The following is a 57,671-nucleotide window of genomic DNA, read 5'->3' on the forward strand; positions in this document are numbered from 1 at the left end:
GGGCTGCGCAGCAGCCCTGAAACCCAAAGGGCTGCTGCGCAGCCCAACGCGGGGCAAGCCCGCTCGCCACAACAGTCCATGGCCACAACAGTCCATGGCATGTCGCAATCAGACCAGCTTATGCTCCATGGCGTACTTCACCAGCTCCGCCAGCGAGTTGACCTTGAGCTTCTGCATGAGCCGCGCCTTGTGCGTGCTGATGGTCTTGTTCGACAGCGCCAGCTGCAAGGCGATGTCATTCACGTTGGCGCCTTGGGCCAGGCGCTCGAACACCGAAAACTCGCGCTCCGAAAGCAACGTATGCAAGGGCCGCGTTTCGGTCAGCCCCACCTCGAACACCATGCGGTCGGCCAGCGCCGGGTCGATGTAACGCCCGCCCCCCGCCACCCGGCGGATAGCGGTCAGCAGCAACGCCGGGTCGCTGTCCTTGGTGGCATAACCTGCGGCCCCGGCCTTGAGCGCACGGGCTGCCATCTGCGCTTCGTCGTGCATCGACAGCATGAGAATCGCCGGCGGGTTGTGCAGCGCCCGAATGCGCGGGATCGCCTCCAGGCCATTGACCCCAGGCATGGAGATATCCAGCAGCACCACCTCGCACGGGGTGTGGCGCAGGGTGTCGAGCAACTGCTCGCCATTGCCCGCCTCGCCCGCCACTTGCATGTCCTTGGCCAGGCCGATCAACTGCTTGATGCCTTCACGGACGATGGTGTGGTCTTCGGCCACCAGCACTCGAATCACGGTTGTTTCTCCTGCTTCAATGGAATCGCCACGCTCAGGCTGGTGCCCTCACCCGGCTCGCTGTCCAGGCTCATGCTGCCGCCCAGCATCAATACCCGCTCACGCAGCCCCACCAGGCCAAACGACGCCGGGCGCGGGGCATCGACGGCAAACCCGGCGCCGTCGTCGATGACGGTCATGCGCAGCTGCTCGCCCTCATGCACCAGCTCGATCTGCACGGTGTGCGCCTGGGCATGGCGCATGACGTTGGTCAGCGCCTCCTGGAGGATACGAAACAGCCCGGTGGCCTTGGCATCGCTCAAGGGTGGCAGATTTTCCGGCACCTGCACCAGACACGGAATGTGCGTGCGGGCCTCGAAACGCCGGGCCTGCCATTCCACCGCCGAGGCAATGCCGGCATCCAGGATGGGCGGGCGCAGCGCCGTGGCCACATCGCGCACCAACTGGAACAACTGGGTGATCAGGCGCTTCATGCTTGCCAGGCGCTCGTTCAGCCCTGGGTCCAGCTCAGCGTAGGCCAGTTCGCACATCGACAGTTCAAGCTTGAGCACAGTGAGCATCTGCCCCAGCTCATCGTGCACCTCGCGGGCGATACGCGCCTTTTCTTCCTCGCGCACGCTCTCAAGGTGGGCCGACAATTCGCGCAGTTGCTCCTGCGAGCCGGCCAGGGCCAGCTCGGCCTGCTTGCCCGCCGTGATATCCCACACCACACCATCCCACACCACCCGGCCATCGGCCAGGCGCCGGGTGGTGGCCTTGATGTCGGCCCAGCGCTCGTCGCCTGCGCGGGTGAGAATACGGCCCTGCCACGACCAGTCGTGGTCCCCGGCCAGTGCAATGTCCTGGACCCGGTGATAATCGGCGCGGTCCTGCGGGTGGACCAGGTTGCGCAGGCCCATGTCCGGCTGCTGGATCTGCGCGGGGGTGTAGCCCACCAACGCTTCGCTGCCCTCGCTGATGTAGGGGAACTCCAGCTCGCCCGCCGCCGCGTCGCGCTCCAGGCGAAACACCAGCCCGGGCACGTTGCCGGCGATGCCCTTGAGCCGCGCCTCGCTCTCGCGCAGGGCGGCCAGCGCTCGGCGGCGCTCGGTCACGTCAGTCAGGTACACCACCAGGTACTCGGCGTCGCGAAAGCGCATGAACGACAGCGAAAGGTCCACCGGCAGCAGGCTGCCGTCGAAGCAGCGGCACTGGCTTTCGAACTGCAGGTCGGCGCCATCGCCGGTGCGCGCCCGCCGCCACAGTTCCAGCCAGCGGTCCATGCCCAGGCTCGGCTCGATGTCGATCAATGGCCGCTCCAGCAAGGCGCCCTCGGCAAAGCCGAGCATGCGTTCAGCGGCGTGGTTGGCGTAGCGGATATGGCTGTCCCAGTTGACCCACAGAATACCCACGGTGCTCTGGTCGATGGAAAACTGGCTCAGGCGCAGCGCCTCTTCTCGGGCCTGGCGCTGCACCAGGCTCTCGCGCGCCGCCAGCAGCGCACGCTCCAGCACCCGTTGCTGGCGGCGCCGCCACATCAACGTGGCAAGCGCGCACAGCAGCAGCATGCCGAACAGCAATGCCAGGTTCTGCCAGAAGCCGGCCGACTCGGAAAACCGTGGGTATTTGGGTTGCAGCCAGCGCTGGTGCAGCTGTTCAAGCTCTTTTGCCGGGATCGCCTGCAGGCCGCGCTCCAGCACCTCGGCGAGCAGCGGCCAGTCGCGGCGTGAGCCAACCCGCAACAACTGCGGCAGGCCGATATCCCCCACCACGGCCAGGTCGCCGAACTCGCTCTCGCGGGACAGCCGGCTCAGTTGCGCCTCATCAAGCACGGCAAACGCCGCCTGGCCGCCCAGCACCAGTTGCAGCGCCTCACGCTCGCTGGGCACCCCTTGCAGGTTGAGGTTGGCGTAGTTGCTGCGCAGGTAGTCGGCCAACCGCGAAGGCATGCGCACCACTACCCGGTCATTGGCGGTGAGTTTTTCCAGCTCAACGGCAACTGCACCGCTGCGCATGCCCACCACCAACTGCGGCACGCGCATATAGGGGTCGCTGAACAGCCAGTCGCGCAGGCTGGCCGGGGTTTGCGCAAGGCCAGGGGCAAAGTCGATCTGCCCGGCCTGCAAGGCGTGCTCAAGCGCCGCCTGGTCCTCGAAACCGCGCCAGGTGAGGTCCAGCCGCAGGTTCTGCGACAGCGCGTTGACCAGCTCGACGTTGGCCCCGTAGAACTGCTGCAAACGGCGGTCGAACTGGGCGTAGGGTGCCTGCAACACCAGGCCCACGCGCAGGCTACGGTGCTCATCGAGCCACTGCTGCTGCGCAGGTTCCAGCGCCACCTGCGCAGGCAGCGGCGGCCGAGCCTGCGCGATCAAGGGGAGACACAACCAGCCGATAACCCACAGGCAACGCAGTCGCTTCATCTATAACGCTCGTCTTGGCAAGGATGGCCGCCCGGCGTGGCCGTCGCGGACAAATACTATTAGGCTGCCGGTATCTCTATGGCTCTGGACCGATCCATGTTCACACTTTATCGCACGAAGCTGGCAATGATTTGCCTCGCCTCGCTCCTGCCACTGGCTGCCCAGGCGGACGATGCGCCCAAAACCGAGGCCGCAGCCCCTGCTGCCGAGCAGGTGCCACGCGCGCCGCTGCTGGAACGCAGCCTGGACGATGCCTTGGCGCTTGAGCGCCGGGTGCCCAAGGCCGAGCAACAGACGCTCCAGGCCAACGGCGAAAACTTCCTCGCCCTGTGGAAGCCGGCCAACGACAGCGACCCGACTGGCGCGGTGATCATCGTGCCGGGTGCTGGCGAGAACGCCGACTGGCCCAACACCGTCGGCCCGCTGCGCCGTGGTTTCCCGGATGTTGGCTGGCATACCCTCAGCGTGAGCCTGCCAGACCTGCTGGCCGAGCGCCCGCAAGCCCGCGTCGAGGCCAAGCCTGCCGCCGAACCCAAGGCGCCAACGGGCGAAACAGCACCCGCCAAGGACACCCCGGCCGATGCCAACGCCAACGTCGCCCAGGCGACCGCGCCAGAAGCCGACACTGCCGAGAGCACCGATGCGGTAGACGCTGCCGAGCACAACGACGAAGCCGACGCCGAGCGCATTTTCGCCCGCCTGGATGCCGCGATTGCCTATGCCCAACAGCAGAAAGCCCGCAGTATCGTGCTGCTGGGCAGTGGCAGTGGCGCCTACTGGGCCGCGCGCTACCTGAGCGAAAAACAGCCGCCACAGGTGCAGAAACTGGTGATGGTTGCCGCGCAAACCCCGGCACGGGTGGAGCATGACCTGCTCAGCCTGACCCCGACGCTGAAAGTGCCGACGGCCGACTTCTATTACGCCACCCGCAGCCAGAACCGCCTTGCGGCCCAGGCCCGGCTGCAGGCTAGCAAACGGCAGAAAGACAGCCGCTATCGGCAGTTGTCGCTGATCGCCATGCCGGGCAACAAAGCTGCCGAGCAAGAGCAGTTGCTGCGCCGGGTCCGCGGTTGGTTGTCGCCCCAGGAGCAGTAATATCGCGGCGGGGCGCTGGCTCTTGTGCCGCGAAAGGGCTGTGTAGCGGCCCCAGCGATTTTCATATAGCCGAGAACCTGGGGCCGCTACGCGCCCCTTCGCGGCACAAGGCCGCTCCTACAGGGCCCGTGTTGAGGAGGGCTACAACCCGCGCCGCTTGCGAATCATTGCATAGGCCTGGTGCAGCTCCCGGGTGATCTCGGTCGCCTCACGAACCCTGGCCTCGCTGGCTCCGCTGCCCACCAGTTTGTCCGGGTGATGCCGGCTAAGCAGCCGCCGATAGGCCTGCTTGACTTGGTCGCCCTCGGTCTCCGGCTCCACCCCCAGCAAGCGCAACGCCGTGGCATAGGTCATCACGCTGCCATCCTGCGACGCCTTGCGCGGCTCGTACTCCAGCGACAACCCCTGCACCTGCGAGCGGCTCAGGCCAAGCTGTTCGCCCCAGCCCAGCAACAGTTCGCGCTCGTGACGCCCCGCCTTGCCATCGGCCCAGACCATGCGCCAGCAGGCGCGCAAGGTGCCTTCGGCGGCATGCGGCTGTTGGCGGATGCGGCGCAAGTGGGTCTTGAGCCGGTCCTTGCCCGCCTTGCCCCGGTTGAAAGCAGCAATTGCACGCTGGCGCGCAGGCTCACGCAGTTCAAGGCGGGCCATCTCCTGGCGGGCCTGTTGGATATGCCCCTCCAGCACGCGCCCATCGCTCTTGGCCAAGCGCCCAAGCAACACGAACAACACCTCATCGTCACGCAACGCCGGGCGCCCGCCTAGGCGCTCGCGCATATCGTCCCATCCTTGCAGACGCAGGCGCCGATCCATGGCCTGGCCCAACAACGCCCCGAGCAAGGCTCCAGGGATACTGGCCACGGCAAAACCGGCCCCGGCACCAATCAATGTGCTTGGCCACCACATATCAGCGGCGCTCAGCGATCAAGCGTTCGACGTCGGCCAGGCGCTCGAGCGTGCCGACATCAACCCACTGCCCGGCAAAGCGCTCACCGCTCACCCGCCCGGCTGCCATGGCCTGGCGCAGCAACGGCGCCAGCTTGAAGGCACCGGCCTGGCAGCCCTCGAACAGCGCCGGGTGCAGCACCGAGATACCGCTGAAGGTCAGCGTGCCGGGGGCATCATCGCCGTCCACCACCTGCTCGCCCTGCAGCCTGAAGTCGCCCCGCCCGTGGTGGCCGGGGTTATCCACCAGCACCAAGTGGGCCAGGCCCGGCAACGGCCGGCGCAGCGCGGCGAAGTCGTAATCGGTCCAGATATCGCCATTTACCAGCACAAAGGGTGCATCCCCCAGCAACGGCAAGGCCTGGTAGATACCCCCGCCGGTTTCCAGCGGCTCGCCCTCCGGCGAATAGCGAATGCTCAAGCCAAAACGCTGGCCATCGCCCAGATGCGCTTCGATCTGCGCGCCCAGCCAGGCATGGTTGATCACAACCTCGGTGAAACCCGCCTTGGCCAGCGCCTCTAGGTGGTACTCGATCAGCGGCTTGCCGGCAGCCGGCACCAGCGGTTTTGGCGTATGCAGGGTTAGCGGGCGCATGCGCTCGCCTTTGCCTGCCGCCAGAATCATTGCCTTCATGCACGGGCCTCGGGCTTCAGTTCAGCGATCAGCTGGCCAAGCTCGGCAAGTTCCGGGCGGCGGTTGATCACGTCTTCTATATAAGCGAAGAACCGCGGGACATCGGCCAGATAGCGCGGCTTGCCATCACGGTGGCAGATACGCGCGAAGATGCCGATCACCTTCAGATGGCGCTGCACGCCCATCAGGTCCCTGGCGCGCTGGAATGCTTCGAAATCAGCCTGCACCGGAATGCCGGCGGTCTGCGCCTGGGCCCAGTAGTCGCGCAGCCACGCCTCTACGCGTGCCTGCGGCCAGCTGAGGAAGGCATCCTTGAACAGGCAGGTAATGTCGTAGGTGACCGGGCCGTAGACCGCATCCTGGAAGTCCAGCACACCAGGGTTAGGCGCGCTCTGCATCAGGTTGCGCGGCATGTAGTCGCGGTGTACCAGCACTTTGGGCTGGGCCAGGGCGCTGTCGATCAGCAACTGGCTGACCCGCTGCCAGGTGGCCTGTTGCGCCCCAGTGAGCGTCAGCCCCAGTTCGCGGCCCACGTACCATTCAGGAAACAGCTCGACCTCGCGGCGCAGCAGGGCGTCGTCATAGCTGGGCAGCGCGGCGTCCATCGGCAGGCGCTGGAGCTTGATCAGCGCGGCGATGGCGTCGGCGAACAAGGTGTCGGCGTTGTCGCTGTCGATGACATCCAGATAGGTCTGGCGGCCCAGGTCGCTGAGCAGCAGGAAGCCGCGCTCCAGGTCCTGGGCGTGGATGACCGGTACATTCACCCCGCCAGTGGCCAGCAGATGGTCAATGGCGACGAACGGGCGGCAGTTCTCCTGCGGCGGTGGCGCGTCCATGATCACCAGGCTGCGCCCGCCCCCCTCCCAACGGAAGTAGCGACGGAAGCTCGCATCACTGCTGGCGGCGGTCAGCGTGCCCTGTGGCACCTCGCCCCAGCCTTGGGCGCGGAACAGGTTGGCAAGCTGCTCATCGAGCCAGGCAGTGAGTTGTTGCAGACGTACATCTAGATCAGGCATTTACAAGGGTCTCCGACGGCCCTAGCCGTCAAGCGGGTCATGCTTTATTATCCAGCATCTTTTTCAGACCATCGAGAGGCGTGCGGCCCCCACACGCGGGCAGATGGCACGCAGGAAGCCCGGACTAATAAGATGGCATTGAAATCCCCCGCGTTTCGTAGAAAATTTCCGTTGCTGGTGACCGGCGGCCTGCTGGCCCTGCAACCCCTGGCCACGTCTTATGTGGTCGCCGCCGAGCAGTTCGACTGCCAAGTGTCCGCCTCCGGTGGTTGGGACTGCAAGCCCAAGACCGCAAGCAACCTGCCGCCACGTCCGGTTCACCCGGGCGCTGCTGCCCCGAATACCGACGCCCAGGCGCCTGAACAGGTCGCCGAGGCTCAGGCCGACAAGCCTGCTCTGGTTACCGAGAGCAAGGGCCTTGGCCTGAAGGCGCGCAGCGAAGACTACAGTCACCTCGACTGGGTCCCACGCGACAAGCTCACCCCTGCGCAGCTGGCCGAAGCCGGCCCGTACTGCGGTGGCGCCTATATCGAGCCGACTCGCCCGGGCATGAACGACTCCACGCCCAAGGACGAAGCGCCGACCTACATCAACGCCAAGGTCTCCAAGTACCAGCAGGAGCAGCAGATCGCTACCCTCGCCGGTGACGTGGTCATGCGCCAGGGCAGCATGCAGGCCGAAGCCGACGAGGCGAACCTCTACCAGACCGAGAACCGTGGCGAGCTCAAGGGCAACGTGCGCATTCGCGACAACGGCACGCTGGTGGTTGGTGACCAGGCACAGATTCAGCTCGACAACGGCGAAGCCCAGGTCGACAACGCCGAATACGTGATGCACAAGTCGCACATCCGCGGCAACGCGCTGTACGCCAAGCGTTCCGAGAACGCCATCATCCGCCTCAAGGACGGTACCTATACCACCTGTGAGCCGGGCAGCAACGCATGGCAGCTCAAGGGCAACAACATCACCCTGAACCCGGCCACCGGCTTCGGTACCGCGACCAACGTCACCCTGCGGGTCAAGGATATTCCGGTGTTGTACACACCCTATATCTACTTCCCGATCGACGACCGTCGCCAGTCCGGCTTCCTGCCGCCGTCGTTCAGTTCCAGCGGCGACAGCGGCTTCATGCTGGTCACGCCGTACTACTTCAACCTGGCACCTAACTACGATGCCACGTTGTACCCGCGCTACATGAGCAAGCGCGGCCTGTTGATGGAAGGCGAGTTCCGCTACCTGACCAAGTCCAGCGAAGGCCAGGTCGGCGGCGCGTTCCTCAATGACGACAGCAACGACCGCGAGCTGCAGACCGACTACAAGAAAGACCGCTGGATGATCAACTGGCAGCACAAAGGTGGCCTGGACGAGCGCTTGATGACCGAGGTGGACTACACCGACATCAGCGACCCGTTCTACTTCCAGGACCTCGAAACCGACCAGATCGGCGTCGATTCCAAGCCTGTCGTCGATCAGCGCGGTACGCTGACCTACCGCGGTGACACCTATACCGCCCGTCTGAACGCGCATGCCTATGAAATGGCCTCGCTGTCGACCATCACGCCGTACAACCGTCTGCCCCAGATCACGCTCAACGGCATGCTGCCGTACCACCCAAGCGGCTTCGACCTCAGCTACGAGACCGAAGCAGTACGCTTCGAACGTGACCTGAAGAACGACCTGGTGCGCAACAAGGATGGCGAACTGGACGATACCGCAGGTGCACTGGGCCGCCGCCTTGACGAGAACGTGTTCGGTCTCGCCCGTGCCAACGGCACTCGCCTGAACATTGCGCCGGCGATCAGCCTGCCAATGGAAGCCAGCTACGGCTACCTCACGCCGAAGCTGAAGTATGTCTACACCCAGTACGACCTGGACCTCGACGGCAAGGGCAAGAACGACATCGCCGGCAGCAACGCTGAACAGCGCAACCTGCTGGGCGAATACAGCAGCAGCCAGAACCGCGACATTCCGATCGTCAGCGTCGACAGCGGGCTGTACTTCGACCGCAACACCCAGCTGTTCGGCAAGGACTACCGCCAGACCTTCGAACCGCGCATGTTCTATCTGTATGTCCCGTACAAGGACCAGAAGGACATCCCGATCTTCGACACCACCGAAAACCTGTTCAGCTACTCCTCGCTGTTCCGTGACAACCGTTTCAGCGGCACAGACCGCATCGGTGACGAGAACAAGCTCTCGGTGGGCCTGACCAGCCGCTGGTTCGAAGACAATGGCTTCCAGCGCCAGCGTGTCAGTGTCGGCCAGGCTTACTACTTCCAGGACCGCAAGGTACAGATGCCTGGCATCGACTACCGCAAGCGCGACTACGCGCAGTCCAACGTGTCGCCGTACGCCATGGAATACGAGTACGCCTTCAACCGCGACTGGCGCTTCAATTCGGACTTCAACTGGGACCCGGACAGCCACGCAACCCGTTCGGCGAGCGCGATGTTCCACTACCAGCCGGAAGACAACCCGAACAAAGTGGTCAACGTCGGCTATCGCTACCGCAACGACATGGTCAGCTACGACACCCTGACCGGTCGCTGGCGTGTGGACGGCGGCGACTACGGCGAGCCGGGCGATGCCAACTACGTGAAGGATTACTACAAGATCCAGCAGCACGATTTCTCGGTCATCTGGCCGATCGTTCCGCAGTGGAACGCCATCGCGCGCTGGCAGCATGACTACAACCGCAACCGTACCCTGGAAGCCTTTGGTGGTTTCGAGTATGACAACTGCTGCTGGAAGCTGCGCGTGATCAACCGTTACTGGGTCGATTACGACGACTTCAATCAGGCCACCCCGGCAAACGAGAAGGGCGACCACGGCGTCTTCCTGCAAATCGTGCTCAAGGGCCTCGGCGGCGTCGTGGGCAACAAGGTCGAGTCGTTCCTGGACCAAGGCATTCAAGGTTACCGTACACGTGAAGACCAAGCTTATTGATCATCTGCGCCCGCTGATGCTGGGCGCTGTACTTCTGAGTGGCGCGGTGCATGCCGCGGTACAGCCCATTGACCGTGTAGTGGCCATCGTCGACAACGACGTGGTCATGCAGAGCCAGCTCGACCAGCGCGTGCGCGAGGTGCAACAAACCATCGCCAAGCGCGGTGGCGGCGTGCCGCCAGCCGGCGCACTGGATCAGCAGGTGCTGGAGCGTCTTATCGTCGAAAACCTGCAGTTGCAGATCGGCGAGCGTTCCGGCATCCGCATCACCGACGAAGAGCTGAACCAGGCCATCGGCACCATTGCCCAGCGCAACGGCCTGTCGATTGACCAGTTCCGCGCCGCCCTCGCCCACGACGGCTTGTCGTTCGACGACGCACGTGAGCAGGTCAAGCGCGAAATGATCATCAGCCGTGTGCGCCAGCGCCGGGTGGCCGAGCGCATTCAAGTCTCGGAACAGGAAGTGAAAAACTTCCTCAACTCGGACATGGGCAAGATGCAGATGTCGGAAGAGTACCGCCTCGCCAACATCCTCATCCCAACCCCTGAAAGCGCCAACTCCGAGGCTATTCAGGCCGCCGCCCGTCAAGCCGGCGCCGTCTACGAACAGCTCAAGAAAGGTGCTGACTTCGGCCAGATGGCAATTGCCCGCTCGGCCAGCGAAAACGCCCTGGAAGGCGGCGAGATGGGCTGGCGTAAAGCAGGCCAACTGCCACCTGACTTCGCCAAGCTGCTTGGCAGCCTGTCGGTGGGTGAGATCACCCAGCCACTGCGCATCCCCAATGGCTTCATCATCATCAAGCTGCAAGAGAAACGTGGCGGCAGCGAAAGCGTCCTGCGTGACGAAGTGCACGTTCGCCACATCCTGGTAAAACCCAGCGAAATCCGCAGTGAAGCCGCCACCGAGCAGCTTGCCGAGCGCCTGTACGACCGGATCAAGAACGGTGAAGACTTCGCCACCCTGGCCAAGAGCTTCTCCGAAGACCCAGGTTCGGCGCTTAACGGCGGCGACCTCAACTGGGTTGACCCGAGTAGCCTGGTGCCGGAGTTCCGCGAACAGATGGCCAACGCCCAGCAAGGCGAAGTGACCAAGCCGTTCAAGACCCAGTACGGCTGGCACGTGCTTGAAGTGCTCGGCCGCCGCGCCACCGACAGCACCGACCAGGCCCGCGAACAACAGGCCATGAACGTGCTGCGCAACCGCAAGTATGACGAAGAGCTGCAGACCTGGCTGCGCCAGATCCGCGACGAAGCCTACGTTGAAATCAAGCTGCCTGGCGCTGACCAGGCTGCGCAGTGAAGCCCCTGCGCTTCGCCGTTACACCCGGTGAGCCAGCCGGCATAGGCCCTGACCTGTGCCTGCTGCTCGCCGCCGAGGCACAGCCCCACCCCCTGATTGCCATCACCAGCCGTGACCTGCTCGTCGAGCGGGCCGCGCAGCTGGGGCTGGCGGTCGACCTGCTCAGCGTCATGCCCGATACCCTGCCCGACCAGCCCGCGCTGGCCGGCCAGCTATACGTCTGGGATACACCGCTGCCCAAGCCGGTCGTCGCCGGGCAACTGGACCAGGCCAACGCCGCGTTCGTGCTCGAAACCCTTACCCGCGCCGGCAACGGCTGCCTCAACGGCGATTTTGCCGGGATGATCACCGCGCCCGTGCACAAGGGCGTGATCAACGAGAGCGGTATCGCCTTCTCTGGGCATACCGAGTTCCTCGCCGACCTCACCCACACCGCGCAGGTGGTGATGATGCTGGCCACCCACGGCCTGCGCGTGGCCCTGGTCACCACCCACCTGCCACTGCGCGATATCGCCGACGCTATCACTGCCGAGCGCCTGGAGCGGGTAACCCGCATCCTGCACGCCGACATGCGCGCCAAGTTCGGTATCGCCAACCCTCGCATCCTGGTGTGTGGGCTCAACCCCCACGCCGGAGAAGGCGGCCACCTGGGCCGCGAAGAAATCGACATCATCGAGCCAACCCTGCAACGCCTGCGCGCCGAAGGCATGGACCTGCGCGGCCCGTTGCCGGCCGATACCTTGTTTACCCCCAAATATCTGGAGCACTGCGATGCAGTGCTGGCGATGTACCACGACCAAGGGCTGCCCGTGCTCAAGTACAAAGGCTTCGGCGCAGCGGTCAACGTGACGCTGGGCCTGCCGATCATCCGCACCTCGGTCGACCATGGCACCGCCCTGGACCTGGCCGGCAGCGGCAAGATCGACACCGGCAGCCTGCGCGTCGCCCTGCAAACCGCCTACCAGATGGCCGAGAACCGACCATGAACGAGCAATACCAACACCGCGCGCGCAAGCGCTTCGGCCAGAACTTCCTGCACGACGCAGGCGTCATCGACCGTATTCTGCGTGCCATCCACGCCAAGCCCGGCGAACACCTGCTGGAAATCGGCCCGGGCCAGGGTGCCCTCACCGAAGGCCTGCTGGGCAGCGGCGCGCACCTGGACGTCGTCGAGCTGGACAAGGACCTGGTGCCGATCCTGCAACACAAATTTGCCGGCCGCGACACCTTCCGCCTGCACCAGGGCGACGCCCTGAAGTTCGACTTCAACCAGCTCGGGGTGCCAGAGCGCAGCCTGAAAGTGGTCGGCAACCTGCCCTACAATATTTCCACGCCGCTGATCTTCCACCTGCTGGCGCACGCCAATCTTATCCGCGACATGCACTTCATGCTGCAGAAGGAAGTGGTCGAGCGCATGGCCGCAGGCCCAGGCGGCGGTGACTGGGGCCGCTTGTCGATCATGGTGCAGTACCACTGCCGTGTAGAGCACCTGTTCAACGTCGGCCCTGGCGCCTTCAACCCGGCGCCGAAGGTAGATTCTGCCATCGTCCGTCTGGTGCCCCACGCCGTGCTGCCGCACCCGGCCAAAGACGCGAAGCTGCTCGAACAGGTGGTCCGCGAGGCGTTCAACCAGCGTCGCAAGACCCTGCGCAACACCCTCAAGGGCCTGCTCGACAGCGAAGCCATCGAGGCCGCCGGCGTCGACGGCAGCCTGCGCCCGGAACAGCTCGACCTCGCCGCCTTCGTGCGCCTGGCCGACAAACTGGCTGAGCAGCAAGGCTGATAGCTGCGCTGTCGTGCAGGCAGCTGGAGATTCCAGGGGTTTGTACAATCCTGTGCTGGCCTCATCGCAGGCTGGCGCCAGCTCCCACGGGGACCGCGCTGCTCAGCAACTTCAAGGTCTGGCACAGATTCCTGTGGGAGCTGGCGCCAGCCTGCGATGAGGCCGGAACGGGCTTGCACACACTGGCCTCAACCCCCGGCAATGGCCTAGACTGCGTTATTGCGTCAGCTCGCCCAAGGCCCTTGCATGTCCGACCCCCGCTATCAGATCGACGTCAGCGTCGTGACCCGCTATCTCAAAGACCAATCCGACCCCGAAAGCAGTCGCTTCGCCTTTGCCTACACCATCACCGTGCACAACCACGGCACGCTCAAGGCCAAGCTCATGTCGCGCCGCTGGCTGATCACCAACGGTGACGGCGAGGTCGAAGAAGTACGCGGCGCCGGCGTTGTCGGCCAGCAACCGTTGATCGAGCCCGGCCAGAGCCATACCTACAGCAGCGGTGCAGTCATCAGCACCCGCGTCGGCACCATGCAGGGCAGCTACCAGATGTTCGCCGAAGACGGCAAACGCTTCGATGCCGACATCGCACCGTTCCGCCTTGCCGTACCCGGGGCCCTGCACTGATGGCAACCTACGCCGTCGGCGACCTGCAGGGCTGCCTGCAGCCGCTCAAGTGCCTGCTCGAACGGGTTCACTTCAACCCGGCCGTCGACCGTCTGTGGCTGGTGGGCGACCTGGTCAACCGTGGCCCCGAATCGCTGGAAACCCTGCGTTACCTGTACTCGATCCGCCAGGCCCTGGTGTGCGTGCTCGGCAATCACGACCTGCACCTGCTTGCCGCCTGGCACAACGTCGAACGCCTGAAAAAAAGCGACACACTGCGCGAAATCATCGAGGCGCCGGATGCCGACCAGCTGTTCGACTGGCTGCGCCAGCAAAAGCTGCTGCATTACGACGAGGCACGTGGCATCGCCATGGCCCATGCCGGCATCCCGCCACAGTGGACCCTCGGCAAAGCGCTGGAACTGGCCGCCGAAGTCGAGCAAGTGCTGCGTGACGATAACCGTCTCAAGCTGTTTCTGGACGGCATGTACGGCAACGAGCCGAACAAGTGGAGCAAGGACCTCACCGGCATCGAACGCCTGCGGGTGATCACCAACTACTTCACACGCATGCGCTTCTGCACCGCCACCGGCAAGCTCGACCTCAAGAGCAAGGAGGGCCTGGACAGCGCGCCCAAAGGCTACAAGCCCTGGTTCGATCACCCCGATCGGCGCTCTCGCCACGTAAAAATCATTTTCGGCCATTGGGCCGCCCTTGAAGGCCGCGTTGATGTGCCCGGCGTAATCGCCCTGGACACCGGCTGCGTGTGGGGCGGCGCGATGACCCTGTACAACGTCGACAGCGGCGCCTACCACCGTTGCGACTGCACCCGCGAGGGTACCCCCCGCCCAACAGCGCCTACCGCTGCCGCGCTGCACAGCCCCGAAGGAACCGCACCATGACAGAATTCAAGCGCATCCCCCCCGAGCAAGCCCTGGCCCTGCGCGCACAAGGTGCGGTTGTGGTCGATATCCGCGACGCCGGGGCATATGCCGCCGGGCACATTACCGGCGCCACTCATCTGGATAATCACTCAGTCGCCGACTTCATCCGCAGCGCCGACCTGGACGCGCCTACACTGGTTGTCTGCTACCACGGCAATTCCAGCCAGAGCGCCGCTGCCTACCTGGTTGCCCAAGGTTTTTCCGACGTCTACAGCGTGGACGGTGGCTTTGAACTGTGGCGCGCCACCTACCCGGCCGAAACAGCCCAGGGTAGCGCCGAATAATTTTTTCATTTTTACTCCAGCCCGCATTCCGTGCGGGCTAGCGCCCGACCAGACAAACGGTCGAAGGCATCTTGCGCACTCCCCGCCCTTGACCTTCCCCAGAACCAACTACTCTTAAGTTCAGGCCATCCAAAACAGGGGAGAGCCGGTACACCGGCGTGCGGGTCATCGGTAGCGTTACAGGGTGTTCTGGGGGGTATACGGCAACCGGCAAAACCGGTTGCATGCCAGCATCGGCTGACTGATCCGGCGTCGTCTCCACGTATCGAGCGAGGTGACGTCATGAGCATTTTTAGCCACTTCCAACAACGTTTCGAGTCCACGCGCCAGGAAGAAATGTCGCTGCAGGAGTATCTCGACCTGTGCAAACAGGATCGCAGCGCCTACGCATCGGCGGCCGAACGGCTGTTGATGGCCATCGGCGAGCCGGAGCTGATCGACACCTCCGCCAACTCCAGGCTGTCGCGAATATTTTCCAACAAGGTGATTCGCCGCTACCCAGCCTTTGCCGACTTCCATGGCATGGAAGAGTGCATCGACCAGATCGTTTCGTACTTCCGCCACGCCGCCCAAGGCCTGGAAGAGAAGAAACAGATTCTCTACCTGCTCGGCCCCGTCGGCGGCGGTAAGTCGTCGCTGGCTGAAAAGCTCAAGCAACTGATGGAAAAGGTGCCCTTCTACGCCATCAAGGGTTCACCTGTATTCGAGTCGCCACTGGGGCTGTTCAACGCCACCGAGGACGGCGCCATCCTCGAAGAGGAATACGGCATCTCGCGGCGCTACCTGAACACTATCATGTCGCCCTGGGCCACCAAGCGCCTGCAGGAGTTCGGCGGCGACATCAGCAAGTTCAAAGTGGTCAAGCTGTACCCCTCGATCCTCAACCAGATCGCCATTGCCAAGACCGAACCTGGCGATGAGAACAACCAGGACATCTCTGCGCTCGTCGGCAAGGTGGATATTCGCAAGCTCGAAGAGTTTCCGCAGAACGACGCCGACGCCTACAGCTACTCGGGCGCGCTGTGCCGGGCCAACCAGGGCCTGATGGAATTCGTCGAGATGTTCAAGGCGCCGATCAAGGTGCTGCACCCGCTGCTGACCGCCACCCAGGAAGGTAACTACAACAGTACCGAAGGCCTGGGCGCGATCCCCTATACCGGCATTCTGCTGGCCCACTCCAACGAATCGGAGTGGCACACCTTCCGTAACAACAAGAACAACGAAGCGTTCATCGACCGGATCTACATCGTCAAGGTGCCGTACTGCCTGCGGGTCAGTGACGAAATCAAGATCTACGACAAGCTGCTGATCAACAGCTCGCTGGCCAAGGCCCATTGCGCGCCAGATACGCTGAAGATGCTGGCCCAGTTCACCGCGCTGTCGCGCCTGAAAGAGCCGGACAACTCCAACATCTATTCCAAGATGCGTGTGTACGACGGCGAGAACCTCAAGGACACCGACCCCAAGGCCAAGTCGATCCAGGAATACCGCGATTCGGCGGGCGTCGACGAGGGCATGAACGGCCTGTCGACCCGCTTTGCCTTCAAGATCCTCTCCAAGGTGTTCAACTTCGACCCTCACGAGGTGGCCGCCAACCCGGTTCACCTGCTGTATGTGCTGGAACAGCAGATCGAGCAGGAGCAGTTCCCGGCTGAGGTGCGCGAGCGCTACCTGCGCTACCTCAAAGAGTACCTGGCGCCGCGCTATATCGAGTTCATCGGCAAGGAAATCCAGACCGCCTACCTTGAGTCCTACAGCGAGTACGGCCAGAACATCTTCGACCGCTACGTGCTGTACGCCGACTTCTGGATTCAGGACCAGGAATACCGCGACCCGGAAACCGGCGAAATCCTCAACCGCATTGCCCTTAACGAAGAACTGGAAAAAATCGAGAAACCCGCAGGCATCAGCAATCCGAAGGATTTCCGCAACGAAATCGTCAACTTCGTGCTGCGTGCCCGGGCCAACAACAATGGCAAGAACCCGAGCTGGCTCAGCTACGAGAAGCTGCGGGTGGTGATCGAGAAGAAAATGTTCTCCAACACCGAAGACCTGCTGCCCGTCATCAGTTTCAACGCCAAGGCCAGCAAGGAGGACCAGCAGAAGCACAACGACTTCGTCACCCGGATGGTCGAGCGCGGCTACACCGACAAGCAGGTGCGCCTGCTGTCGGAATGGTACCTGCGGGTCAGAAAATCGCAGTAACAGCGGCAAGCTATTAGCCGCAAGCTGCAAGCTGCTCAGCGCAGGGCTGGCACCTGCGCTGCAACCTGCAGCAGCGGTGGCTGCTCTTTCTTGCAGCTTGAAGCTCGCCGCTTGCAGCTTGGCAGCTGCTGCGCCCAGTCACCGGAGGGCCTATGAGCTACGTAATCGACCGACGCCTGAACGGCAAGAACAAGAGCACGGTCAACCGCCAGCGCTTTTTGCGCCGCTACCGTGAGCACATCAAAAAGGCAGTCGAGGAGGCCGTAAGCCGCCGCTCCATCACCGATATGGAGCATGGCGAGCAGATCAGCATCCCCGGCCGTGATATCGACGAGCCCGTATTGCACCACGGCCGTGGTGGCAAGCAGACCACCGTTCACCCCGGCAACAAGGAATTCACCGCAGGCGAACACATTGCCCGGCCTCAGGGCGGTGGCGGCGGCGGTGGGCGCGGCAAGGCCGGCAACTCGGGTGACGGCATGGACGACTTTGTCTTCCAGATCACCCAGGAAGAATTCCTTGAGTTCATGTTCGAGGACCTCGAACTACCGAACCTGGTCAAACGCCAACTGACCGGTACCGACACCTTCAAGACCGTGCGTGCCGGCATTGCCAACGAAGGCAACCCGTCGCGTATCAATATCGTGCGTACCTTGCGCTCAGCCCACGCCCGGCGCATCGCGCTGACGGGCAGCAGCCGTGCACTGCTGCGCGAGGCGCAGAAAGAGCTCGAACGCCTGCGCAGCGAAGAGCCCGACAATTTCACCGATATCCAGGATACCGAGGCCGAAATTCAGCGGCTCAAGGCACGTATCAACCGCCTGCCGTTTCTCGACACCTTCGACCTCAAGTACAACCTGCTGGTAAAGCAGCCCAACCCAAGCTCCAAGGCGGTGATGTTCTGCCTGATGGACGTGTCTGGGTCGATGACCCAGGCCACCAAGGACATCGCCAAGCGCTTCTTCATCCTTTTGTACCTGTTCCTCAAGCGCAACTACGACCGCATCGAAGTGGTGTTCATCCGCCACCACACCAGCGCCCGCGAGGTCGACGAAGAGGAATTCTTCTACTCCCGAGAAACCGGCGGCACCATTGTGTCCAGCGCACTAAAACTGATGCAGGAAGTCATGGCCGAACGTTACCCGGCCAGCGACTGGAACATCTATGCCGCCCAGGCTTCCGACGGCGACAACTGGAACGACGACTCGCCCATCTGCCGCGAGATCCTCTCCAAACAGATCATGCCCCACGTGCAGTACTACACTTACGTCGAGATCACCCCGCGCGAGCATCAGGCGCTGTGGTACGAATACGAGCGCATCGGCGATGCGTTCCCCGACACCTTTGCCCAGCAACAGTTGGTATCGGCCGGCGACATTTACCCGGTCTTCCGTGAACTCTTCCAGCGCAGGTTAGCCACATGACCGCCAGAGCACAGAGACGCCAGCCCATCTCGGTTGGCTCGGAATGGACCTTCGAGCTGATCCAGGCCTACGACCGCGAAATCGGCCGCCTGGCCGAGCGCTACGCGTTGGATACCTACCCCAACCAGATCGAAGTGATCACCGCCGAGCAAATGATGGATGCCTATGCCTCGGTGGGCATGCCGCTGGGCTACCACCACTGGTCCTACGGCAAGCAGTTCCTTAGCACCGAGAAGTCCTACACCCGTGGGCAGATGGGCCTGGCCTACGAAATCGTCATCAACTCAGACCCCTGCATCGCCTACCTGATGGAAGAAAACACCATGTGCATGCAGGCACTGGTGATCGCCCATGCCTGCTACGGCCATAACAGTTTCTTCAAGGGCAACTACCTGTTCCGCACCTGGACCGACGCCAGTTCGATCATCGACTACCTGGTGTTCGCCAAGCAGTACATCGCCCAATGCGAGGAGCGCCACGGCATCGATGCCGTGGAAGACCTGATCGACTCGTGCCACGCGCTGATGAACTATGGGGTCGACCGCTACAAACGCCCCTACCCGATTTCTGCCGAAGAAGAACGCCGCCGGCAGAAGGACCGCGAAGAACACCTGCAGCGCCAGATCAACGACCTGTGGCGGACCATCCCCAAAGGCAGCGAGAAAGGCGGCGAGCGCGACGATGCGCGCTTCCCGGCCGAGCCTCAGGAAAACATCCTCTATTTCATCGAAAAACACGCCCCGCTGCTGGAGCCCTGGCAGCGCGAAGTGGTGCGTATCGTGCGCAAGATTGCGCAGTACTTCTACCCGCAGCGCCAGACCCAGGTCATGAACGAAGGCTGGGCGACTTTCTGGCACTACACCTTGATGAACGACCTCTACGACGAAGGCCTGATCACCGAAGGCTTCATGATGGAGTTTTTGCAGTCGCACACCAGCGTGGTGTTCCAGCCAGGCTTCGACAGCCCCTACTACAACGGCATCAACCCCTATGCGCTGGGGTTTGCCATGTACACCGACATACGCCGCATGTGCGAAAACCCAACCGATGAAGATCGCCACTGGTTCCCGGAGATCGCCGGAGGAGACTGGCTTTCAACGATCAAATTTGCCATGAGCAGCTTCAAGGACGAGAGCTTCATCCTGCAATACCTGTCGCCCAAGGTCATCCGCGACCTCAAGCTGTTCAGCATTCTGGATGACGACCAGCGTGATGACCTGTTGGTACCGGCCATCCACGACGACGCCGGCTACCGGGTGATTCGCGAGCAACTGGCGGCGCAGTACAACCTTGGCAACCGTGAACCGAACGTACAGATCTGGAGCATCGACCGCCGTGGCGACCGCTCGCTGACCCTGCGCCACCAACAGCACAACCGCAAACCGCTCGGTGAGTCCACCGGCGAGGTGCTCAAGCACCTGCATCGCCTGTGGGGCTTCGATATCCACCTTGAAACGGTCCAGGGCGACCAGGTGATGAAAACCCATCACATGCCCCCGCGCAGCGAACATGGCGAAGCCAGCGATTACGGGCGCATGGACCTGGCAATCGTGCACCACCTCTAGCGCAAGGCGCCGCCCTTGCTGTCGACAGGGTATCCTGTCGCCAGCAAGGGAGGTTTCACATGCAGATCTACAAAGTTGGCGGCGCCGTGCGCGATCGCCTGCTCGACCGCACCGTCAGCGATGTCGACTGGCTGGTGGTCGGCGCCACCGTCGAACAGATGCAGGCCTTGGGCTATCGCCCGGTGGGCGCTGATTTTCCGGTCTTTCTTCACCCCAAAACTGGCGAGGAATACGCCCTGGCGCGCACCGAGCGCAAGAGCGGGCGCGGTTATGGCGGCTTCACCTTCCACGCAAGCCCCGAGGTGACCCTCGAAGAAGACCTGGTACGCCGCGACCTGACCATCAATGCCATGGCCGAAGACGCCAGCGGCCAGCTCCACGACCCCTACCACGGCAAGGCAGACCTGGATAACCGCTTGTTACGCCATGTTTCCCCGGCATTCGCCGAGGACCCCCTGCGCGTGCTGCGCGTGGCCCGCTTTGCTGCCCGCTACGCGCCACTGGGCTTCAAGGTGGCCGATGAAACCCTGGCGTTGATGCGCCAGATCGCAGCGTCCGGTGAGCTACAGGCGCTGACCGCAGAGCGCAGCTGGAAGGAAATCGAACGGGCGCTGATGGAAGCCGAGCCGCAGGTGTTCATCGAGGTGCTGCGCAGTTGCGCAGCCCTTGAAGAACTGATGCCCGAGCTTGTGCATGGCCCCGATACGCTTGCAGCCCTGCGCCAGGCCGCACGCCATCAGCAACCGCTGACAGTACGCTGGGCGTGCTTGCTGCGTGGGCTGGAGCCTGCATCGGTCAAAGCGCTGAACCAGCGTTTCAAGGCGCCACGTGAATGCCAGGAACTGGCGGTGCTGGTTGGGGAGTTTGCCGAAAAAGCCGATCAGGCCCTGACCCTTGCACCCGAACAACTGCTGGAGATTTTGCAGAGGTTTGATATCTACCGGCGCCCGCAGCGTTTCGAGGAGTTCATCGGCGCATGCGAAATGGCCGCTCTGGGGCATGGCCAGCCGAGTTATCCACAAGCTGACTACCTGCGCGGCGCAGCGGCGGCGGCACGCGCGGTGGATGTGAAGCCCTTGGTGGAACAAGGGCTCACCGGGCAGGGCTTGGGCGAGGCCCTCAAAGGCGAGAGGTTGAAAGCGCTGCAGGCTTACACCCAGCGCTAAGTGCACCGGCTGACTCAGCCGTGGGTCAGCTGCACTCCACGCCATTCGAAGGGCACCGGTGCCAGCACCTGGTCGATATCAGCCTCGGCCCACAGCTGGCCCATTGTCTTGCCGGCCACCGGGTGCAGCAGTTGCGGGGCCAGCAGCGAGAGCGGCCAAAGCACAAAAGCGTTTTTGAGGATTTCGGCCCGGGGCAGCGTCAGCCCCTCGAAGGTGCCGTGCAGGCCGTCATACATCAGCACGTCGATATCCAGCGGCAGGCCCTTGCGGTCCGGGGCATAGCGGCCGTTTTCAGCCTCGATGTGCTTGAGCCGGCGGCTCAGGTCGTGCAGCGGCACAGCCGTCTTGCCGCACACCACCAGGTTGAAGAACGGCCCGCTCTTGATGCCCACCGCCTGGCTCTCGAAAACCGCCGAACAGCGCATATCGGTGAGCATGCCAGCCAGCGCATCGAGCCCGGCACACAAATGCCGTTCGCGCTCGATATTGCTACCCAGGCCCAGGTAAACCGTACTCAGAGACATCCGCGCTCGATCTCCACGCCTACACCGCCACGGGCTGCCGGCACGGCGCCGGGCTTGGTCAACTTGAGGCGCACCCAGGGAATGTTGAATTCGGCCATCAGCACGGCCACCAGGCGCTCGGCAAAGGTCTCGACCAGCTCGAAGCGCGCCTGCTCGGCGAACGCCTGGACCCGCGCCGAAACGCTGGCGTAGTCGAGCGCGAGGGTGAGGTCGTCGCCGGCAGCCGCCGGGCGGTTGTCCCAGGCGAAACTCAGGTCCAAGCGCAGGCACTGGCGAATATCACGCTCCCAGTCATAGGCACCGATCACGGTATCGACTTCCAGGCCTTCGATGAACACTCTGTCCAAGCACTTCTCTCCACTGCACGACAAGGGCGACGGGCGCCGTTAGAATCAGGGCGTCCTCGCCCGGAATAGTTAGCATGTTTTGGTCACTGGCGCTGCTTGCCTACCTGCTTGGCTCTGTGTCCTTCGCCATCGTCCTGAGCCGCCTCAATGGCAGCCCAGACCCGCGTTGCAGCGGTTCGGGCAATGCCGGTGCGACCAACATGTTGCGCCTGGCAGGGCGCAAGCTGGCAATCCTCACCCTGCTTGGCGACCTGTGCAAGGGCTTGCTGCCGGTATTGCTTGCACGCCTGGCCGGGCTCGACCTGCAAGCGCAGGCCTGGGTGGGGGTATGCGCCGTGTTCGGCCATTTGTTTCCGCTGTACTTCCGTTTCAAAGGTGGCAAAGGCGTAGCCACTGCCGCCGGCATGCTCATGGGCGTGTACTTTCCGGCCGCGCTGCTGGCCATCGGCGCCTGGCTGCTGACCTTGCGCCTGACCCGCACCAGCTCGCTGGCGGCGCTTATTGCCGCGCCACTGACGCTGCCGTTGCTGGCCTGGCGCGAACCTGCCGCGCTGCTGCCGATGAGCGTACTGACGGTGATGATCGTCTGGCGGCACCGCAGCAACCTGCGGGACCTGTTCGCCGGCCGCGAACGGCATTTCTGATTCGCCGCAGGCAGTCGGCGTTGATTTCAGACCGGCGGTAACTGCTCCATCGGCCAGCGTGCCTGCACGCTGATCGCCAGGTCCTGTTGCTGCCCGGCCATCAGGCGCTGGCAGCCGGCGTAGGCGATCATCGCGCCGTTGTCGGTGCAAAACCGTGGGCGGGCGTAATAAACATTGCCTTGAAGACTGCCGAGCATGCCTTCGAGCGAAACCCGCAATGCCTGGTTGGCGCTGACACCGCCAGCAATGACCAGGCGCTTGAGGCCGGTCTGTTTGAGGGCGCGCTTGCACTTGAAGGTCAGAGTGTCCACCACCGCATCCTGGAACGCCAGGGACACGTCGCAACGGGTTTGCTCGTTGTCGTCCCCGGCATCGCGGCACTGCTGCCAGGTGTTCAGGGCGAAGGTTTTCAGGCCGCTGAAACTGAATTGCAGGCCAGGCCGGTCGCACATCGGGCGCGGGAACTTGAAGCGCCCAGGCGTACCCCGCTCGGCCAACCGCGCAATCTCCGGCCCACCTGGGTAATTCAGGCCGATCAGCTTGGCCGTCTTGTCGAATGCCTCGCCGGCTGCATCGTCCAGGCTCTCGCCCAGCAGCTCGTATTGGCCGATGCCATCGACCCGAACCAGCTGGGTATGCCCCCCTGAAACCAACAAAGCGACGAACGGAAACTCGGGGGGCTGTTCCTCGAGCATCGGCGCCAGCAGATGGCCTTCCATGTGGTGCACGCCAATCGCCGGAATGCCCCAGGCGAAGGCCATGGCCTGGGCGCACGAAGCGCCCACCAGCAAGGCCCCGACCAGGCCAGGGCCTGCGGTATAGGCGATGGCGTCGATGTCGGTGGCAGCGCAGCCAGCCTCCTCCAGCACCTGGCGGATCAGCGGCAGCATGCGCTTTACGTGATCACGCGAGGCGAGTTCGGGCACCACCCCGCCATAGGCGCGATGCAGGTCGATCTGGCTGAACAATGCATCGGCCAGAAGGCCGCGTTCACTGTCGTATAATGCGACGCCGGTCTCGTCGCAGGATGTTTCCAATCCCAGTACTAGCATGGGTCCGTGCCTTGTAGAGGCTGAATTCGAAGGCGCGCATAATAGTCCCCGTGCCAGGTGCCGACCAGCGGTTTTCGATCAGAGGCTTTGCATTCCGGCCAGCTAAGGGTTAACATCCGCAACCCTTGAAAACCGACGTTCTCCAGCTCACCTTATGTTTTGCCAGGAGCACGTCTACCCCGGTAATGAATTAAGGTAGCCCTGGATGCCAGCCGTCAAAGTTAAAGAGAACGAACCCTTCGACGTAGCTCTGCGTCGTTTCAAGCGCTCCTGCGAAAAAGCCGGTGTACTGGCTGAAGTTCGTAGCCGCGAGTTTTACGAGAAACCGACCTCAGAGCGTAAGCGTAAAGCCGCTGCCGCTGTTAAGCGTCACGCGAAGAAGGTTCAGCGCGAACAGCGCCGCGCCGTTCGTCTGTACTAATACAGCCGTTCTACGCAAAGCTTCTGCCTCGCCCGGCCTCGTGCCGGGTTGATGGTAGCGGTCGTTTCAAGCCCTTGGCCATGCGCCCTGGGTGCCCCGGCAAAAGCTATGGGCAACCTGTACTACACCGTCAGAACTGGTCTTTGGCCAGCCGTGCACGTCCTTCCTGACGAGCCCCTAGGGCTGGTGACGAGCACAACACCTCTTCGCTACACCTCTTCTCCACACCCGCGCACAAGCGTTTAGACTTGCCAGTTGCCTGATGACGAGACTGCCATGGCCGGGCTGATTCCCCAGAGTTTTATCGACGATCTTCTCAACCGCACCGACATTGTCGACGTGGTGAGTTCGCGCATCCAGCTCAAAAAAGCCGGCAAGAACCATTCGGCCTGCTGCCCGTTCCACAAAGAGAAAACCCCCTCTTTCACCGTCAGCCCCGACAAGCAGTTCTACTATTGCTTCGGCTGCGGTGCCGGTGGCAACGCCCTTGGCTTCATCATGGACCACGACAACCTGGACTTCCCCCAGGCGGTCGAGGAACTGGCCAGGGCTGCCGGCATGGAAGTGCCGCGCGAGGAAGGCCGGCGCGGGCAAAAGCCCCGCCAGCCGGTCGATTCGCCGCTGTACCCACTGCTTGAAGCTGCCACCGAATTCTACCGCCAGGCGCTGCGTAACCACCCGACCCGCAAGGCGGCCGTGGAATACCTGAAAGGCCGTGGCCTGTCCGGCGAAATTGCCCGGGACTTCAGCCTGGGCTTCGCCCCGCCTGGCTGGGACAACCTGCTCAAGCACCTTGGCGCCGACACGCTGCAACAAAAAGTGATGATCGACGCCGGGCTGCTGATCGAAAACGCCGAGAGCGGAAAGCGCTACGACCGTTTCCGCGACCGGGTGATGTTCCCCATCCGCGACAGCCGCGGCCGGGTGATCGCCTTTGGTGGCCGGGTGCTGGGCGACGACAAGCCCAAGTACCTGAACTCCCCGGAAACCCCGGTGTTTCACAAAGGCCAGGAACTGTATGGCCTGTACGAGGCGCGCAAGCACAACCGCAACCTCGATGAAATCATCGTCGTCGAAGGCTACATGGACGTCATCGCGCTGGCCCAGCAAGGCCTGCGCAACGCCGTGGCAACCCTGGGCACGGCCACCAGCGAAGAGCACCTCAAGCGCCTGTTCCGCGTGGTGCCGAGCGTTTTGTTCTGCTTCGACGGCGACCAAGCCGGGCGCAAGGCCGCCTGGCGGGCCCTGGAGTCGACCCTGTCGAGCCTGCAGGACGGGCGCCGCGCGCGGTTTCTGTTTTTGCCGGAGGGCGAAGACCCGGACAGCCTGGTGCGCGCCGAGGGCACCGATGCCTTCCGCGCACGCATCAACCAGCACGCACAACCGCTGGCCGATTACTTTTTCGAGCAATTGAGCAACGAGGCCGACCCGCGCTCGCTCGAAGGCAAGGCGCACATGGCCACGCTGGCCGCGCCGCTGATCGAACAAGTGCCCGGCGCCAACCTGCGCCAATTGATGCGTAACCGCCTGCGCGAGATTACCGGCCTCGACCCGCAACAAATGGAGCAACTGGCGCAAAGCCCGCCAGCCAGCAGCACCACGCCGGATTACGACCCCGGCTACGACTACGACGCCATGGCGAGCTACACGCCCGACCACGGCGACATGCACTACACGCCCGACTATGCCGCCGTTCATCAGGAACAGCCGGCATGGACACCCAACAAGGGTGGCGGCAAGAAACAGTGGGACGACAAGCCCTGGAGCAAGAAAGGCGGCAAACCGTGGCGCCGTGATGGCCAGCGCGAAGAAGCCCCACCGCGAGTCCCGGCACCAGTAGAGCCGCCGACCCTGTCGGCGCTGCGCACGCTGATGCATTACCCGTTACTGGCCGGCAAAGTCGAGGACGCGAGCCATTTTGCCGACGACGAGCACGTGTATAACCAACTGCTGGTGGCGCTGATCGAGGCCGCGCAGAAAAATCCTAAGCTAAGCTCAATGCAGTTGATTGCACGCTGGCACGGTACGGACCAAGGCCGTTTGCTACGGGCCTTGGCCGAGAAGGAGTGGTTGATCGATGCCGATAACCTTGAACAACAGTTTTTCGACACTATAACTAGCTTGTCCGCTCGCCAACGCGAGCGCAGCCTGGAACATCTGCTGAGGAAAGCACGTCAAAGCGAACTGAGCCCAGACGAAAAAAATCAGCTGCTCGCCTTGCTGAGCCGCAATGTTCCCGCACAAAACCCGACCTCATCTGGCGCGTGAGGTCCTAGCTCGGGTATAATCCTCGGCTTGTTTTTTGCCCGCCAAGACCTTCAGTGGATAGGGTGTTATGTCCGGAAAAGCGCAACAGCAATCTCGTATCAAAGAGTTGATCACCCGCGGTCGTGAGCAGGGCTACCTGACTTACGCGGAGGTCAACGACCACCTGCCTGAGGATATTTCAGATCCTGAACAGGTGGAAGACATCATCCGCATGATCAACGACATGGGGATCAACGTATTCGAGAGTGCTCCGGATGCGGATGCCCTGCTGTTGGCGGAAGCCGACACTGACGAGGCCGCAGCCGAAGAAGCTGCTGCCGCGTTGGCTGCAGTCGAAACCGATATCGGCCGCACGACCGACCCGGTGCGCATGTACATGCGCGAAATGGGTACTGTCGAGCTGCTGACACGCGAAGGCGAGATCGAAATCGCCAAGCGTATCGAGGAAGGCATCCGTGAAGTCATGGGTGCTATTGCCCATTTCCCGGGTACTGTCGATCACATTCTCAGCGAGTACGAGCGCGTCACCACCGAAGGTGGCCGCCTGTCCGACGTTCTCAGTGGTTATATCGACCCTGACGACGCCATCGCCACGCCGAACGAAGAAGTGCCGCAACCTGCTGCCAAAGCCGCTGCTGCCAAGGCAGAAGAGGAAGAGGAAGAAGACGGCGACGCTAGCGACGACGAGGAAGAAACCGAAAGCGGCCCAGACCCCGAAGTTGCCCGTCAGCGTTTCGGCGCGGTAGCCGACCAGCTCGCGATCAGCCTCAAGGTTCTGAAGAAGCACGGCCGTAACCACGCAGACAGCATTGCTGCCATGCAAGCTGTTGCCGACCTGTTCATGCCGATCAAGCTGGTACCGAAGCAATTCGAAGTCCTGGTTGAGCGTGTACGCGGCGCCCTTGAGCGCCTGCGTCAGCAAGAACGCGCCATCATGCAGCTGTGTGTGCGTGATGCACGTATGCCGCGTGCCGACTTCCTGCGTCTGTTCCCGAGCAACGAGACCGACCAGACCTGGTCGGGCGACCTGTCCAAGCGCAACACCAAATGGGCAGCTGCCCTGGGTGAAAAAAACGCTGCGATCGTCGCCTGTCAGCAGAAACTGATCGACCTTGAAACCGAGACCGGCCTGACCGTCGCGGAAATCAAGGACATCAACCGTCGCATGTCCATCGGTGAGGCCAAGGCCCGCCGCGCCAAGAAAGAAATGGTCGAGGCGAACCTGCGTCTGGTGATTTCCATCGCCAAGAAGTACACCAACCGTGGCCTGCAGTTCCTCGATCTGATCCAGGAAGGCAACATCGGCTTGATGAAAGCGGTGGACAAGTTCGAATACCGTCGCGGTTACAAGTTCTCGACCTACGCCACCTGGTGGATCCGCCAGGCTATCACCCGTTCGATCGCCGACCAGGCGCGCACCATCCGTATTCCGGTGCACATGATCGAGACGATCAACAAGCTCAACCGTATTTCCCGCCAGATGTTGCAGGAAATGGGCCGTGAACCGACCCCGGAAGAGCTGGGTGAGCGCATGGAAATGCCTGAGGACAAGATCCGCAAGGTATTGAAGATCGCCAAAGAGCCGATCTCCATGGAAACCCCGATCGGCGACGACGAAGATTCGCACCTGGGCGACTTCATCGAGGACTCGACCATGCAGTCCCCGATCGACGTAGCCACCGTCGAAAGCCTCAAGGAAGCAACCCGCGACGTGCTCTCGGGCCTGACCGCACGCGAAGCCAAAGTGCTGCGCATGCGTTTCGGTATCGACATGAACACCGACCACACCCTTGAAGAAGTCGGCAAACAGTTCGACGTGACCCGCGAGCGGATCCGTCAGATTGAAGCCAAGGCGCTGCGCAAGCTGCGCCACCCGACGCGAAGCGAGCATCTGCGCTCGTTCCTCGACGAGTAAAAACCAACCCCGGCCCAGGCCGGGGTTTTTTTATGTAAAAAACCAGCCTCGCACGCCCTCCCCAGGCGCGCCAAGCCCGTCTACACTCGATTGCAGACCCCCTGAATCGAGAGGCCGCTATGCCCTTGTTGCCGGCCCTTCTGTTGCTGTTCCTTTGCCTGTGGAACACCACAGCCGGCGCACTGACCCTGACCGACGAAGAAAAAGCCTGGCTCAGCGCCCATCCGCAGCTGCGTCTAGGCGTGGATGCTTCATGGCCGCCGTTCGAGTTTCGCGACCAGGACAACCGCTACCAGGGATTGGCCGCCGACTATGTAACCCTCATCCAGGAACGCCTGGGCATCGCCCTCACGCCGGTTGAACCCAGCAGTTGGGGCGAGGTGCTCGATCGAGCCCGCAAAAACCAGATCGACCTGCTACCCGGCATCATGTCCACCCCGGAGCGGCAGAGCTACCTGGCCTTCACCCGCCCATACCTGGATTTCCCCATTGTTATCCTCGCCCACAGCGGCGGCCCCAAGCCGCGCACGCTCGACGACCTCTATGGGCTGAAGGTGGCAGTGGTGGAGAACTACGCGCCCCACGAGCTGCTGCGCAATCATCACCCGGACCTCAACCTGGTGGCCCTGCCCAACGTCAGCTCAGCCCTGCAGGCACTGGCCACCGACGAAGTCGACGCGGTGGTCGGCGACCTCGCATCGAGCATCTGGAGCCTGCGCCAGCTCAAGCTCGACGGCCTGTATGTCAGCGGTGAGACGCCCTACCGCTATCAGCTGGCAATGGCTGCGCCCAGGGAGCAGAAAGTGCTGGTGGGCATCCTCGACAAAGTCATGGCCGACATGAGCAGCAGCGACATCAGCGACATCCAGCAACGCTGGGTCGGCAATGTGGTGGACCAACGCAGCTTCTGGCCTGACATGCTCACCTACGGCCTGCCTGCGGCGGCGCTGCTGATGACCGTTCTGGCCGTGGTGATCCGCATCAACCGCAGGCTCAGCTCGGAGATTTCCCGGCGTATTGCCCTGGAGCAGGAGCTGCGCAGCAGCGAGTACCACTACCGCGGCCTGATCGAGAGCCTGTCAGCCATCGCCTGGGAAGCCGACGCCAGCGACTTCACCTACAGCTACGTCTCGCCGCACGCCGAAGACCTGCTCGGCTACCCGCTGGTCGAATGGCTCAAGCCCGGTTTCTGGCGCGGCATCCTGCACCCGCAAGACGCGCTGTGGGCGCAGGCTTACTGCGAGAGCGAAACAGCAGCCGGGCGTGATCACAGCCTGGACTACCGAGTCATCCGCGCCGACGGCCAGCCGCTGTGGGTGCGCAACATCGTCAGCATGATCGAACACGGCCACAAGCCGCTGATGCGCGGCCTGATGATCGACATCAGCGAAACCAAGAACACCGAAGAAGCCCTGCGCCTGTCACAGCAGAAGTTCGCCTCGGTGTTCCAGCAGTGCCCGGACATCCTGGTCATTGCCCGCCACAGCGACGGCTGCCTGCTGGAAGTCAACGAAGCGTTCGAGGAGCAAATTGGCCTGGGCCCCGCCGAGGTGCTGGGCCGCACCGCCACCGAACTGGGCCTGTGGGGCGCGCAAGGGCACGGCCCTGGGCTGCTGGAGCGCTTGCAGCGCGGTGGCATCCGCAACATGGAAATGACCTTCAAACGCAGCAACGGCCAGCTTTTTACCGGCCTGACCAGCGCCGAGACCTTCCACCTCGATGGCACCCTGGCGCTGGTAGTTGCGGTGCGCGACATCACGCAACTGAAAGAAACCCAGCAGCAGCTGCAAACCTCCGAAGAGAAATTCGCCAAGGCCTTCCACGCCTCCCCCGACGGCCTGCTGCTGTCGCGCCAGAGCGACGGCCTGCTGCTGGAGGTAAACGAAGGCTTCTGCCGCCTGACCGGCTACGACATCAACCCCGGCGGCGAACAGACCGCGCTGGACCTAGGCATCTGGGTCGACCTCAGCGAACGCCGGCGCCTGGTCGAGAAACTCAAGCGCGACGGCTTCGTGCGTGACCTCAGTTGCCACATCCGCCGCAGCGACGGCCAGATCCGCTTGTGCGAACTGTCCGCGCGCCCACTGCCCATCGGCGGCGTGGACTGCATGCTGACCATCGCCCGCGACATTACCGAGCGCCACCTGATGCAGGAAAAACTGCAACTGGCCGCGACCGTGTTCGAAAACACCGCCGAAGGGGTGCTGATCACCGACACTGACCAGCGCATCAGCGCGGTCAACCGTGCGTTCAGCGAGATCACCGGCTACAGCGAAATCGAAGCCCTGGGCCAAACCCCGCGCCTGCTAGCTTCAGGCCAGCACGACAGCGCCTTCTATGCCGCCATGTGGCATCAACTAACCGCCGAAGGCCATTGGCAGGGCGAGATCTTCAACAAGCGCAAGAATGGCGAACTCTACCCCGGCTGGCTGACCATCAGCGCCGTGCGTAACAACGAGCGCGAAATCACGCACTTCGTCGCCGTATTCGCCGACATCTCCAGCCTCAAGCACGCCCAGGCCAAACTCGACTACCAGGCCCACCACGACCCACTCACCGGCCTGCCCAACCGCACCCTGTTCGAAACGCGCCTGCAGGCCGCGCTCAGCTGCGCCCAGCTGTCCAACCGCCAGGGCGCGGTGCTGTTCCTTGACCTTGACCGCTTCAAACACATCAACGACAGCCTCGGTCACCCAGTTGGCGACCTGCTGCTCAAAGGCATCGCCCAGCGGCTCAAAGAGCAGGTGCGCGACGTCGATACCGTGGCCCGCCTGGGCGGCGACGAGTTCATCATCCTGCTGCCGGGCCTGCACAAACCCAGCGATGCCAGCGCCATCGCCAATAAACTGCTGACCTGCTTCAACGCCCCGTTCCAGGCCGGCGAGCACGAATTCTTCACCAGTGCCAGCATCGGCATCAGCCTTTATCCACAGGACGGCAGCGACACCGCCACGTTGATCCGCAACGCCGACGCCGCCATGTACCGCTCCAAGGCCAAGGGCCGTAACCGCGTCGAAGCCTACACCCGCGACCTCACCGCCCAAGCCAGCGAGCGTATTGCCCTGGAACACGAACTGCGCCGCGCCATCGAGCGCAACGAACTGAGCCTGTGCTACCAGCCCAAGTTCAGCCTCAAGACGCAAAGCCTGGTGGGCGCCGAAGCCTTGGTGCGCTGGACCCACCCCACCTTCGGCGAAGTGCCGCCAGAGCGCTTCATCCACCTGGCCGAAGAAAACGGCACCATCCTGCAACTGGGCGACTGGGTACTGGAGCAGGCCTGCCGCCAGATGCACCAATGGAAGCGCAGCTACCAAGCCTTCGGCCCGCTGTCGATCAACCTGGCCGGCGCGCAGCTGCGCCAGCCAAACCTGGCCAGACGCATCGAGCAACTGCTCAAGACCTACCAGCTCAAGGCCGGCGATCTGCAACTGGAGATTACCGAGAACTTCATCATGAGCCAGGCCGAAGAAGCCTTGAGCGTGTTGCACCAGCTCAAGCAGCTTGGCGTCCAACTGGCCATCGACGACTTCGGCACCGGCTATTCCTCGCTCAGCTACCTCAAGCGCCTGCCGCTGGACATCCTCAAGATCGACCAGTCGTTCATCCGCGGCCTGCCGGACGACCCGCACGACGCCGCCATCGCCAGGGCGATCATTGCGCTGGGCCGCAGCATGCAACTGACCATCATTGCCGAAGGTGTAGAGAACCAGGCCCAGCAACGCTTCCTCGCCGCCGAAGGCTGCGAGCAGATCCAGGGCTACATCGTCAGCCTGCCCCTGCCCCCGCAAGAATTCGCCGCGACCTTCCTGCGCATAGCACTATCGGATCTTTCAGATGGCACGGTATCGAAACCATCGTTATAATCCGGGCCACCTCTGAGGGCCTATAGCTCAGTTGGTTAGAGCAGAGGACTCATAATCCTTTGGTCCACGGTTCGAGTCCGTGTGGGCCCACCAAATACCAGGAAGCCGCGCTATTGCGCGGCTTTCGTCGTTTAAAGCCTACATCTTCTGCCCAGTCACAGCAGCCAGCACGGCGAGCATGGCTTGCATGGCTTGCATGGCTTGCATGGCTTGCCAGGAGCGATCCGGCGCTGGCGGATTTGCTTACCAAGGCGGGTGGTGATTAGCGTGTAGTCCATGTTCTATATACGTAACAAAACGAAGTGTATGTAACGTATACGTAACTCCTAGAAAAACAAAACAGTCCCGTAGCTGACCACATAAGATGAGATCAGCTCGCAAAACTCTGAGAAGTCCACTCGCCGGCAGCCGTGCTTGCGGATCCAGCCGCGCCACTACCAGGCCTTGAGACTCATGTGTCGTTCAACCCCGCCATCGCCCAAAGTGCCGGGCGACAGCCACCTGTCGTACCGCCTCGCTATAAAAAGCAAGTACCCCGCCCCCCTTGCACACCGCAACCTGCCTTCACTAGGCTAGCCCCTCGACCCAAGGGACCTGACATGCCGGCCACTTCCTCCATCGCCCTCGACGAAACCGACCGCCAGCTGATTGCGCTGTTGCAGATCAACGCGCGCGAAAACGTCGCCACCCTCGCCCGCCAGTTAGGCATCGCCCGCACCACGGTGAACTCGCGCCTGGAGCGCCTGGAGCGGCACAAGGTCATCACCGGCTACGGCGTGCGCCTTGGCCAGCGCCTGATCGGCGGCGGGCTGCAAGCGTACGTCGGGATCAAGGCGCAACCGCGCTCGGGCAAGGACATCGTCCGCCACCTGAGCGCCATGGGCCAGGTGCAGCAACTGTGCGCGGTCAGTGGCGAATTCGACTATGTGGCCTGGTTGCACAGCGATTCGCCGGAGCAACTGGACCAACTGCTCGACCAGATCGGCAGCCTGGATGGGGTGGAGAAAACCACTACCTCGATCATCCTCAGCAGCAAAGTCGACCGCGGGCAGCCGGGCTGATTGGCGTAAGTTCTCCAAACACCTTCTGCAGCAACGTCCCCCGCCGCCCCAAGCACTTTCTGGCAAAAGTACCCAGAAACTGTCGACCACTTGGCTTCTTTAGCCTAACTCGTCATATTCACCAAAAAACCAGCCATAACGACGAAACAACCTGCATATCGCCAACACTCTGTACCTTATCTACGAACCTCAACCCCCTCTAAAATGACCCCCAGGCATTTCCTATACTCAGGCTCCGTTCCGCAGCCGCTCTGGCAAGGTCACTTATGAACAAGAACAACCGCCATCCCGCCGACGGCCAGAAACCGATTACCATCTTCGGCCCGGACTTCCCTTTTGCCTTCGACGACTGGCTGGAGCACCCGGCCGGCCTGGGCAGCATCCCGGCCGACCAGCATGGCGAAGAAGTGGCGATCATCGGCGCCGGTATCGCCGGGTTGGTGGCGGCCTATGAGCTGATGAAGCTGGGCCTCAAGCCTGTGGTGTACGAGGCCTCCAAGCTGGGCGGGCGGCTGCGCTCGCAGGCCTTCAACGGCACCGATGGCATCGTCGCAGAGCTCGGCGGCATGCGCTTTCCGGTGTCGTCCACCGCCTTTTATCACTACGTCGACAAGCTTGGGCTGGAGACAAAACCGTTCCCCAACCCGCTGACGCCGGCCTCGGGCAGCACGGTGATCGACCTGGAAGGCCAGACCTACTACGCCGAAAAGGCTGCCGACCTGCCCAAACTGTTCCACGAAGTGGCCGAGGCCTGGGCCGATGCCCTGGAATGCGGGGCGCAGTTCGGTGATATCCAGCAAGCCATCCGCGACCGTGACGTACCGCGCCTCAAAGAGCTGTGGAACAAGCTGGTGCCGCTGTGGGACGACCGCACCTTCTACGACTTTGTCGCAAGCTCGCGGGCGTTCGCCGAGCTGAGCTTCCAGCACCGCGAGGTGTTCGGCCAGGTGGGCTTCGGCACCGGGGGCTGGGACTCGGACTTCCCTAATTCGATGCTGGAAATCTTCCGCGTGGTGATGACCAACTGCGACGACCACCAACACCTGGTGGTCGGTGGCGTCGAGCAGGTGCCGCAGGGTATCTGGCGCCATGTACCGGAGCGCTGCGCGCACTGGCCGGCGGGCACCAGCCTGAAGGGCTTGCATGGCGGCGCGCCGCGTACTGGGGTCAAGCGCATTGCCCGCGCCGCCGACGGGCGCCTGGCGGTGACCGACAACTATGGCGATGCGCGCCACTACTCGGCTGTGCTGGTTACCTGCCAAAGCTGGCTGCTGACCACGCAGATCGACTGTGAAGAGGCGTTGTTCTCGCAAAAAATGTGGATGGCGCTGGACCGCACTCGCTACATGCAGGCGTCGAAGACCTTCGTCATGGTCGACCGCCCGTTCTGGAAGGACAAAGACCCGCAGACCGGCCGCGACCTGATGAGCATGACCCTCACCGACCGCCTGACCCGTGGCACTTACCTGTTCGACAACGGCGACGACAAGCCGGGCGTCATCTGCCTGTCCTACGCGTGGATGAGCGATGCCCTGAAGATGCTCCCGCACCCGACTGAAAAACGCGTGCAACTGGCCCTCGATGCGCTGAAGAAGATCTACCCGAAAACCGACATTGCCGGGCACATCATCGGCGACCCGATCACTATTTCCTGGGAAGCCGACCCGTACTTCCTCGGCGCCTTCAAGGGCGCGTTGCCGGGGCACTACCGCTATAACCAGCGCATGTACGCGCACTTCATGCAGCAGGACATGCCCAGCGAGCAGCGCGGCATGTTCATCGCCGGTGACGATGTGTCGTGGACCCCGGCCTGGGTGGAAGGGGCGGTACAGACTTCGCTGAATGCGGTGTGGGGTATCATGACCCACTTTGGCGGCAAGACCCACGCCGACAACCCAGGCCCGGGCGATGTGTTCGATGAACTCGGCCCGATTGCCCTGCCCGACTGAACGAAGGAGCAGCGCCATGCGCATCGCCCTGTACCAAGGCCCGCCCGGCCCGTTGGATGTGCCCGGCAACCTCGAGCGCCTGCAGCACCAGGCGCAGGCCGCCGCCGCTGAAGGCGCAGGCTTGCTGGTGTGCCCGGAGATGTTCCTCAGCGGCTACAACATTGGCCAGGCGCAGGTCAGCCGCCTGGCCGAGGCTGCCGATGGGCCGGCGGCGATGCGCGTGGTGGAGATTGCCCAGGCGCACGGCATCGCCATCGCCTACGGCTACCCCGAGCGCAGCGAGGAGGGCGCGTTGTACAACAGCGTGCAACTGATCGACGCCCACGGCCGCAGCCTGTGCAACTACCGCAAGACCCATCTGTTCGGCGAACTCGACCGCAGCCTGTTCACTCAAGGCCCCGACCACTTTCCGGTAGTCGACCTGGACGGTTGGAAGGTGGGGATGCTGATCTGCTACGACATCGAGTTCCCGGAAAACGCCCGGTGCCTCGCGCTGGCGGGTGCCGAGCTGATCCTGGTGCCAACCGCGAACATGGCGCCGTACGATTTCGTCTGCCAGGTAACCGTGCGCTCGCGAGCGCAGGAGAACCAGTGCTACCTGGTATATGCCAACTACTGCGGCGCTGAGGCCGAGCTTGAATACTGCGGGCAAAGCAGCATTGTCGGGCCAGATGGCAGCCTGCTGGCGATGGCGGGGCGCGATGAGTGCCAGTTGCTGGCTGACCTTGACCGCGAGCAGGTACGCAAAGGCCGTGCGGCGTTTCCGTACCTGGCAGACCTGCGCCAGGACCTGCACCGAAGCTGACGCAGACAAGCCTGCCGTAGCGCGCTAGCATTCGCCCATGCCCGATACCACCCGCACGCTCTGCCTCGACAACGGCCTGCAGCTCACCCTGCGCCATGCCCCGCGCCTCAAGCGCGCAGCGGCAGCGCTGCGCGTCAATGCCGGCAGCCACGACGCCCCGGCGCAATGGCCGGGCCTGGCGCACTTTCTCGAACACCTGTTCTTTCTGGGCACAGCGCGTTTCCCGCTCGAAGACGGCCTGATGCGCTACGTGCAAGGCTTGGGCGGGCAGGTCAATGCCAGCACCCGCGAGCGCACCACCGATTACTTCTTCGAAGTGCCGCCCGCCGCATTGGCTGCAGGCCTGGAGCGGTTGACCGAGATGCTCGCCAGGCCCGACCTTAGCCTGCCACGCCAGCGCCGCGAGCGTGAGGTGATACACGCTGAATTCATCGCCTGGTCACGCAACGCCGAAGCGCAGCAGCAATTCGCATTGTTGCAGCAGGTGTCGCCGCGCCACCCGCTGAGCGGCTTCCACGCCGGCAACCGCTACACCTTGGCGTTGGGCGACAGCGCCTTTCAGCAGGCATTGAGCGGCTTTCATCAGCGTTTTTACCAAGGTGCGCAAATCACCTTGAGCCTGGCAGGCCCACAGTTTCTGGACGAACTTGAAGGGCTCGGCAGGCAGTTCGGCGGTGTATTCGCACAAGGCCCCGAGGTCTTCCGCGAGCCCCCGCCGCCACTGCTCGATGCAGCGTTATCGACGCCATGGTTGTTCGCCCATGACAACCTGCCGCCCGGCGCCGAGCCGGCTCTGGGCCTGCTATTGAGCCACCTGCTGGATACGCGCGCCGGCACTTGGCTGGGCGCACTGCGCGAACGCGGCTGGCTGCGTACATGCAGCGCGCAGGTGTTGCACGGGTACGCCGGGCAACTGCTCTGGCAGCCAAAGCTGCAACTGGCAGAACAGGCCCCCGTGGCTGAAGCGGAAAAACTGCTGCATGGCTGGTTGGGCTTCTTGCGCCAGCAAGACCTGCAACAACTCAACCAGCGTTACGCCCACCTGCAACAGCGCCGGGAACTGGCGGCGAATGCGCTGGAACTGGCCCAGCGCGACAGTGCCGGCCTGCCATTTGCGAAGCTCGACGCCCAAGGCCTGGCGGCACTGCAAGCGCTGCTGCGCGACCTGCCCCATGCCAACTTCGGCCACTGGCAGTTGCCGGCAGAAGAGCCCTTGCTGCAGTCCGCCCCTATCGCCCATAGCGCGCCCCTGCCGTCTGCCTTTGCCATCAGCGAAAGCCTGCCTGCAAGCCGCGAATTTGCCGCAGTCTACTTACGTTGGCGGATCACCTCAGCCGCCCGTGAACACTGCCTGCCAGTTCTGCAACGCGCCCTGCAACTTCTCCAGGCCCGCGCCGAACACGCTTCGTTGCAACTTGGCCTGAGCGCTGCCGGCGAGCACTGGCAACTGCGCGTCGCCGGGCAGCCGTGGTCAGCCATCCGTTTGCTCGGCGAAGCCTTGGCCCTGCTACGCAACCCACCCGCCGAACACTGGCATGCAGAACCTGCAACAGAGCCTGCCCTGATCCCGCTGCGGGCCTTGCTCAAGGCGTTGCCGGATGCCCTGCAACCGACTGAAAACCAGCCCCAGCCAGGCAGCCGGCTGGGTCAGCCGATGCTGACCGACCTGTGGCAACAGGCCTGCTGGCAAGGTTTGGCTAGCGGCCTTGGCCAGCAGCAGCTAGGCGCCTTGGGCTGGGCGTTGCAGGGGCTGATGGGCCAGCCCGGCGAGCCTGCGCCGCCGCTTGCCCTCCAAGGCCGGCGCTGGGTGCATGTGCCGACCGAAGGCCGCGAACCTGCGCTGCTGCTGTTCTGCCCGCTGCCAACTGAGTTGCAGGCCCCCGGCCGCCTGCTCGCGCACTTGCTGCAGGGCCGGGTGTACCAGCGCCTGCGGGTAGAGTTGCAACTGGGCTATGCGGTGTTCAGTGCCTTCCGTCAGGTCGATGGCCACGCCGGGCTGCTGTTCGGCGTGCAGTCACCGCATGCCAGCCCGGCGCAAATCCTCAGTCACCTGCTGCAACTGCTTGGCGAGGGCATCCAGCTCGACGCCCACGCGCGCCAGCAGTTGGCGGATCAGTTCGACGAAGGCGCCATGGCCAACCCCGAGGTAGCGGAGTGGGCCTGGCAGGCGCACATCGCGAAACACAATTCAGATCTATCCTTTCTTCGCTGGTCTATTCTCAACACCGAGCAGCACGTTCTGGACGTTTTGTTGCAGCAGCTGATCAGCGCCCGCCACGGCTGGTGCTGCCTGGCCAATGCCGCAGCAGTGGACGCTCACTGGCAGTGTTAGAGGGTCGATTGTTACCTGAGATGTAACGGCGCTTTTCGAATAATTAACCTTTCAGTACAAATTATTCTTGTAAGATAGCGCAATCTCGATTCAGGGAACCTCCTGCTCCAGGCGGCACCCAATAATCAGTTGTTCAACCAAACCTCACCGGAAGGAGACATCCCATGTGGACCAAACCTGCTTACACCGACCTGCGTATCGGCTTCGAAGTCACCATGTACTTCGCCAACCGCTAAGCAGCACTGCGGTACAACGCCTCGGCCCGCCGGGGCGTTTTCGTTTTCAGAGACGGTTTTTCCGATAGAGAGTGGCCATGTACATCCAGATTCTCGGCTCTGCCGCAGGCGGCGGGTTCCCGCAGTGGAACTGCAACTGCGTCAACTGCAAGGGTTACCGCGACGGCAGCTTGCGCGCCACTGCGCGTACCCAGTCGTCCATCGCCCTGTCCGACGACGGCGAGCACTGGATCCTGTGCAACGCCTCCCCGGACATCCGCGCCCAGCTCCAGGCCTTTGCCCCCATGCAACCGGCCCGGGCCCTGCGCGACACCGGCATCGACGCCATCGTGCTGCTGGACAGCCAGATCGACCACACCACCGGCCTGCTCAGCCTGCGCGAAGGCTGCCCGCACAAGGTGTGGTGCACCGAGATGGTCCACCAGGACCTGAGTACCGGTTTCCCGCTGTTCAACATGCTCAGCCACTGGAACGGCGGCCTGCAGTGGAACCGCATCGAGCTTGAAGGCAGGTTCGTCATCGACGCCTGCCCCAACCTGCGCTTCACCCCGTTCCCGCTGCGCAGCGCAGCGCCGCCCTATTCACCGCACCGCTTCGACCCGCACCCAGGCGACAACCTGGGCCTGCTCGTCGAAGACACCCGCACCGGCGGCAAGCTGTTCTACGCGCCGGGCCTTGGCCAGGTCGACGACAAGCTGCTGCAGATGATGCACGGCGCCGACTGCCTGCTGGTGGACGGCACCCTGTGGGAGGACGATGAAATGCAGCGCCGTGGCGTCGGTACCCGCACTGGCCGCGAAATGGGCCACCTGGCGCAAAATGGCCCCGGCGGCATGCTCGAAGTGCTCGACGGCTTCGCTCGCCAGCGCAAGGTGCTCATCCACATCAACAACACCAACCCGATCCTCGATGAAAACTCGCCCGAGCGCGCCGAAGTGCTGCGCCGCGGCGTCGAAGTCGCCTTCGACGGCATGAGCATCGAGTTGTAAGGAGGCCCTGTGAGCGACGCAACGCCGATGTCCCCTGCCGAGTTCGAGCAGGCCCTGCGCGCCAAGGGCGCCTTTTACCATATCCATCACCCCTACCACGTGGCGATGTATGAAGGCCGTGCCAGCCGCGAGCAGATCCAGGGTTGGGTGGCCAACCGCTTCTATTACCAGGTGAACATCCCGCTCAAGGACGCCGCGATTCTGGCCAACTGCCCAGACCGCGAAATCCGCCGCGAGTGGATTCAACGCCTGCTCGACCACGACGGCGCGCCCGGCGAAGACGGCGGTATCGAAGCCTGGCTGCGCCTGGGCCAGGCCGTTGGCCTGGACCCCGAGCAACTGCGCAGCCAGGAGCTGGTGCTGCCCGGTGTACGCTTTGCCGTGGATGCCTACGTCAACTTCGCCCGCCGCGCCAGTTGGCAAGAGGCGGCCAGCAGCTCGCTGACCGAGCTGTTCGCCCCGCAGATCCACCAGTCGCGCCTGGACAGCTGGCCGCAGCACTACCCATGGATCGACCCGGCCGGCTATGAATACTTCCGCACCCGCCTGGGCCAGGCGCGCCGTGATGTCGAGCATGGCCTGGCGATCACGCTGCAGCACTACACCACCCGCGAGGGGCAGGAACGCATGCTGCAAATCCTGCAGTTCAAGCTGGATATCCTGTGGAGCATGCTCGATGCCATGAGCATGGCCTATGAGCTGGACCGCCCGCCTTATCACACCGTCACCCGCGAGCGGGTCTGGCACAAGGGGATCGCCTTATGAGTCTTGACCGCCAACAAGTGCCAGCCTGGCGCCCGGGCTATCGCTTCCAGTACGAACCGGCGCAAAAGGGCCACGTGCTGCTGTACCCCGAAGGCATGATCAAGCTGAACGAAAGCGCCAGCCTGATCGGCGGGCTGATCGATGGCCAGCGCAGCGTCGCGCAGATCATCACTGACCTCGAACAGCAGTTCCCCGGTGTGCCCGAAGTCGCCGATGACATCGAGCAATTCATGGAGGTGGCCCGTGCCGAACACTGGATCACCCTCGCCTGACCCAAGCGGGCAACCGGCCTGCGTCGAGCACGTGGAAGCGGGCTTTCCCCGCGATCAGGTCGGCCTGCCGCTGTGGCTGCTGGCCGAGCTTACCTACCGCTGCCCGTTGCAGTGCCCGTACTGCTCCAACCCGCTGGATTTTGCCCAGCAGGGCAAAGAGCTGAGCACCGAGCAGTGGTTCAAGGTCATGGCCGAGGCGCGCGAAATGGGCGCGGCGCAGATCGGCTTTTCCGGCGGCGAACCGCTGGTGCGCCAGGACCTGGCCGAACTGATCGGCGAGGCCCGCCGGCTGGGCTACTACACCAACCTGATCACCTCCGGCATCGGCCTTACCGAGCAGAAGATCGCCGCGTTCAAGCACGCCGGGCTCGACCATATCCAGATCAGCTTCCAGGCCAGCGACGAGCAGGTGAACAACCTGCTGGCCGGCTCGAAAAAGGCCTTCGCGCAGAAGCTGGAAATGGCCCGGGCAGTAAAAGCCCACGGCTACCCGATGGTGCTCAACTTTGTCACCCACCGGCACAACATCGACAAGATCGACCGCATCATCGAGCTGTGTATTGCCCTGGAAGCCGACTTCGTCGAGCTTGCCACCTGCCAGTTCTACGGCTGGGCGCACCTCAACCGCCTCGGGCTGTTGCCCACCCGTGAGCAGCTTGAGCGGGCCGAGCGGGTGACCAACGAGTACCGCGCCAAGCTCAAAGCCGAAGGCCACCCGTGCAAGCTGATCTTCGTCACCCCGGACTACTACGAAGAGCGCCCCAAGGCCTGCATGAACGGCTGGGGCAGCCTGTTCCTGACCATCACCCCCGATGGCACCGCCCTGCCCTGCCACGGCGCGCGGCAGTTGCCGGTGCAGTTCCCCAACGTGCGCGACCACGACCTGCAGCACATCTGGTACGACTCGTTCGGTTTCAACCGCTTTCGCGGCTTTGACTGGATGCCCGAACCCTGCCGCTCGTGCGACGAAAAAGAAAAGGACTTCGGCGGCTGCCGCTGCCAGGCGTTCATGCTCACCGGTGACGCCAGCAAGGCCGACCCGGTCTGCGCCAAGTCGCCGGACCACGGCATCATCCTCAAGGCCCGCGAAGAAGCCGAACACGCAACCCTGGAGATCGAGCAAATGACCTTCCGCAACGAGCGCAACGCCCATGTCATCGCCCGTGGCTGAGTTCAGCGCCGCCCAGGCGGTGGCTGCCGGCACTGACTTTGCCGAACTCAAGGCCAGCGACGATGGCCTGTTCTGGGTTGAGTTCCGCCCCGCCGATGGCGCTTGCCGAGTGTGGCATTGGCTTTACCACCAGGCCCGCTGCCTGACCCCGGAAGGCTTCAGTGTGCGCAGCCGCGTTTACGAATACGGCGGCGGCAGCTATTGCCTGGGTGGCGACGGGCTGGTGTTCGTCAACGAGAATGACCAGCAGCTCTACACCCAGGCGCTAGACGGCTCGGCACCGCGCGCACTGAGCGCAGATGCCGCGTGCCGCTACGGCGATGTGCAATGGCACGACGGCCTGTTGCTGGCCGTTGAAGAACGCCATGGGGCGTCGGTGGAGCACCGCCTGGTGGCGTTGGCCGATGGTCAACGCACTGTGCTCGCCGAGGGCGCCGACTTTTATGCAGCCCCCACACTGAGCGCCGATGGCCAGCGCCTGGCATGGGTTGAATGGGACCGCCCGGCGCAGCCGTGGACAGTCACCCGCCTGATGTGCCGCGAACGCGGCGCCGATGGCGCCTGGGGCGTGGCGCGCTGCATCGCCGGGCAGGACGAGTCGCTGCAACAACCGCGCTTCGACGCCGCCGGCACGCTGTATTGCCTGTCGGACCGCAATGGCCACTGGCAGCCATGGGGCGAGGTCGATGGCCGCTGGCAGGCGCTGCCGGCCGCCGCCGCCGACCACGCCGGCGCGCCGTGGCAATTGGGCGCCAGCACCTGGCTGCCACTTGGGCCAGCGCAGTATCTGGCCAGTTGGTTCGAGGCCGGTTTCGGCCACTTGGGCGTGCGCAAGGCCTGCGGTGAGGTGGAGCGTTTCGCCAGCGGCTACACCCGTTTTCGCAGCCTGGCGATGGATGACGAACAGCTCTACGCTATTGCCGCCTCGCCCATCAGCCCGCCCGCGGTGATTGCCATCGACCGGCGCAGCCATGAAGTGAGCATCCTTGCCGGCGGCGCCGAGGTGCTGCACGCCGAGCGTATCAGCCAGCCGCAGCCCATCTGCTACGCCAGCGGCGATGGCGAGCAGGCGCATGCCTTCTTCTACCCCGCAGCAAACGCCAAGGCGCGGCCGCCATTGTTGGTGTTCGTCCATGGCGGGCCGACGTCAGCGTGCTCGCCGGTGCTCGACCCACGCATCCAGTTCTGGACCCAGCGTGGTTTTGCCGTGGCCGACCTCAACTACCGAGGCAGCAGCGGCTATGGCCGTGCCTACCGCCAGGCGCTGCACCTGCGCTGGGGCGAAACGGATGTCGAGGATGCCTGCGCGTTGGTGGCGCATCTGGCCGAATGTGGCTTGATCGACCCGCAGCAGGCCTTTATCCGGGGTGGTAGCGCCGGCGGCTACACCACCCTTTGCGCGCTGGCGTTCTGCGATGTGTTCCGCGCCGGGGCCAGTTTGTATGGCGTCAGCGACCCACTGGCCCTGGCCCGCGCGACGCACAAGTTCGAAGGCGACTACCTGGACTGGCTGATCGGCGACCCCGAGCAGGACATCGAACGCTACCAGGCGCGCACGCCGTTGCTGCATGCGGGGCGGATCAAGGCGCCGGTGATTTTCTTCCAGGGTGAGTTGGACGCCGTGGTAGTGCCCGCGCAGACACGCTCGATGCTGGAGGCGTTGCAGGCCAATGGCATTGAAGCCGAGGGGCATTTCTACGAAGGCGAGCGTCATGGTTTTCGCCAGGCGGCGAATCTGGCCCATGCGCTGGAAGAGGAATGGAAGTTCTATTGCAGGGTGCTGCAGAGAGAGTCGGCCTGATAGATCGCCGGGAGGCCTTCGGCCTCCTTTCGCGACGCAAGGCCGCTCCTACCCGAGGGTCCTCTGTAGGAGCGGCCTTGTGCCGCGAACGGCCGCAAAGCGGCCCCGGCAATCAGCGCTTGGCGATGATGTACACCGCGTGCACGATCCCCGGAATGTAACCCAGCAGCGTCAGCAGAATGTTCAGCCAGAATGCCCCGGCAAACCCCACCTGAAGAAACACGCCCAGCGGCGGCAGAAGAATCGCGATGATGATGCGGATGAAGTCCATGTGAAGCGCTCCTTAAGGGGTTTCAACAAAGACTCGCCGGCTTGCACAGAGGTTCCACAACGCAAAAAAAACGCCCCGGGCCAAATACTTCAGGCCAAGGGCGATGCGCAGAAACGCGAGACGGTTCGTTGAAATTCGTAAGGCTACTGCGCCCTCATGCCGATACTTCACGGCGGCGCTGCGGCTGGGCGTGCAAGCGGGCAAAGGCACGGGCAAGGCGCAGCAGCATCTGGTCGATGGTGGCGCGGGTTACCGTCAGTGCCGGCGAAAACCGCACCACATCCGGCTGCGGCGCGTTAAGCAGCAAACCTTCATCCAGTGCAGCGGCCACCAACGCCTGGGCGTTGCCCTCGCGCAGTTGCAAGGCCCACAGCAAACCCTGCCCGCGCACCTGCGCCTGCCCATAGCGGCCTGCAAGGCGGCTCAAACCCTCGCGCAGGTGCTGGCCACTGCCTTGCACCTGCTCGAAAAACCCAGGTTCAAGTACGGCCTGCAGCACCGCCAGGCCCGCCGCACTCATCAGCGCATTGCCATGGTGGCTGCCTTGCAGCTCGCCGGGCTCGGCGCAGCAGGCCTTGCCGCGCGCCAGCAGCGCAGCCAATGGCGTACCGCCACCCAGGCCTTTGCCCAAGGTGATGATGTCCGCGCGCACCCCGTAGGTCTCTTCGGCCAGCAATGCCCCGCAACGCCCCACGCCGGTCTGCACCTCATCGAGAATCAACAGGATGCTCAACTCGCGGCACAGCTGGGCGACGCCTTGCAAGTAGTCGCGGGTCGCCGGGATAACGCCAGCCTCACCCTGGATCGGTTCGAGCATGATCGCCACAGTGCGCGAGTCCACCGCAGCATGCAGCGCCGCCAGGTCGTTGAACGGCACCTTGCTGAAGCCCGGCAGCCCCGGTTCGCAGCGGTTGCACGGCAGCGGGTCGGAAGCCGACAGCGCGCCCAGGCTGCGCCCGTGACACGACTGGCTGGCGGTAATGATGTGGTAGGCGCCGTTGCGGTGCAGTTGGCCCCACTTGCGCGCCAGCTTGATCGCGCCCTCGCAGGCCTCGGCGCCACTGTTGAGCAGATAGGCCTGGTCGCTGCCGGTGCTCTGGCACAGACGTTCGACCAGGCTAAGCGCGGTGTGGCCGTAAAAGCCTGCGCCCGGGTTGATCAGCGCCTGCGCTTGCTCGCCCATGGCGTTGACCAGCGCCTGCGGGCTGTGGCCGAGGCTGTTGACCGCGCCGCCTTGGGTGAAGTCCAGGTAGGCAACGCCCTCGCGGTCCCACAGCCAGCAACCCTGGCCGCGCACAAACACCGGCGCCGGGCGCTGGCCGGCGGCCATCAGGCGCTCACGCTCGGGCTGCCCGCGGGTAGCGAACTGGGCACGGGTGGGCTCGGCAAGCGCAGGGGCCGGGCGGCGCAGCTTGAACAGGTTCATCAGGGTCCACCCAGTCACGGTCGGCAGTGGTCAAGGCGCCCGGTCGGATGCCGAGTCAGTATTTTTGCCTTGCCTATCAAAAGTGTTTTTCAGTTGGGGTAACAATCGTGCCACTTGTTCGCTGTAACCCTCTGTAATACGGCGATAGACTAGGCGCCAGACGGCCTGCCGGCCATTTCGTTTTAGCAGCAATTTCGATAAGCGTTACTTATGGATTTCCGCCAACTGCGTTATTTCGTCGCGGTGTATGAAGAAGGCCATGTCGGCCGCGCCGCCGAACGCCTGTCGCTGTCGCAGCCGGCGTTGTCGCAGCAGATCCGCCAGCTCGAGCACAGCCTCGACCTGAGCCTGTTCGAGCGCAGCAACAAACGCCTGCTGCCAACCTTGGCGGCCCACACCCTCTACAACCACGCCCAGCCCTTGCTCGACGGCTTGCAGCGCGCCCACGAGGCCATGCGCAACTTCAAGGGGCAGTCGCTGCGCACCTTGGCCATCGGCGTGCTGCAAACTGTGCGTCCGAGCCTGGTGCCGCAGCTGCTGGAGCGGGTGCGCAAGGCCCAGCCGCACTTGGTGGTGCAGATCTACGAATTGTCGGGGCTGGAAATCGAACGGCGCTTGCTCAACGGCAACCTGGATATCGGCATCAGCTACCTGCCCCCACGCCAGCCGGGGCTACACGGTTTGCTGCTGTACGAAGATGAGCTGCAACTTGTCATCCCCAACACCCACCCGTTGAAGGATTTCAAAAAGGTGTCGATACGCCAGGCGGCAGAGCTGCCGATGCTGATGCTTGGCGAGGAGTTCCAGGTCCGGCAAATCTGGAAAGAGCAGTTGGCCAACCAGGGGCGCCGGCCGCAGGTGCAGGCCGAAATGAACAATATGGCGGGGATTCTCGACAGCTTGGCGCACACCGCGCTGGCGACCATTTTGCCGGGCCGGGCCAAGGATGCGGCAGAAGACGACCAGGGCCTGCTGTGGAAGCCGCTCAGCGAGCCACGGGTGCCGCTGAAGGTCGGGCTGGTGTTCCGCGATGCCCAGCGCCAGCAGGCTTCGGTCGAGTTGCTGCGTAACCTGCTGGAGGCCGAAACCGATGCGCGCCCGCTTGGGGTTTCGCCGCTCGAAGGGCTGGGGTAAAAACCCACGCACAAAGAAAACCCCGCCTAAGCGGGGTTTTCCAGACTGTTTCCCTTGTGACATCCTTTTCGCCCCGCCGTCCTGGCAGGCAATCCTACGTGTGTCCCTGTTCTGTCCATTGCGCTTCCTGCGCTCCGTCCATGTAAGAAAGATTACCCGTGGATCCAATCGCATGTAAGTGGCGAAAAGTCACCACGTCATGTAGGAGAAAGCTTACAAGGGCGTTTTATTCTCAATCAGGTCTGACGTTGGGCCAGCCCCGCATCACTGGGCCAGCCCTTTCCTACAAAGGTTTCAGCCTGTTTACCGCCAACGCCTGTCAGAACTGGCTGGCGTCCAACAGGTACAGCGACTCGCTGCCCGCCTTCACCGAGGCCACCAGCGAATCAACCCGCGGCAACAGCCGTGCGAAGTAGAAACGCGCAGTGCCGAGCTTGGCGCCGTAGAAATCGGCATCACCCTCGCCGGCCTTGGCTGCGCGGGCCATCATCGCCCACATGTAGGCATAGGCAACGTAGCCGAACGCATGCAGGTACTCGACCGATGCCGCGCCGATTTCATCCGGGTTGCCCTTGGCCTTGTCCAGCAGCCAGGCGGTGAGCTCGTCGAGTTGGGTCACAGATGCTGCCAGCGGGCGGGTGAACTCGCCCAGGTCGCTGCCGGAGGCGGCAATGAACTGGCGGATCTCGTCGGCAAACAGGCGGTAATAGGCACCGCCAGTGGCCACCACCTTGCGCCCCACCAGGTCGAGGGCCTGGATGCCGTTGGTGCCTTCGTAGATCTGGGTAATGCGCACATCGCGCACCAGTTGCTCCTGGCCCCACTCGCGAATATAGCCGTGGCCGCCGAATACCTGTTGGCCATGCACCGTGCACTCAAGGCCCAGGTCGGTCAGGAACGCCTTGGCTACCGGCGTCAGCAACGCTACCAGCTCTTCGCTGCGCTTGGCGGTCGCCGGGTCTTCGCTGAACTTGGCGCTGTCAAGTTGCATCGCCACATAGGTGGAAAACGCGCGGCCGCCTTCGATCAGCGCCTTCATGGTCAGCAGCATGCGGCGCACGTCCGGGTGCACGATGATCGGGTCGGCCACCTTGTCTTTGGCCTGGGGGCCGGTCGGGGCGCGGCTCTGCAGGCGGTCGCGGGCGTACTCCACAGCATTCTGGTAGGAACGTTCCGCCGACGCCAGGCCCTGAATGCCTACGCCGAGGCGCTCGTAGTTCATCATGGTGAACATTGCTGCCAGGCCTTTGTTCGGCTCACCGACGATGTAACCCACGGCCTCATCGAAGTTCATCACGCAGGTTGCCGACGCCTGGATACCCATCTTGTGCTCGATCGAGCCGCAGGTTACCGGGTTGCGTGCACCAAGGCTGCCGTCGGCATTGACCATGATCTTGGGCACCAGGAACAACGAGATACCCTTGGCGCCTGCCGGGGCGTCGGGCAGCTTGGCCAGCACCAGGTGGATGATGTTTTCGGTCAGGTCGTGTTCGCCGCCGGTGATGAAGATCTTGGTGCCACTGATCTTGTAGCTGCCATCGGCCTGGGGCTCGGCCTTGGTGCGGATGATGCCCAGGTCGGTACCGGCGTGGGGTTCGGTCAGGCACATGGAGCCCGCCCAGACGCCGGCGTACATGTTTGGCAGGTACTGCGCCTTGAGCGCTTCGGTGGCGTGGGCGTTGATCGACAGGCAGGCGCCAGCGGTGAGCATCGGGTACAGGCCAAACGCCAGGCTGGAGGCATTGACCATTTCCTCGACCTGCGCCGAAATAGCCTTGGGCATGCCCATGCCGCCGAACTGTGGGTCGCCGCCCACACCCACCCAGCCGCCTTCGGCGTAAGTGTTGTAGGCCTCGATAAAGCCTGCCGGGGTGCGCACGGCGCCGTTGTCCCAGTGGCAGCCTTCTTCGTCGGCGGCGCGGCTCAGCGGCGCGATGCTTTTGCTGGCGACCTTGCCGGCCTCTTCAAGCACCGCCATGGCCGTTTCGGCGTCGACGACCTCGGCAAGCGCAGGCAGCTGCGACCAGAGGGTGGCCACGTCAAAGACTTCATTCAGAACGAAGCGCATATCGCGCAGGGGCGCTTTATAGTCGGCCATGACAACCTCTCGCTATAACGGTCGGGGCGGTCCGGCTGGACCGCGACACTGGGTTGCAGCCAGTGTAACCGAACAACTTTTACGAGACATAGGGTCATCATGCGACCGCATGGTCAGCAGTGGTCACGCCATGCGCACGGCTCCGCGCCTTGATTGCACGCCATAAGTCACCACGCAGTTACGCCCCGCGCCCTTGGCGCCGTACAGTGCTTCGTCAGCCGACTTGAGCACCTCTTCGGGGTTGCGGTGGTCCGCCAGGCGCTCGGCCACACCAATACTGATGGTCACCGACACCGTCGTGTTGGCGCTGCCGCTGCGCCGCTGGCGGCCAGCGGTGTCGTCCTGCGGGCGGCTGTTCTGGTCGCGCAGCTGGATGGCGTAGTTGGCGATCATCTCGCGTACCGCCTCCAGGTGCGGCAGGCACTCTTCTGCGGTCTTGCCGGCGAACACCAGGGCGAATTCTTCACCGCCATAGCGATAGGCACGCCCGCCACCGGTCACCTTGGCCAGGCGGCTGGCCACCAGGCGCAGCACTTGGTCGCCGACGTCGTGGCCGTGGGTGTCGTTGAATTTCTTGAAGTGGTCGACGTCGCTCATGGCGATCACGTAGTTGCGGCCCAGGCGCTGCATGCGCTCGTTCAGGGCGCGGCGTCCCGGCAGCCCGGTCAGCTCATCGCGAAACGCCATCTGGTAGGCCTCGTGGGACACCGCAGCGGCGATCATCAGCATCACCTGGCTGCACATGATGTTGAGGGTGAACGGCAGGATGAAGGTTTTCGGCAGCATCCAGAAGATGCCGAGCAAGCCAATCACCTGCGCCGCATGCAGCGGGCGCGGCTCACGCAGGTACTGCACCACCAGCAACACGAACACGACGAAGAACAGCGGGTAGGCCAGCTGGATCAGGCTCATCCACTGGCCATGCAGCGCCGGCCAACGGATTTCCGCCAACCAGCTCAGCAGCGCCTCCGGGAAGCTCTGTTCAAGCGCCACCGCCACGCTGCCCACGGCAAACAGCACGGCAAAACGCGCCAGCAGGTCCTGGGCCAGGTGGGTGCGCTCCTGCCACGCCGCGAACAGCCCGAACAACGCCGGCAGCAGCAGGCACACCAGGTGGAAGATCACCGCCGCGTCCTCACGGACCCGGCCGTTATCCCGGTAATAATCGGTCTGTGTATCGAGCAGAAAATAGGCGATGTACACCGTGACCATCAGAAACAGCTCACGCTGACGACGGTAAACCGCGCAATAGGCACCGCCCAGCAGCAGCACCAAGGTGGGCAGCACATTGAACAGCGAGGTGAAGAAGACGCTCAGGTCTCTTACATAGGCTGCTGCAAGCCCCAGCACCAATAGCACAAGCGACGGCAGAAAGTGGCTTGCGCGTACAGCGGATAAACGAAACAAGGGTAATCTCCGACCCGGCAGATCAATAATGGCATTGTGCCCTTAGTTCTTCGTCGGTGCACATGAATAGATAAATATTGACGTCGGTTTAACGGCAGGTGGGGCCGGATGCTTGAGGCGTGTTCGTTACTGAATACGTCTCGGCCGAGGAAATATCCTACATACGGCGCTAATGCCTGAGCGTGCGGGCATTCTTCAGCCGCAAAAAAAACCGCCTGCCGGTGAGGGCAGGCGGTTTTTTGTACAACGCCGAAGTTTAGATCGACAGACCGAAGTCTTCTTCTTTCATGGCCATCAGGTTGTCGGCGCCCGACAGGATCGCCGCCACATGGGTGCGGGTGCGTGGCAGGATGCGCTGGAAGTAGAAACGCGCAGTCTGCAGCTTGGCGGTGTAGAACGCCTCCTCGCTGGTGCCAGCGGCCAGTTTTTCGGCTGCCAGGCGGGCGATATCGGCCCAGAAGTAGGCAAGGCAGGCGTACCCGGAGTACATCAGGTAGTCCACCGATGCCGCGCCGACCTCTTCACGGTCCTTCATGGCGGCCATGCCGATCTTCATGGTCAGCTCGCCCCACTCTTTGTTGATCGCAGCCAGCGGCTCGACGAACTCCCGGGTGGCTTCGTTGCCTTCCTGCCCCTGGCAGAACTTGTGCACGATGCGAGTGAAACCTTTGAGCGCCTCGCCTTGGGTCATCAGCACCTTGCGCCCGAGCAGGTCGAGGGCCTGGATGCCGGTGGTGCCTTCGTACAGCATCGAGATACGGCTGTCGCGCACGTTCTGCTCCATGCCCCACTCGGCAATGAAGCCGTGGCCGCCGTAGATCTGCACACCGTGGTTGGCGGCCTCGAAGCCGACTTCGGTCATGAACGCCTTGGCGATCGGGGTCAGGAAGGCCAGCAGTGCATCGGCCTTTTTGCGCTCTTCTTCGTCCTGGCTGTACTTGACGATGTCGACCTGCTTGGCCGTGAAGTACACCATCGCCCGGTTGCCCTCGGCGAACGCTTTCATGGTCAGCAGCATGCGGCGCACATCGGGGTGCACGATGATTGGGTCAGCGGCTTTGTCCGGGGCTTTAGGGCCGGTCAGGGCGCGCATCTGCAGGCGCTCACGGGCGTATTTCAAGCCGCCCTGGAACGCCACTTCAGCGTGCGCCAGGCCTTGCAGCGCGGTGCCCAGGCGCGCGGTGTTCATGAAGGTGAACATGCAGTTCAGGCCTTTGTTGGCCGGGCCGATCAGGTAGCCGGTAGCGCCGTCGAAGTTCATCACGCAGGTGGCGTTGCCGTGGATGCCCATCTTGTGTTCCAGCGAGCCACAGCTCACGCCATTGCGCTCGCCCACGCCGCCTTCGGCGTTGGGCAGGAACTTGGGCACGATGAACAGCGAAATGCCTTTGGTGCCGGCCGGTGCATCGGGCAGGCGGGCCAGGACGATATGGACGATGTTGTCGGCCATGTCGTGTTCGCCGGCCGAAATGAAGATTTTGGTGCCCGACACTTTGTAGCTGCCATCGGCCTGTGGCTCGGCCTTGGTGCGCAGCATGCCCAGGTCGGTGCCGCAGTGCGGCTCGGTCAGGCACATGGTGCCGGTCCATTCGCCGCTGACCAGCTTGGTCAGGTAGGTGTGCTGCTGCTCGGGGGTGCCGTGCTCGGAGATGGTGTTCATGGCGCCGTGGGACAGGCCTGGGTACATGCCCCACGACCAGTTGGCACCCCCGACCATTTCGCTCAGGGTCAGGCCCAGGGACTCAGGCAGGCCTTGGCCGCCGTGCTCCAGGTCGTGTGCCAGGCTCGGCCAGCCGCCTTCGACGAACTGCTTGTAGGCTTCCTTGAAGCCGGTCGGCGTCTTCACGCCCGACTCGCTCCAGGTGCAGCCTTCCTGGTCGCCGACACGGTTCAGCGGTGCCAGTACCTGCTCACAGAACTTCGCGCCTTCTTCCAGGATTGCATCGACCATGTCTGGCGTGGCGTCCTGGCAGCCCGGCAGGCTCTGATAGTGCGCCTCATAGCCAAGCAGTTCGTCGCGCACGAAGCGAATATCACGCAAGGGGGCTTTGTAATCAGGCATTGCGATGAACCTCTGTGATGAGTTCGGTAGGGAGACCGCGCATACCGACCAGCTCTAGGTGGCTTTCGGTCAAACAGTTGTTTGAAACTTACGTTTAGGTGGCTGCAAAGTCAAGGACATGCCATAGCGACATTTATGCCGCCGAACAGGGCATTTACGCCATTGACCGCTAAACGCAACGCGGGGCAAGCGCGCTCCCGCGCAGCTGCTGTACAGGCTGCGCATGGAGCGGGCTTGCCCCGCGTGGGTAAGCGGTTGGATCAGGCGTAGGTGTCGATGAAACGACCGAGCAGTTCGTCGGATGCCTTGGCAACCTTCACGCCCAGTTCGACATCTTGCTTGCCCAGCGCCAGTTGCACGGTGCTGGTGGCGAGGTCCATCTGCTGGCTGCGGTCGACAGCGCGCAGGCGCTCGGACTGGAAGTCGGTGGATTGGCTGGTGGTGCTGGCGATCTGCTGTGCAGCCTGATCGACGCGGTTCTGCCCGGCCTGGATGGCACCGAAGCCCGCGTAGAAGGCGGAGCTGGTGTTGATGTCCATGTCAGTAACTCCGTGACGCTGGATGAATTGGGCCAATTAAAGCAGGCCCCCAGGAAAAAAGCCCGTTTAAATCCCTAATAGCCCTGTGCCACCTGATAGAGCGGGGTGATCTTGCGCGGTGTTTGTAGGAGCGGCCTTGTGTCGCGAAAGGGCCGCAAAGCGGCCCCGGCGACATCAGCTTGAAGCCCCAATCGTGGGGGCGCTACGCACCCCTTTCGCGACACAAGGCCGCTCCTACAGAGAACGCGTCCAGCTGCGAAGTGGCCGTTAGTCCAGCACATCCAGATGCAGATATTCCGCCACCGCTTCGGCGCTGGCTTGCTTGAGCCATGGCACCCGCCCCAGGCACGGCGCCGGCAGGCGTTCGGCCAGGCTGGCAAGGTTCTCCTCGAGCCGCGAGGTGCGTGGGTCGACGATGTTGGCCACCCAGCCAGCCAGCGGCAAGCCATCGTGGGCAATCGCCTCGGCGCTGAGCAGCGCATGGTTGATGCAACCCAACCGCACCCCCACCACCAGAATCACCGGCAGCTTCAGGGCAATCGCCAGATCCGACAGGTAGGCATGCCCCGACAACGGTACGCGCCAGCCACCAGCGCCTTCAATCAAGGTGAAATCGGCGCGCTGCTCCAGCACCTGGCGCATCAGCCCGAGCAGCACGTTCACTTCAAGTGCCACGCCCGCCTCACGCGCCGCTACATGCGGAGCAATGGCCGGCTCGAAGGTGAACGGGTTGACCTGCTCATATGCCAGTTTGATCGAACTCTCATCGATCAGCGCCAGCGCATCACTGTTACGCAGCCCTTTGGGCGTAGGCTCACACCCGGAAGCCACAGGCTTTGCCGCCAAGGTGCTGAGGTTCTGCAGACGCGCCGCCCGCAGCAGGCCGGCGGCGATGGTGGTCTTGCCGACATCGGTATCGGTGCCGGCAATGAAGTAAGCCTGGCTCATCTCAGCGCCCTTCGCTCATGGGTTTGCGCAACACGCCGTAGACCACCTGATAAGTGGCCGGCAGGCCCTGGGGCTGGCGAAATTGTTCATAGGCCTGCAACAACTGCTGCATGCGCGCCCGCCCAGTAAGCCCGGACGGCCTGCCGGGGTTGAGGTTGTGCGCGCCCAACGCCTTGAGTTCATGGGTGAGGCTGCGCACGTCCGGGTAATGCAGCACATGCGGGCGACGCTCAAGGTCGACTACTTCCAGGCCACTGCCAGCGCACAGCCGCTGGTACTCCTCGAAGCGGCGGAAGCGGTTGACGTGCACCAAGCCATCGACCGCCTGCCAACTGGCACGCAACTCACCCAGGGTGCCCACGCACAGGCTGCTGAAGGCCATAACCCCGCCAGGGCGCAGCACGCGCCGAGCTTCGCTGAGCACACTGGCAAAGCGCTCGCACCATTGCACGGCCAGGCTGCTGAACAGCAGGTCGACACAGCCGTCACGCAGCGGCAGGCGCTCGGCATCGCCGGCCACATGATGGCGCGCACCACCGGCTTGGCGGGCATGGCGCAGCATGCCTTCGGCGATATCCACCGCCACGCCTTCGGCGCCGGCGAAACGCTCGCCCAGTAAGCGGCTGAAATACCCTGTGCCGCTGCCCAGGTCCAGCCAGCGGGCTGGGGCATCGGCGTGCTCGATTTGGTCAAGCAAGGCCACGCCGACCGCCCGCTGCAAGGCTGCAACGCTGTCGTAACTGGCCGCAGCGCGGGAAAAGGAAGCCGCCACCTGGCGCTTGTCCGGCAGTGCGCCGGGCAGGGTGGGGTGGGAAAGGTCAGTCATCGCCACTCTCATGCAGGAAACTCTTGATGCCCGCCGCCAAATCCTGGGGGTATTCCAGCAGGAAGGCGTGGGAACTGTCTTCGACCAGGCCGACTTCCACGTCCGGCAACAGGTTGCTGAGGGCCTTGGCGGCTTCGGCCGGCACCAAGGCATCGCTGCCGGCGAACAGGTGCAGCTGCGGGCCGCCGTAGTCTTCCAGCGCCTCGCGGGTGTCCAGTGCGCGCAGTACTTCCAGGCCATTGGCCAGGTACAGCGGGTCAGTGTCGGGCACCCCAACCCCCAACTGGCGCAACAAAGTGCGGGGTTGCTGCGCACCGTCACTGCACAGGGTGCGAAAACGCTTGAGGGTCACTTGGGTGTGGCTGCGGCAACCGTCGAGGAAGGTGCCGAAGGTGTCTGGTGCCATACCGTGGGGCCAGTCACCACGGGCGACGAAGCTTGGGTTGCTGGCCAGGGTCACCAAACCGCAGCAGTGGTCGCCACGCTTGTGGGCCAGGGCGCTGGCGAGCATGCCGCCCAGCGACCAGCCGCCGAGCCACACGTCGGTCGGCAGCTTGCGGTGAAGATAATCGACCCAGGCTTCGGGGTCGGGCTCGGCAAGTTCGGGCAGCGGCATCAGCTCGACCTGCAAGCGCGGGTCCTGGGCACGCAGGCTGGCGGCCAGCGGTTGCAGAGAGGCAGTGCCCAGGCCCCAGCCTGGCAGAAGGATCATTCGGTTACGCATCGGCAGGCTCCAGCTGTGAATAACACTCGGCCAATGCATTCAACAATAGCTGCACCTGCGCTTCACTGTGCGCGGCGCTCAACGTCACCCGCAGGCGCGCACTGCCCGCAGGCACGGTGGGTGGGCGGATGGCGGTCACCAGCAGGCCACGCTCGCGCAACATTCGCGACAGCGCCATGGCCCGTGCGGCATCGCCCACCAGAATCGGCTGGATGGCGGTGTGGCTGTCCATCAGCGTCAGGCCGAGCTGCTGCGCCCCGCTACGGAACTGCTGGATCAACGCCGCCAGATGCTCGCGGCGCCAGGTTTCATGGCGCAGCAGGGCCAACGCCTTGAGCGTGGCGCAGGCCAGTGCCGGGGGCTGGCTGGTGGTGTAGATGTAGGGCCGGGCGAATTGCACCAGCGCCTCGATCAGTTCTTCACTGCCGGCCACGAATGCCCCGCTGGTGCCGCACGCCTTGCCCAGGGTGCCGATCAGAACCGGCACGTCATCAACGCCAAGCCCATGTTGCTCGACCAGCCCGCCGCCGCTGCGGCCCAGCGTGCCGAACCCGTGGGCGTCGTCGACCATCAACCAGGCGCCGCTGCCCCGTGCCACCTTTGCCAGCGCCGGCAGGCCGGCGCAGTCGCCGTCCATGCTGAACACACCGTCAGTGACCACCAGGGTATTGCCGGTGGCCTTGCTCAAACGGCTGGCCAGGCTTGCCGGGTCATTGTGCAAATAGCGGTTGAAGCGCGCGCCGCTGAGCAGCCCGCCATCGAGCAGGGAGGCGTGGTTGAGGCGGTCTTGCAGCACCGTATCGCCCTGCCCCACCAGCGCAGTGATGGCGCCCAGATTGGCCATGTAGCCGGTGGAAAACAGCAGCGCCCGCGGGCGCCCGGTGAGTTCGGCAAGCGCCTCTTCCACCTGATGATGCGGCGTGCTGTGGCCGACTACCAGGTGCGAGGCGCCGCCGCCGACACCCCAGCGTTCAGCGCCCTCGCACCAGGCCTTGACCACCTCGGGGTGGTTGGCCAGGCCCAGGTAATCGTTGCTGCAGAAGGCCAGCAGCGCCTTGCCATCGACCACCACCTGCGGCCCTTGCGGGCTCTGCAGCAGTGGCCGCTGGCGGTACAGGTCGGCGGCGCGCCGTTCGGCCAGCCGCGCGGCAAGGTCGAAGGCCATGCTCAGGCCGAGGCTGCGTCGTAGAACAGCTCGCTGCTGCGTTGCTCGACCAGCGCCTGCTCGATGGCCGCCTGGTGCACTTCATCGGCGTGCTCTTCACGGGCCTCAGGCTGGATGCCCAGACGGGCGAACAACTGCATGTCCTTGTCGGCCTGCGGGTTGGCGGTGGTCAGCAGTTTCTCGCCGTAGAAGATCGAGTTGGCGCCCGCCATGAAGGCAAGGGCCTGCATCTGTTCGTTCATCTGCTCGCGGCCGGCAGACAGGCGCACATGGGACTTAGGCATCAGGATGCGGGCCACCGCCAGCATGCGGATGAAATCGAACGGGTCGACGTCTTCTTCTTCGGCAAGCGGGGTGCCCGCCACTTTGACCAGCATGTTGATCGGCACCGACTCGGGGTGCTCGGGCAGGTTGGCCAACTGGATCAGCAGCCCGGCGCGGTCGTCCAGCGACTCGCCCATGCCCAGGATGCCGCCCGAGCAGATTTTCATGCCGGCATCGCGCACATAGGCCAGGGTTTGCAGGCGCTCGCCGTAGGTGCGGGTGGTGATGATGCTGCCGTAGAACTCCGGCGAGGTGTCGAGGTTGTGGTTGTAGTAGTCCAGGCCGGCCTGGGCCAGCGCTGCGGTCTGCTCCTGATCGAGCTTGCCCAGGGTCATGCAGGTTTCCAGGCCCAAGGCCTTGACCCCTTTGACCATCTGCAGCACGTAGGGCATGTCCTTGGCGGACGGGTGCTTCCAGGCCGCGCCCATGCAGAAGCGGGTCGAGCCGATGGCTTTGGCGCGGGCGGCCTCTTCCAGCACTTTCTGCACTTCCATCAGCTTCTGTTTTTCAAGCCCGGTGTTGTAGTGGCCGGACTGCGGACAATATTTGCAATCCTCGGGGCAAGCGCCGGTCTTGATCGACAGCAGCGTCGACACCTGCACGCGGTTGGGGTCGAAATGCGCGCGATGCACGGTCTGCGCCTGGAACAACAGGTCATTGAACGGCTGCTGGAACAGCGCCTTGACCTCGGCCAGGGACCAGTCGTGACGTGTTGTTGCAATTGTGCTGGCGCTCATCGGCGTTTCCTTATCTAGGGTCTGACTGACGCCGGGGCAGCCATCACCCTCGTGCGCATCACGGATAGCTCGCATATTTACGGAAGGCCCATGACCTGTCAACCAAGCCTTAGATCACTGGTTTACAAGTGGCTAAATAACAACCAAACGTGTTTATTGTGCGACGCACCAGCAGGCCAGCCATGGCCACTGTGCCTGGCCTGTGAACATGAACTGCCCTGGCTCGACGAACAATGCCGGCGTTGCGCGGTACCCATGCCACTGGACGGCCTCACCTGCCCACGCTGCAAGCGGCGCTCTCCGGCGTTTCGGCGGGTGATTGCACCATGGCATTACGGCTTCCCCATCGATGCGCTGGTCAGCCGCTTCAAGCACAACAGCCAATGGCCCCTGGGGCGGCTGCTGGCAACCCTGCTTGGCCAGGCGTTGGAACATCGCTACCACGAGGGCCTGGCGCGCCCTCACCTGCTGTTGCCAGTGCCGCTGGCCAAAGGTCGACTGCGCCAGCGCGGCTTCAACCAGGCCGGCATGCTGGCGCGCTGGCT

At 63.5% G+C, this 57,671-nt stretch carries 48 protein-coding genes and 1 tRNA gene (1 of these 49 running past the window's edge); 30 read left to right on the forward strand and 19 right to left on the reverse strand.

Translation table 11 applies throughout. The features are described from left to right. Positions 1-108 precede the first annotated feature (108 nt). Positions 109-738, reverse strand: coding sequence for a response regulator transcription factor (locus HU720_RS06440; RefSeq protein ID WP_186518272.1), 630 nt, complete (start codon positions 736-738; stop codon positions 109-111). After that, positions 735-3,137 carry a sensor histidine kinase gene (locus tag HU720_RS06445; RefSeq protein WP_186518274.1) on the reverse strand — a complete coding sequence of 801 codons (2,403 nt, stop codon included), beginning with the start codon at positions 3,135-3,137 and terminating at the stop codon, positions 735-737. The genes HU720_RS06440 and HU720_RS06445 overlap by 4 nt, the downstream gene beginning before the upstream one ends. A gap of 96 nt (positions 3,138-3,233) precedes the next feature. Between HU720_RS06445 and HU720_RS06450 the strand changes: the two genes are divergently transcribed. Beyond that, a complete protein-coding gene (locus HU720_RS06450) occupies positions 3,234-4,232 on the forward strand; it encodes an alpha/beta hydrolase family protein (protein ID WP_186518277.1) in 999 nt (332 codons plus the stop codon). A gap of 141 nt (positions 4,233-4,373) precedes the next feature. Here HU720_RS06450 and HU720_RS06455 read toward each other — a convergent pair whose 3' ends face one another. Genes HU720_RS06455 through HU720_RS06465 form a run of 3 tightly spaced genes read right to left on the reverse strand, consistent with a single transcriptional unit; the run spans position 4,374 to position 6,827 of the window. After that, positions 4,374-5,138: a TerB family tellurite resistance protein gene (locus tag HU720_RS06455; protein WP_186518279.1), complete on the reverse strand. Its 765-nt coding sequence runs from the start codon at positions 5,136-5,138 to the stop codon at positions 4,374-4,376. A 1-nt stretch (position 5,139) separates the two neighbouring features. Next, entirely contained in the window at positions 5,140-5,811 is a 672-nt protein-coding gene (murU, locus tag HU720_RS06460) for an N-acetylmuramate alpha-1-phosphate uridylyltransferase MurU (protein ID WP_186518281.1), read from the reverse strand. Further along, entirely contained in the window at positions 5,808-6,827 is a 1,020-nt protein-coding gene (locus HU720_RS06465; protein ID WP_186518283.1) for a phosphotransferase, read from the reverse strand. Before HU720_RS06465 ends, murU begins: the two co-directional genes overlap by 4 nt. Before the next feature lie 132 nt (positions 6,828-6,959). Between HU720_RS06465 and HU720_RS06470 the strand changes: the two genes are divergently transcribed. From HU720_RS06470 to HU720_RS06520, 11 genes are all read left to right on the forward strand, one after another. Beyond that, positions 6,960-9,773 (forward strand): LPS-assembly protein LptD, encoded by a 2,814-nt coding sequence (locus HU720_RS06470; RefSeq protein ID WP_186518285.1) that lies wholly within the window; start codon positions 6,960-6,962, stop codon positions 9,771-9,773. A gap of 16 nt (positions 9,774-9,789) precedes the next feature. Beyond that, entirely contained in the window at positions 9,790-11,073 is a 1,284-nt protein-coding gene (locus HU720_RS06475; protein WP_186518398.1) for a peptidylprolyl isomerase, read from the forward strand. Further along, on the forward strand, positions 11,070-12,059 hold the full coding sequence (gene pdxA, locus HU720_RS06480) for a 4-hydroxythreonine-4-phosphate dehydrogenase PdxA (protein WP_186518288.1): 990 nt from the start codon (positions 11,070-11,072) through the stop codon (positions 12,057-12,059). Before HU720_RS06475 ends, pdxA begins: the two co-directional genes overlap by 4 nt. Beyond that, a complete protein-coding gene (rsmA, locus tag HU720_RS06485; RefSeq protein ID WP_186518290.1) occupies positions 12,056-12,856 on the forward strand; it encodes a 16S rRNA (adenine(1518)-N(6)/adenine(1519)-N(6))-dimethyltransferase RsmA in 801 nt (266 codons plus the stop codon). The genes pdxA and rsmA overlap by 4 nt, the downstream gene beginning before the upstream one ends. Positions 12,857-13,102: 246 nt before the next feature. Beyond that, complete coding sequence (gene apaG, locus HU720_RS06490; protein WP_186518292.1) at positions 13,103-13,483, forward strand: Co2+/Mg2+ efflux protein ApaG; 381 nt, start codon at positions 13,103-13,105, stop codon at positions 13,481-13,483. After that, the gene (locus tag HU720_RS06495; RefSeq protein ID WP_186518295.1) at positions 13,483-14,364 is read left to right on the forward strand and encodes a symmetrical bis(5'-nucleosyl)-tetraphosphatase; all 882 of its coding nucleotides are present in this window, start codon (positions 13,483-13,485) and stop codon (positions 14,362-14,364) included. The genes apaG and HU720_RS06495 overlap by 1 nt, the downstream gene beginning before the upstream one ends. After that, positions 14,361-14,690: a thiosulfate sulfurtransferase GlpE gene (glpE, locus tag HU720_RS06500; RefSeq protein WP_186518297.1), complete on the forward strand. Its 330-nt coding sequence runs from the start codon at positions 14,361-14,363 to the stop codon at positions 14,688-14,690. Before HU720_RS06495 ends, glpE begins: the two co-directional genes overlap by 4 nt. Positions 14,691-14,972: 282 nt before the next feature. Beyond that, a complete protein-coding gene (locus tag HU720_RS06505) occupies positions 14,973-16,895 on the forward strand; it encodes a PrkA family serine protein kinase (protein WP_186518299.1) in 1,923 nt (640 codons plus the stop codon). Between the two features lie 152 nt (positions 16,896-17,047). After that, positions 17,048-18,319, forward strand: a complete 1,272-nt coding sequence (locus HU720_RS06510; protein ID WP_186518301.1) for a YeaH/YhbH family protein — start codon at positions 17,048-17,050, stop codon at positions 18,317-18,319. Continuing rightward, positions 18,316-19,884, forward strand: coding sequence for a SpoVR family protein (locus HU720_RS06515; protein ID WP_186518303.1), 1,569 nt, complete (start codon positions 18,316-18,318; stop codon positions 19,882-19,884). The genes HU720_RS06510 and HU720_RS06515 overlap by 4 nt, the downstream gene beginning before the upstream one ends. Before the next feature lie 59 nt (positions 19,885-19,943). After that, positions 19,944-21,050, forward strand: a complete 1,107-nt coding sequence (locus HU720_RS06520; protein ID WP_186518305.1) for a multifunctional CCA addition/repair protein — start codon at positions 19,944-19,946, stop codon at positions 21,048-21,050. A gap of 14 nt (positions 21,051-21,064) precedes the next feature. Here HU720_RS06520 and folK read toward each other — a convergent pair whose 3' ends face one another. After that, entirely contained in the window at positions 21,065-21,574 is a 510-nt protein-coding gene (gene folK, locus HU720_RS06525; RefSeq protein WP_186518307.1) for a 2-amino-4-hydroxy-6-hydroxymethyldihydropteridine diphosphokinase, read from the reverse strand. Continuing rightward, positions 21,565-21,921 (reverse strand): dihydroneopterin aldolase, encoded by a 357-nt coding sequence (folB, locus tag HU720_RS06530; protein ID WP_186518309.1) that lies wholly within the window; start codon positions 21,919-21,921, stop codon positions 21,565-21,567. Before folB ends, folK begins: the two co-directional genes overlap by 10 nt. A 74-nt stretch (positions 21,922-21,995) precedes the next feature. On the opposite strand from folB, the gene plsY reads away from it, so the two are divergent. Beyond that, positions 21,996-22,565 (forward strand): glycerol-3-phosphate 1-O-acyltransferase PlsY, encoded by a 570-nt coding sequence (gene plsY / locus HU720_RS06535; RefSeq protein WP_186518312.1) that lies wholly within the window; start codon positions 21,996-21,998, stop codon positions 22,563-22,565. Between the two features lie 26 nt (positions 22,566-22,591). Here plsY and tsaD read toward each other — a convergent pair whose 3' ends face one another. Next, positions 22,592-23,617 (reverse strand): tRNA (adenosine(37)-N6)-threonylcarbamoyltransferase complex transferase subunit TsaD, encoded by a 1,026-nt coding sequence (gene tsaD, locus HU720_RS06540; protein WP_186518314.1) that lies wholly within the window; start codon positions 23,615-23,617, stop codon positions 22,592-22,594. 205 nt (positions 23,618-23,822) lie between these two features. Here tsaD and rpsU point away from each other — a divergent pair, with 205 nt between their 5' ends. From rpsU to HU720_RS06615, 15 genes are all read left to right on the forward strand, one after another. Then, positions 23,823-24,038, forward strand: a complete 216-nt coding sequence (gene rpsU, locus HU720_RS06545; RefSeq protein ID WP_002551877.1) for a 30S ribosomal protein S21 — start codon at positions 23,823-23,825, stop codon at positions 24,036-24,038. 276 nt (positions 24,039-24,314) lie between these two features. Next, a complete protein-coding gene (gene dnaG / locus HU720_RS06550) occupies positions 24,315-26,306 on the forward strand; it encodes a DNA primase (protein ID WP_186518316.1) in 1,992 nt (663 codons plus the stop codon). 67 nt (positions 26,307-26,373) lie between these two features. Further along, positions 26,374-28,221, forward strand: a complete 1,848-nt coding sequence (gene rpoD / locus HU720_RS06555; RefSeq protein ID WP_186518318.1) for an RNA polymerase sigma factor RpoD — start codon at positions 26,374-26,376, stop codon at positions 28,219-28,221. Between the two features lie 119 nt (positions 28,222-28,340). Continuing rightward, positions 28,341-32,084 carry an EAL domain-containing protein gene (locus tag HU720_RS06560; RefSeq protein WP_186518320.1) on the forward strand — a complete coding sequence of 1,248 codons (3,744 nt, stop codon included), beginning with the start codon at positions 28,341-28,343 and terminating at the stop codon, positions 32,082-32,084. 16 nt (positions 32,085-32,100) lie between these two features. Next, positions 32,101-32,177 (forward strand) — tRNA-Ile (locus HU720_RS06565). Between the two features lie 506 nt (positions 32,178-32,683). Beyond that, the gene (locus HU720_RS06570; RefSeq protein WP_186518322.1) at positions 32,684-33,145 is read left to right on the forward strand and encodes an Lrp/AsnC family transcriptional regulator; all 462 of its coding nucleotides are present in this window, start codon (positions 32,684-32,686) and stop codon (positions 33,143-33,145) included. Between the two features lie 266 nt (positions 33,146-33,411). Next, a complete protein-coding gene (locus HU720_RS06575) occupies positions 33,412-35,094 on the forward strand; it encodes an NAD(P)/FAD-dependent oxidoreductase (RefSeq protein ID WP_186518324.1) in 1,683 nt (560 codons plus the stop codon). Positions 35,095-35,110: 16 nt separating this feature from the next. Next, a complete protein-coding gene (locus HU720_RS06580) occupies positions 35,111-35,899 on the forward strand; it encodes a carbon-nitrogen hydrolase family protein (RefSeq protein WP_186518326.1) in 789 nt (262 codons plus the stop codon). A gap of 37 nt (positions 35,900-35,936) precedes the next feature. Then, the gene (pqqF, locus tag HU720_RS06585; protein ID WP_186518329.1) at positions 35,937-38,231 is read left to right on the forward strand and encodes a pyrroloquinoline quinone biosynthesis protein PqqF; all 2,295 of its coding nucleotides are present in this window, start codon (positions 35,937-35,939) and stop codon (positions 38,229-38,231) included. A 164-nt stretch (positions 38,232-38,395) separates the two neighbouring features. Further along, complete coding sequence (pqqA, locus tag HU720_RS06590; protein ID WP_003243383.1) at positions 38,396-38,467, forward strand: pyrroloquinoline quinone precursor peptide PqqA; 72 nt, start codon at positions 38,396-38,398, stop codon at positions 38,465-38,467. A 77-nt stretch (positions 38,468-38,544) separates the two neighbouring features. Beyond that, positions 38,545-39,456: a pyrroloquinoline quinone biosynthesis protein PqqB gene (pqqB, locus tag HU720_RS06595; protein WP_186518331.1), complete on the forward strand. Its 912-nt coding sequence runs from the start codon at positions 38,545-38,547 to the stop codon at positions 39,454-39,456. A 27-nt stretch (positions 39,457-39,483) separates the two neighbouring features. Beyond that, positions 39,484-40,221 (forward strand): pyrroloquinoline-quinone synthase PqqC, encoded by a 738-nt coding sequence (pqqC, locus tag HU720_RS06600; protein ID WP_186518401.1) that lies wholly within the window; start codon positions 39,484-39,486, stop codon positions 40,219-40,221. Next, positions 40,218-40,493 (forward strand): pyrroloquinoline quinone biosynthesis peptide chaperone PqqD, encoded by a 276-nt coding sequence (gene pqqD / locus HU720_RS06605; protein WP_186518333.1) that lies wholly within the window; start codon positions 40,218-40,220, stop codon positions 40,491-40,493. Before pqqC ends, pqqD begins: the two co-directional genes overlap by 4 nt. Then, positions 40,465-41,664, forward strand: a complete 1,200-nt coding sequence (gene pqqE, locus HU720_RS06610; RefSeq protein ID WP_346656562.1) for a pyrroloquinoline quinone biosynthesis protein PqqE — start codon at positions 40,465-40,467, stop codon at positions 41,662-41,664. The genes pqqD and pqqE overlap by 29 nt, the downstream gene beginning before the upstream one ends. Next, entirely contained in the window at positions 41,645-43,465 is a 1,821-nt protein-coding gene (locus HU720_RS06615) for a S9 family peptidase (protein ID WP_186518335.1), read from the forward strand. The genes pqqE and HU720_RS06615 overlap by 20 nt, the downstream gene beginning before the upstream one ends. Before the next feature lie 112 nt (positions 43,466-43,577). Here HU720_RS06615 and HU720_RS06620 read toward each other — a convergent pair whose 3' ends face one another. Continuing rightward, positions 43,578-43,736: a YqaE/Pmp3 family membrane protein gene (locus HU720_RS06620; protein ID WP_033727371.1), complete on the reverse strand. Its 159-nt coding sequence runs from the start codon at positions 43,734-43,736 to the stop codon at positions 43,578-43,580. Positions 43,737-43,890: 154 nt separating this feature from the next. Beyond that, entirely contained in the window at positions 43,891-45,162 is a 1,272-nt protein-coding gene (locus HU720_RS06625; RefSeq protein ID WP_186518337.1) for an aminotransferase class III-fold pyridoxal phosphate-dependent enzyme, read from the reverse strand. A gap of 210 nt (positions 45,163-45,372) precedes the next feature. Here HU720_RS06625 and HU720_RS06630 point away from each other — a divergent pair, with 210 nt between their 5' ends. Beyond that, complete coding sequence (locus tag HU720_RS06630; protein WP_186518339.1) at positions 45,373-46,296, forward strand: LysR family transcriptional regulator; 924 nt, start codon at positions 45,373-45,375, stop codon at positions 46,294-46,296. A 319-nt stretch (positions 46,297-46,615) separates the two neighbouring features. Here the strand turns inward: HU720_RS06630 and HU720_RS06635 are convergent, their stop codons facing one another. The 9 genes from HU720_RS06635 to bioB form a co-directional block, all read right to left on the reverse strand. Then, on the reverse strand, positions 46,616-48,394 hold the full coding sequence (locus tag HU720_RS06635) for an acyl-CoA dehydrogenase C-terminal domain-containing protein (RefSeq protein ID WP_186518341.1): 1,779 nt from the start codon (positions 48,392-48,394) through the stop codon (positions 46,616-46,618). A gap of 123 nt (positions 48,395-48,517) precedes the next feature. Further along, on the reverse strand, positions 48,518-49,801 hold the full coding sequence (locus HU720_RS06640; protein ID WP_186518343.1) for a GGDEF domain-containing protein: 1,284 nt from the start codon (positions 49,799-49,801) through the stop codon (positions 48,518-48,520). A 256-nt stretch (positions 49,802-50,057) separates the two neighbouring features. Continuing rightward, on the reverse strand, positions 50,058-51,863 hold the full coding sequence (locus HU720_RS06645) for a phenylacyl-CoA dehydrogenase (protein WP_186518345.1): 1,806 nt from the start codon (positions 51,861-51,863) through the stop codon (positions 50,058-50,060). A 260-nt stretch (positions 51,864-52,123) separates the two neighbouring features. Further along, complete coding sequence (locus tag HU720_RS06650; protein ID WP_186518347.1) at positions 52,124-52,402, reverse strand: pyrroloquinoline quinone biosynthesis protein PqqE; 279 nt, start codon at positions 52,400-52,402, stop codon at positions 52,124-52,126. Between the two features lie 267 nt (positions 52,403-52,669). Next, on the reverse strand, positions 52,670-53,350 hold the full coding sequence (gene bioD, locus HU720_RS06655; RefSeq protein ID WP_186518349.1) for a dethiobiotin synthase: 681 nt from the start codon (positions 53,348-53,350) through the stop codon (positions 52,670-52,672). Between the two features lies 1 nt (position 53,351). After that, the gene (bioC, locus tag HU720_RS06660) at positions 53,352-54,176 is read right to left on the reverse strand and encodes a malonyl-ACP O-methyltransferase BioC (RefSeq protein WP_186518351.1); all 825 of its coding nucleotides are present in this window, start codon (positions 54,174-54,176) and stop codon (positions 53,352-53,354) included. Further along, a complete protein-coding gene (locus tag HU720_RS06665; protein ID WP_186518353.1) occupies positions 54,169-54,900 on the reverse strand; it encodes an alpha/beta fold hydrolase in 732 nt (243 codons plus the stop codon). Before HU720_RS06665 ends, bioC begins: the two co-directional genes overlap by 8 nt. After that, a complete protein-coding gene (gene bioF / locus HU720_RS06670; protein ID WP_186518355.1) occupies positions 54,893-56,065 on the reverse strand; it encodes an 8-amino-7-oxononanoate synthase in 1,173 nt (390 codons plus the stop codon). Before bioF ends, HU720_RS06665 begins: the two co-directional genes overlap by 8 nt. Before the next feature lie 2 nt (positions 56,066-56,067). Further along, complete coding sequence (gene bioB, locus HU720_RS06675) at positions 56,068-57,126, reverse strand: biotin synthase BioB (RefSeq protein WP_186518357.1); 1,059 nt, start codon at positions 57,124-57,126, stop codon at positions 56,068-56,070. A gap of 90 nt (positions 57,127-57,216) precedes the next feature. Between bioB and HU720_RS06680 the strand changes: the two genes are divergently transcribed. Continuing rightward, positions 57,217-57,671: the 5' portion of a ComF family protein gene (locus HU720_RS06680; RefSeq protein ID WP_186518359.1), read on the forward strand. 283 nt of this gene lie beyond the right edge of the window; the window shows 455 of its 738 coding nt (coding positions 1-455); it begins with the start codon at positions 57,217-57,219; the stop codon falls past the right edge of the window.

The organism is Pseudomonas sp. SWRI51 (assembly GCF_014268825.1).
GTDB classification, from domain to species: domain Bacteria; phylum Pseudomonadota; class Gammaproteobacteria; order Pseudomonadales; family Pseudomonadaceae; genus Aquipseudomonas; species Aquipseudomonas farsensis.

Bases quoted from the DNA above. Each gene is read 5' to 3' on its own strand.
- HU720_RS06465 (WP_186518283.1), bottom strand. From the start codon at position 6,827: ATGCCTGATCTAGATGTACGTCTGCAACAACTCACTGCCTGGCTCGAT.
- HU720_RS06515 (WP_186518303.1), top strand. From the start codon at position 18,316: ATGACCGCCAGAGCACAGAGACGCCAGCCCATCTCGGTTGGCTCGGAA.
- pqqB (WP_186518331.1), top strand. From the start codon at position 38,545: ATGTACATCCAGATTCTCGGCTCTGCCGCAGGCGGCGGGTTCCCGCAG.
- rpsU (WP_002551877.1), top strand. From the start codon at position 23,823: ATGCCAGCCGTCAAAGTTAAAGAGAACGAACCCTTCGACGTAGCTCTG.
- HU720_RS06635 (WP_186518341.1), bottom strand. From the start codon at position 48,394: ATGGCCGACTATAAAGCGCCCCTGCGCGATATGCGCTTCGTTCTGAAT.
- pqqD (WP_186518333.1), top strand. From the start codon at position 40,218: ATGAGTCTTGACCGCCAACAAGTGCCAGCCTGGCGCCCGGGCTATCGC.
- folK (WP_186518307.1), bottom strand. From the start codon at position 21,574: ATGTCTCTGAGTACGGTTTACCTGGGCCTGGGTAGCAATATCGAGCGC.
- plsY (WP_186518312.1), top strand. From the start codon at position 21,996: ATGTTTTGGTCACTGGCGCTGCTTGCCTACCTGCTTGGCTCTGTGTCC.
- pqqF (WP_186518329.1), top strand. From the start codon at position 35,937: ATGCCCGATACCACCCGCACGCTCTGCCTCGACAACGGCCTGCAGCTC.
- HU720_RS06615 (WP_186518335.1), top strand. From the start codon at position 41,645: ATGTCATCGCCCGTGGCTGAGTTCAGCGCCGCCCAGGCGGTGGCTGCC.
- HU720_RS06470 (WP_186518285.1), top strand. From the start codon at position 6,960: ATGGCATTGAAATCCCCCGCGTTTCGTAGAAAATTTCCGTTGCTGGTG.
- HU720_RS06650 (WP_186518347.1), bottom strand. From the start codon at position 52,402: ATGGACATCAACACCAGCTCCGCCTTCTACGCGGGCTTCGGTGCCATC.
- HU720_RS06645 (WP_186518345.1), bottom strand. From the start codon at position 51,863: ATGCCTGATTACAAAGCCCCCTTGCGTGATATTCGCTTCGTGCGCGAC.
- dnaG (WP_186518316.1), top strand. From the start codon at position 24,315: ATGGCCGGGCTGATTCCCCAGAGTTTTATCGACGATCTTCTCAACCGC.
- apaG (WP_186518292.1), top strand. From the start codon at position 13,103: ATGTCCGACCCCCGCTATCAGATCGACGTCAGCGTCGTGACCCGCTAT.
- HU720_RS06505 (WP_186518299.1), top strand. From the start codon at position 14,973: ATGAGCATTTTTAGCCACTTCCAACAACGTTTCGAGTCCACGCGCCAG.
- HU720_RS06495 (WP_186518295.1), top strand. From the start codon at position 13,483: ATGGCAACCTACGCCGTCGGCGACCTGCAGGGCTGCCTGCAGCCGCTC.
- HU720_RS06450 (WP_186518277.1), top strand. From the start codon at position 3,234: ATGTTCACACTTTATCGCACGAAGCTGGCAATGATTTGCCTCGCCTCG.
- bioC (WP_186518351.1), bottom strand. From the start codon at position 54,176: ATGACTGACCTTTCCCACCCCACCCTGCCCGGCGCACTGCCGGACAAG.
- rpoD (WP_186518318.1), top strand. From the start codon at position 26,374: ATGTCCGGAAAAGCGCAACAGCAATCTCGTATCAAAGAGTTGATCACC.
- HU720_RS06580 (WP_186518326.1), top strand. From the start codon at position 35,111: ATGCGCATCGCCCTGTACCAAGGCCCGCCCGGCCCGTTGGATGTGCCC.
- HU720_RS06455 (WP_186518279.1), bottom strand. From the start codon at position 5,138: ATGTGGTGGCCAAGCACATTGATTGGTGCCGGGGCCGGTTTTGCCGTG.
- HU720_RS06625 (WP_186518337.1), bottom strand. From the start codon at position 45,162: ATGAACCTGTTCAAGCTGCGCCGCCCGGCCCCTGCGCTTGCCGAGCCC.
- HU720_RS06570 (WP_186518322.1), top strand. From the start codon at position 32,684: ATGCCGGCCACTTCCTCCATCGCCCTCGACGAAACCGACCGCCAGCTG.
- rsmA (WP_186518290.1), top strand. From the start codon at position 12,056: ATGAACGAGCAATACCAACACCGCGCGCGCAAGCGCTTCGGCCAGAAC.
- HU720_RS06560 (WP_186518320.1), top strand. From the start codon at position 28,341: ATGCCCTTGTTGCCGGCCCTTCTGTTGCTGTTCCTTTGCCTGTGGAAC.
- tsaD (WP_186518314.1), bottom strand. From the start codon at position 23,617: ATGCTAGTACTGGGATTGGAAACATCCTGCGACGAGACCGGCGTCGCA.
- HU720_RS06520 (WP_186518305.1), top strand. From the start codon at position 19,944: ATGCAGATCTACAAAGTTGGCGGCGCCGTGCGCGATCGCCTGCTCGAC.
- HU720_RS06665 (WP_186518353.1), bottom strand. From the start codon at position 54,900: ATGCGTAACCGAATGATCCTTCTGCCAGGCTGGGGCCTGGGCACTGCC.
- pqqC (WP_186518401.1), top strand. From the start codon at position 39,484: ATGTCCCCTGCCGAGTTCGAGCAGGCCCTGCGCGCCAAGGGCGCCTTT.
- HU720_RS06630 (WP_186518339.1), top strand. From the start codon at position 45,373: ATGGATTTCCGCCAACTGCGTTATTTCGTCGCGGTGTATGAAGAAGGC.
- bioF (WP_186518355.1), bottom strand. From the start codon at position 56,065: ATGGCCTTCGACCTTGCCGCGCGGCTGGCCGAACGGCGCGCCGCCGAC.
- bioD (WP_186518349.1), bottom strand. From the start codon at position 53,350: ATGAGCCAGGCTTACTTCATTGCCGGCACCGATACCGATGTCGGCAAG.
- HU720_RS06475 (WP_186518398.1), top strand. From the start codon at position 9,790: ATGCTGGGCGCTGTACTTCTGAGTGGCGCGGTGCATGCCGCGGTACAG.
- HU720_RS06445 (WP_186518274.1), bottom strand. From the start codon at position 3,137: ATGAAGCGACTGCGTTGCCTGTGGGTTATCGGCTGGTTGTGTCTCCCC.
- HU720_RS06510 (WP_186518301.1), top strand. From the start codon at position 17,048: ATGAGCTACGTAATCGACCGACGCCTGAACGGCAAGAACAAGAGCACG.
- bioB (WP_186518357.1), bottom strand. From the start codon at position 57,126: ATGAGCGCCAGCACAATTGCAACAACACGTCACGACTGGTCCCTGGCC.
- glpE (WP_186518297.1), top strand. From the start codon at position 14,361: ATGACAGAATTCAAGCGCATCCCCCCCGAGCAAGCCCTGGCCCTGCGC.
- HU720_RS06620 (WP_033727371.1), bottom strand. From the start codon at position 43,736: ATGGACTTCATCCGCATCATCATCGCGATTCTTCTGCCGCCGCTGGGC.
- murU (WP_186518281.1), bottom strand. From the start codon at position 5,811: ATGAAGGCAATGATTCTGGCGGCAGGCAAAGGCGAGCGCATGCGCCCG.
- HU720_RS06575 (WP_186518324.1), top strand. From the start codon at position 33,412: ATGAACAAGAACAACCGCCATCCCGCCGACGGCCAGAAACCGATTACC.